The sequence below is a fragment of the Paenibacillus sp. S-12 genome, assembly GCF_030363895.1.
GTDB classification, from domain to species: Bacteria; Bacillota; Bacilli; order Paenibacillales; family Paenibacillaceae; genus Paenibacillus_B; species Paenibacillus_B alvei.
This window is the reverse complement of record NZ_JASIUF010000026.1, coordinates 57,672-115,342: the sequence shown is the minus strand read 5'-3', so window position 1 is coordinate 115,342 and position 57,671 is coordinate 57,672. Positions and strand designations below refer to the sequence as shown.

Annotated in this window: 46 protein-coding genes, 1 pseudogene and 3 riboswitches (1 of these 50 only partly in view); of the genes and pseudogenes, 17 read left to right on the top strand and 30 right to left on the bottom strand. The window is 46.4% G+C overall.

All coding sequences use genetic code 11. The features are described 5' to 3' along the window. Positions 1 to 478, bottom strand: the 5' portion of a protein-coding gene (locus tag NO352_RS23250; RefSeq protein WP_289356877.1) for an anthrax toxin lethal factor-related metalloendopeptidase. Its footprint begins 176 nt before the window's first position; 478 of the gene's 654 nt are visible here — the first part of the coding sequence; it begins with the start codon at positions 476 to 478; its stop codon lies beyond the left edge, outside the window. A 63-nt stretch (positions 479 to 541) separates the two neighbouring features. Next, positions 542 to 627, bottom strand: a riboswitch (cyclic di-GMP riboswitch). A 102-nt stretch (positions 628 to 729) separates the two neighbouring features. Further along, a riboswitch (cyclic di-GMP riboswitch) is annotated at positions 730 to 815 on the bottom strand. 316 nt (positions 816 to 1,131) lie between these two features. On the opposite strand from NO352_RS23250, the gene NO352_RS23245 reads away from it, so the two are divergent. Further along, on the top strand, positions 1,132 to 2,094 hold the full coding sequence (locus NO352_RS23245) for an NAD-dependent epimerase/dehydratase family protein (RefSeq protein ID WP_268620553.1): 963 nt from the start codon (positions 1,132 to 1,134) through the stop codon (positions 2,092 to 2,094). Between the two features lie 178 nt (positions 2,095 to 2,272). Here the strand turns inward: NO352_RS23245 and NO352_RS23240 are convergent, their stop codons facing one another. From NO352_RS23240 to NO352_RS23205, 8 genes are all read right to left on the bottom strand, one after another. After that, positions 2,273 to 2,482 (bottom strand): cold-shock protein, encoded by a 210-nt coding sequence (locus NO352_RS23240; protein WP_040734930.1) that lies wholly within the window; start codon positions 2,480 to 2,482, stop codon positions 2,273 to 2,275. Positions 2,483 to 2,684: 202 nt separating this feature from the next. Continuing rightward, on the bottom strand, positions 2,685 to 3,332 hold the full coding sequence (gene rnhA / locus NO352_RS23235) for a ribonuclease H (RefSeq protein ID WP_268620552.1): 648 nt from the start codon (positions 3,330 to 3,332) through the stop codon (positions 2,685 to 2,687). A gap of 145 nt (positions 3,333 to 3,477) precedes the next feature. Then, entirely contained in the window at positions 3,478 to 3,714 is a 237-nt protein-coding gene (locus NO352_RS23230) for a DUF6953 family protein (protein ID WP_005543646.1), read from the bottom strand. A 150-nt stretch (positions 3,715 to 3,864) separates the two neighbouring features. Continuing rightward, on the bottom strand, positions 3,865 to 5,388 hold the full coding sequence (locus tag NO352_RS23225; RefSeq protein ID WP_289356876.1) for a serine hydrolase domain-containing protein: 1,524 nt from the start codon (positions 5,386 to 5,388) through the stop codon (positions 3,865 to 3,867). Continuing rightward, a complete protein-coding gene (locus NO352_RS23220; RefSeq protein WP_289356875.1) occupies positions 5,385 to 6,755 on the bottom strand; it encodes an FtsX-like permease family protein in 1,371 nt (456 codons plus the stop codon). Before NO352_RS23220 ends, NO352_RS23225 begins: the two co-directional genes overlap by 4 nt. A 204-nt stretch (positions 6,756 to 6,959) precedes the next feature. After that, positions 6,960 to 8,036 carry a sensor histidine kinase gene (locus tag NO352_RS23215; protein WP_289357001.1) on the bottom strand — a complete coding sequence of 359 codons (1,077 nt, stop codon included), beginning with the start codon at positions 8,034 to 8,036 and terminating at the stop codon, positions 6,960 to 6,962. Then, entirely contained in the window at positions 8,029 to 8,772 is a 744-nt protein-coding gene (locus NO352_RS23210) for a response regulator transcription factor (RefSeq protein ID WP_289356873.1), read from the bottom strand. The genes NO352_RS23215 and NO352_RS23210 overlap by 8 nt, the downstream gene beginning before the upstream one ends. 191 nt (positions 8,773 to 8,963) lie before the next feature. Beyond that, on the bottom strand, positions 8,964 to 9,722 hold the full coding sequence (locus NO352_RS23205) for an MBL fold metallo-hydrolase (protein WP_005543652.1): 759 nt from the start codon (positions 9,720 to 9,722) through the stop codon (positions 8,964 to 8,966). 134 nt (positions 9,723 to 9,856) lie between these two features. Between NO352_RS23205 and NO352_RS23200 the strand changes: the two genes are divergently transcribed. Further along, a complete protein-coding gene (locus NO352_RS23200; RefSeq protein WP_005543654.1) occupies positions 9,857 to 10,273 on the top strand; it encodes an Lrp/AsnC family transcriptional regulator in 417 nt (138 codons plus the stop codon). Positions 10,274 to 10,427: 154 nt separating this feature from the next. Here the strand turns inward: NO352_RS23200 and NO352_RS23195 are convergent, their stop codons facing one another. The 3 genes from NO352_RS23195 to NO352_RS23185 all read right to left on the bottom strand — a co-directional run bounded on the left by NO352_RS23195 (position 10,428) and on the right by NO352_RS23185 (position 14,144). Next, positions 10,428 to 11,606, bottom strand: coding sequence for a serine hydrolase domain-containing protein (locus NO352_RS23195; protein ID WP_289356872.1), 1,179 nt, complete (start codon positions 11,604 to 11,606; stop codon positions 10,428 to 10,430). A 163-nt stretch (positions 11,607 to 11,769) separates the two neighbouring features. Then, the gene (locus NO352_RS23190; RefSeq protein ID WP_289356871.1) at positions 11,770 to 12,945 is read right to left on the bottom strand and encodes a serine hydrolase domain-containing protein; all 1,176 of its coding nucleotides are present in this window, start codon (positions 12,943 to 12,945) and stop codon (positions 11,770 to 11,772) included. A 29-nt stretch (positions 12,946 to 12,974) separates the two neighbouring features. Continuing rightward, positions 12,975 to 14,144 carry a serine hydrolase domain-containing protein gene (locus NO352_RS23185; RefSeq protein WP_262866396.1) on the bottom strand — a complete coding sequence of 390 codons (1,170 nt, stop codon included), beginning with the start codon at positions 14,142 to 14,144 and terminating at the stop codon, positions 12,975 to 12,977. Positions 14,145 to 14,473: 329 nt separating this feature from the next. On the opposite strand from NO352_RS23185, the gene NO352_RS23180 reads away from it, so the two are divergent. Further along, positions 14,474 to 16,288, top strand: a complete 1,815-nt coding sequence (locus tag NO352_RS23180; protein WP_289356870.1) for a helix-turn-helix transcriptional regulator — start codon at positions 14,474 to 14,476, stop codon at positions 16,286 to 16,288. Positions 16,289 to 16,368: 80 nt separating this feature from the next. Here NO352_RS23180 and NO352_RS23175 read toward each other — a convergent pair whose 3' ends face one another. After that, positions 16,369 to 17,358 carry a CapA family protein gene (locus NO352_RS23175; protein ID WP_289357000.1) on the bottom strand — a complete coding sequence of 330 codons (990 nt, stop codon included), beginning with the start codon at positions 17,356 to 17,358 and terminating at the stop codon, positions 16,369 to 16,371. Between the two features lie 134 nt (positions 17,359 to 17,492). Between NO352_RS23175 and NO352_RS23170 the strand changes: the two genes are divergently transcribed. Beyond that, a complete protein-coding gene (locus tag NO352_RS23170) occupies positions 17,493 to 18,269 on the top strand; it encodes a YheC/YheD family protein (RefSeq protein WP_005543672.1) in 777 nt (258 codons plus the stop codon). Positions 18,270 to 18,324: 55 nt separating this feature from the next. On the opposite strand, the gene NO352_RS23165 is transcribed toward NO352_RS23170, so the two are convergent. Continuing rightward, a complete protein-coding gene (locus NO352_RS23165) occupies positions 18,325 to 18,777 on the bottom strand; it encodes an SRPBCC family protein (RefSeq protein WP_289356869.1) in 453 nt (150 codons plus the stop codon). Between the two features lie 1,337 nt (positions 18,778 to 20,114). Here NO352_RS23165 and NO352_RS23160 point away from each other — a divergent pair. Further along, complete coding sequence (locus NO352_RS23160) at positions 20,115 to 20,879, top strand: helix-turn-helix domain-containing protein (protein ID WP_268620540.1); 765 nt, start codon at positions 20,115 to 20,117, stop codon at positions 20,877 to 20,879. Positions 20,880 to 20,937: 58 nt separating this feature from the next. Here NO352_RS23160 and NO352_RS23155 read toward each other — a convergent pair whose 3' ends face one another. From NO352_RS23155 to NO352_RS23145, 3 genes and pseudogenes are all read right to left on the bottom strand, one after another. After that, the gene (locus NO352_RS23155; RefSeq protein WP_268620539.1) at positions 20,938 to 21,729 is read right to left on the bottom strand and encodes an exodeoxyribonuclease III; all 792 of its coding nucleotides are present in this window, start codon (positions 21,727 to 21,729) and stop codon (positions 20,938 to 20,940) included. 213 nt (positions 21,730 to 21,942) lie between these two features. Next, positions 21,943 to 22,185: pseudogene (locus tag NO352_RS23150) on the bottom strand (sugar phosphate nucleotidyltransferase); the annotation flags it as partial. Beyond that, on the bottom strand, positions 22,085 to 22,597 hold the full coding sequence (locus NO352_RS23145) for a GtrA family protein (RefSeq protein ID WP_268620538.1): 513 nt from the start codon (positions 22,595 to 22,597) through the stop codon (positions 22,085 to 22,087). The gene NO352_RS23145 and the pseudogene NO352_RS23150, both read right to left, overlap by 101 nt. A gap of 524 nt (positions 22,598 to 23,121) precedes the next feature. Here NO352_RS23145 and NO352_RS23140 point away from each other — a divergent pair. Next, a complete protein-coding gene (locus tag NO352_RS23140; RefSeq protein WP_278000242.1) occupies positions 23,122 to 27,636 on the top strand; it encodes a S8 family serine peptidase in 4,515 nt (1,504 codons plus the stop codon). Between the two features lie 144 nt (positions 27,637 to 27,780). On the opposite strand, the gene NO352_RS23135 is transcribed toward NO352_RS23140, so the two are convergent. The 8 genes from NO352_RS23135 to NO352_RS23100 all read right to left on the bottom strand — a co-directional run bounded on the left by NO352_RS23135 (position 27,781) and on the right by NO352_RS23100 (position 36,182). Next, positions 27,781 to 29,268, bottom strand: coding sequence for a sensor histidine kinase (locus tag NO352_RS23135; protein ID WP_289356868.1), 1,488 nt, complete (start codon positions 29,266 to 29,268; stop codon positions 27,781 to 27,783). After that, positions 29,265 to 29,948, bottom strand: a complete 684-nt coding sequence (locus NO352_RS23130; RefSeq protein ID WP_289356867.1) for a response regulator transcription factor — start codon at positions 29,946 to 29,948, stop codon at positions 29,265 to 29,267. The genes NO352_RS23135 and NO352_RS23130 overlap by 4 nt, the downstream gene beginning before the upstream one ends. 157 nt (positions 29,949 to 30,105) lie before the next feature. After that, a complete protein-coding gene (locus NO352_RS23125) occupies positions 30,106 to 31,005 on the bottom strand; it encodes an NAD-dependent epimerase/dehydratase family protein (protein WP_040734938.1) in 900 nt (299 codons plus the stop codon). Between the two features lie 5 nt (positions 31,006 to 31,010). Continuing rightward, complete coding sequence (locus NO352_RS23120) at positions 31,011 to 32,243, bottom strand: methyltransferase domain-containing protein (protein ID WP_483311860.1); 1,233 nt, start codon at positions 32,241 to 32,243, stop codon at positions 31,011 to 31,013. Continuing rightward, the gene (gene rfbG, locus NO352_RS23115; RefSeq protein ID WP_040734940.1) at positions 32,240 to 33,325 is read right to left on the bottom strand and encodes a CDP-glucose 4,6-dehydratase; all 1,086 of its coding nucleotides are present in this window, start codon (positions 33,323 to 33,325) and stop codon (positions 32,240 to 32,242) included. Before rfbG ends, NO352_RS23120 begins: the two co-directional genes overlap by 4 nt. 2 nt (positions 33,326 to 33,327) lie before the next feature. Then, positions 33,328 to 34,095: a glucose-1-phosphate cytidylyltransferase gene (gene rfbF / locus NO352_RS23110; protein ID WP_005543691.1), complete on the bottom strand. Its 768-nt coding sequence runs from the start codon at positions 34,093 to 34,095 to the stop codon at positions 33,328 to 33,330. Further along, entirely contained in the window at positions 34,092 to 34,859 is a 768-nt protein-coding gene (locus NO352_RS23105; RefSeq protein ID WP_289356865.1) for a glycosyltransferase family 2 protein, read from the bottom strand. The genes rfbF and NO352_RS23105 overlap by 4 nt, the downstream gene beginning before the upstream one ends. Positions 34,860 to 35,060: 201 nt before the next feature. Next, positions 35,061 to 36,182 (bottom strand): SGNH/GDSL hydrolase family protein, encoded by a 1,122-nt coding sequence (locus NO352_RS23100; protein ID WP_289356863.1) that lies wholly within the window; start codon positions 36,180 to 36,182, stop codon positions 35,061 to 35,063. A 165-nt stretch (positions 36,183 to 36,347) separates the two neighbouring features. Here NO352_RS23100 and NO352_RS23095 point away from each other — a divergent pair, with 165 nt between their 5' ends. From NO352_RS23095 to NO352_RS23085, 3 genes are all read left to right on the top strand, one after another. After that, on the top strand, positions 36,348 to 36,641 hold the full coding sequence (locus NO352_RS23095; RefSeq protein WP_005543696.1) for an alpha/beta-type small acid-soluble spore protein: 294 nt from the start codon (positions 36,348 to 36,350) through the stop codon (positions 36,639 to 36,641). 65 nt (positions 36,642 to 36,706) lie between these two features. Then, entirely contained in the window at positions 36,707 to 37,627 is a 921-nt protein-coding gene (locus tag NO352_RS23090; protein WP_268599372.1) for an NAD(P)/FAD-dependent oxidoreductase, read from the top strand. Between the two features lie 81 nt (positions 37,628 to 37,708). Beyond that, positions 37,709 to 38,359, top strand: a complete 651-nt coding sequence (locus NO352_RS23085; RefSeq protein ID WP_289356862.1) for a class D sortase — start codon at positions 37,709 to 37,711, stop codon at positions 38,357 to 38,359. A 71-nt stretch (positions 38,360 to 38,430) separates the two neighbouring features. On the opposite strand, the gene NO352_RS23080 is transcribed toward NO352_RS23085, so the two are convergent. Next, on the bottom strand, positions 38,431 to 39,492 hold the full coding sequence (locus tag NO352_RS23080) for a CAP domain-containing protein (RefSeq protein ID WP_289356860.1): 1,062 nt from the start codon (positions 39,490 to 39,492) through the stop codon (positions 38,431 to 38,433). A gap of 126 nt (positions 39,493 to 39,618) precedes the next feature. Further along, positions 39,619 to 39,709: riboswitch (cyclic di-GMP riboswitch) on the bottom strand. Between the two features lie 231 nt (positions 39,710 to 39,940). On the opposite strand from NO352_RS23080, the gene NO352_RS23075 reads away from it, so the two are divergent. After that, the gene (locus NO352_RS23075) at positions 39,941 to 40,243 is read left to right on the top strand and encodes an alpha/beta hydrolase (protein ID WP_262866398.1); all 303 of its coding nucleotides are present in this window, start codon (positions 39,941 to 39,943) and stop codon (positions 40,241 to 40,243) included. Between the two features lie 209 nt (positions 40,244 to 40,452). Here NO352_RS23075 and NO352_RS23070 read toward each other — a convergent pair whose 3' ends face one another. After that, positions 40,453 to 41,730, bottom strand: a complete 1,278-nt coding sequence (locus NO352_RS23070) for a stalk domain-containing protein (RefSeq protein ID WP_163980001.1) — start codon at positions 41,728 to 41,730, stop codon at positions 40,453 to 40,455. Positions 41,731 to 41,994: 264 nt separating this feature from the next. Here NO352_RS23070 and NO352_RS23065 point away from each other — a divergent pair, with 264 nt between their 5' ends. The 7 genes from NO352_RS23065 to NO352_RS23035 all read left to right on the top strand — a co-directional run bounded on the left by NO352_RS23065 (position 41,995) and on the right by NO352_RS23035 (position 52,538). Next, positions 41,995 to 43,473, top strand: a complete 1,479-nt coding sequence (locus tag NO352_RS23065) for an aldehyde dehydrogenase family protein (protein WP_262866399.1) — start codon at positions 41,995 to 41,997, stop codon at positions 43,471 to 43,473. 233 nt (positions 43,474 to 43,706) lie between these two features. Next, positions 43,707 to 44,003, top strand: a complete 297-nt coding sequence (locus NO352_RS23060; protein WP_005543703.1) for a hypothetical protein — start codon at positions 43,707 to 43,709, stop codon at positions 44,001 to 44,003. 108 nt (positions 44,004 to 44,111) lie between these two features. Further along, complete coding sequence (locus NO352_RS23055) at positions 44,112 to 45,284, top strand: response regulator (RefSeq protein ID WP_289356999.1); 1,173 nt, start codon at positions 44,112 to 44,114, stop codon at positions 45,282 to 45,284. Between the two features lie 306 nt (positions 45,285 to 45,590). Further along, a complete protein-coding gene (locus NO352_RS23050) occupies positions 45,591 to 50,396 on the top strand; it encodes a SpaA isopeptide-forming pilin-related protein (RefSeq protein WP_289356859.1) in 4,806 nt (1,601 codons plus the stop codon). Positions 50,397 to 50,657: 261 nt separating this feature from the next. Next, a complete protein-coding gene (locus NO352_RS23045; RefSeq protein ID WP_289356858.1) occupies positions 50,658 to 51,041 on the top strand; it encodes a GntR family transcriptional regulator in 384 nt (127 codons plus the stop codon). Then, entirely contained in the window at positions 51,038 to 51,901 is an 864-nt protein-coding gene (locus NO352_RS23040; RefSeq protein ID WP_005543709.1) for an ABC transporter ATP-binding protein, read from the top strand. Before NO352_RS23045 ends, NO352_RS23040 begins: the two co-directional genes overlap by 4 nt. Then, positions 51,891 to 52,538 (top strand): ABC-2 transporter permease, encoded by a 648-nt coding sequence (locus NO352_RS23035; RefSeq protein ID WP_005543711.1) that lies wholly within the window; start codon positions 51,891 to 51,893, stop codon positions 52,536 to 52,538. The genes NO352_RS23040 and NO352_RS23035 overlap by 11 nt, the downstream gene beginning before the upstream one ends. 115 nt (positions 52,539 to 52,653) lie before the next feature. Here the strand turns inward: NO352_RS23035 and NO352_RS23030 are convergent, their stop codons facing one another. The 3 genes from NO352_RS23030 to NO352_RS25225 all read right to left on the bottom strand — a co-directional run bounded on the left by NO352_RS23030 (position 52,654) and on the right by NO352_RS25225 (position 57,224). Further along, complete coding sequence (locus tag NO352_RS23030) at positions 52,654 to 55,767, bottom strand: ATP-binding protein (RefSeq protein WP_353961278.1); 3,114 nt, start codon at positions 55,765 to 55,767, stop codon at positions 52,654 to 52,656. 469 nt (positions 55,768 to 56,236) lie between these two features. Next, entirely contained in the window at positions 56,237 to 57,076 is an 840-nt protein-coding gene (locus NO352_RS23025; protein ID WP_289356856.1) for a protein-glutamine gamma-glutamyltransferase, read from the bottom strand. A gap of 25 nt (positions 57,077 to 57,101) precedes the next feature. Continuing rightward, entirely contained in the window at positions 57,102 to 57,224 is a 123-nt protein-coding gene (locus tag NO352_RS25225) for a BBE domain-containing protein (RefSeq protein ID WP_081505666.1), read from the bottom strand. Positions 57,225 to 57,671: the final 447 nt, after the last annotated feature.

Here is a 57,671-nt window from a genome sequence, read left to right as displayed (position 1 = left end):
TATTTTTGAATTCGTCTGTGCCGCTTACTTCATTGAGTACAAGACGATCAACAGCATGCAGTGTTTCGTGAATTTCCAGATTGAGCGAATTATGACCCTTCCCTTTCTCGCTATATCCAATGCGAACTGCAACTACTCGCTCACTCACTCCGGGAACATCATCCCATGTTAACCCAGTGCCTTCCCATCCTCTAGGTACTACCCCTTTCAGATAAGCAAGCTCCGGCTCGTTCGTTATGGCGCCTTGTGTAAGCTTAATTTTAACCCCTTTGCTGTACAAGGCGTCCAAGATCGATGTTGGAATCTTCTCCAGCCGCTGCTTCATTGCAGCCGCCTCACTATGGTTGTATTCACCGCTAGGCAACACAACCAGCTTGTCCAAAATGGACTGCTCCTGTGCATGAGCCGGAGCTGCAAATAACGGACATACGATCATAACTGCAAGAATAAGTGCGACAACACGCTTGTCCCATTTCACGATACATTCTCCTCCCGAAGCGAAAACAACTGAATGATCGATTCAGCACTGCCCTGCTTCATGATTGGTAACTGGCTGGCTTAGCAAGATACGCTGTAGCCCCTATAGCTTTGCGTCACCATTTTTCAATGGCTTTGCCTTTATACAAATACGGAGTGCGATATGAAGTTTACAAGCAATAAAAAAGATCCCCACTTACCGAAATAAGAAGGGATCGTAACGTGCATTTTCGCTGCCGCTATTCCTCTATACTCGGTAACTGGCTGGCTTAGCGAAATTCGCCGTAGCCCCTATAGTTTTGCGTCGCCATCTTTCGATGGGTTTGCCTTTATCTATATAGACTCTATCAATTTGGAAAATAAATCTATTAGTTCTATATCACCAGATTAATGCTGCTAGAATCGAAAGTCAAGCAAGAAACGGCAATTTCTTACAAGAAAATTAGCTCCTTTTACCCAACCTAAGGCAGTATTGTGCCTAACCCTGTCTCTATCACGCACAACGAAAAGCTTCTATTACTATTTTATTGAATAGTTACTATACAAAATAACCGTACTTTTATTAGAAAAGCAGTTCGATTATGATAACAGCACAACAGGGCGCACCTTGGATGTGAAGGAGCTATTGGGGTAAGACAGAGGGGGAATAGATCTATGAAGGCAATTGTATTCGGAAGCACTGGCTTTATTGGAAGCCATGTCGTTGAACAGTTGCTGCTTGCTGGACACGAAGTAACTGCTGTGGCGCGCCATACAAGCAACACCTTATGGCTTGAGCAAATGGGCGTTCATGTAACTCGACTTCAATTGATGGATCCAGCAGAGGTGGCCAACGTTATTAAGGGACATGATGTGGTGTACAACTGTACGGCAGATGCGAAGCTCCATACGATGATACGTGCAGAAGCGCCTGTAGAGATTCAATTGACGAGATTACTGGCAGAAACTGCAGCTGCCCAAGGGGTAGCTCGTTTCATTCAACTGAGCACCATTGTTGTCTATGACTTCCACAGCAATGAACCAATCGATGAACAATATGATACGCAGCCGATATACCCTATTCAGCAATTAGGACTGACAAGGGAACAGATTGTGAGGGAAATTGGCGACCGAACCGGAATGACGTCCATCATTTTGCGGCCAGCCAGTGCGATCGGCATTCGAGATAAGACATCATTCTTTGCACGAATGTTCAAGACTCATCAGAGCGATCAGTATCCTATAGTTGAGAGTGGAGCAGCCAAGGTATCGCTTGTAGATACCCGCGATATCGGTCGCGCAATGGCATGGCTCGGAACCTACGATCAGCCCGCACAAGACAACGGTATCTATGTGTTAAAAGGGTTCGACACATCCTGGAAGCAGTTGAAGAAAGCCATTGATGACGCTGTAGGGAAGTCAGCAGCTGAACTCCATATTCCCGCAACTCTAACAGAGAAGCAGTTGAAATCGTATCACATGTCACCTTTTGCACGGGATACATTAACGACCAACCGCATCTGGAACGATAACAAGATCCGCATGCTGGGCTTCCATACCCAATATACCTTGCAGGAGGCCGTTACAGACGCAGTTGAGGATCTAATGAACCGACAGCAGAAAACACCTAATCACTAACTGGACTAATTGAAACTGGTCTGAAGTAAGAAAAGGCAGTCCTAACTTAGTCAACAACTTAAAATTGCTGACTTGTTAGAACTGCCTCTTCTCTAGGTATTGTCATCATCTAAAAAAGAAACACGTTATCCGTGTCCCCAAAAGCTAAATAGTACTATAAAGCATTTTCCTTCAACCCTTATTTGGATTGAACTGGACTTGTGTTAGCAAGAACAGCTATCTTCTTCTCGCCCTTGACCATAGCTGACTTGCATTGCGGGCATGTCGGTTCATTGGAAAACGAGAAATTGTCTCTCATCCATCCATTACATTCTTCGTTCGAACATATCCACACCGATGTCATTTCCATCGGCACATCCTCCTGTGATTTCTTCCGCGAGCTGTACAAACCCCATCTCTCCTCACATGATATGTTGATACGCCGACTGTAAATATAAAAGCCCCAAACGTCACGTTCGGGGCACGATATTGCGACTACAGCCGAATCAGTATGGTTCCATTATACCATATTTCCAAATTAATCTGTATGAAAAGTGGTTCTCCATTCCAATTCCGCACAAATCTAAGCAAAAGGAGTTGTTGAAAAGCTTCTATTTTCTGCCGTAATCAGCCTTAATCTCGCCCCAATGCTCCGTTTCCCATTTCAAGATTTTGTTGCTGTACGTATTCGTTTGCAGCCAGTGAAGCGCCCGGTCGACCAGATTCCATACTTCCTGCGTTGACTCGTTGCGAACCAGTGTGGTCGCCACCTTCTTCTCCCGAACCCACTTCATGGCTGTCCGAGAATCGCTGTAAATTGTTTTATTACTGCCCTGCTGCTTAAGATAAGCCAAGGAATGTACAATGGCAAGGAACTCCCCTAGATTGTTCGTGCCATTTGGAATTGGACCTTTTGCAAAGAGCACCTCTCCCGTTTTCGTGTCTACGCCCTGATACTCGATTGGGCCTGGATTCCCCCTCGTCCCTACATCTACGGAAATGCTATTATAATCAATTTCCGATTTGGATACAGGAGCTGAGGCTCCCTTCGATTTATCGGTCGCTCCTTTCTTTGCCGCACCTTGTCCCCAATGCTTCTTCCAGCCTTCCTGATAGGCCTTCTCCGCTTCTGCCTTGGATGTATAGGACTTATATTTTGCATCCTTATAATTGCTCACCTGTGCCTGACATTGCGGCCAGCTCGTATAAATTCCCGGCTTACTGCCTTCCCATACCACATAGTATTTTTGCTGCGCCATATATCATACCGCTCCTTCACCTTCTACTTCTCTATTGACGGCGAATCGCCTGCCATCCACCAGATGCACAAAAAGCAAATGATGCCCCTTATTATCCAGCGTTCCCTCATCACATTGACGTCCATTGACATCCATTGACGTTCGTTTACGTCCATCCCCAGCAAAATCCGTCTCTGTCCCACGCAATTTTGCCGCGATGGAGCTTGCGGAACGCCTTCTTGACTTCCTTGTCGAGTGAAGCATTTCCATTCTCGTTCACATATACAAAATGCTCTCCGAAGTTGGCCTTCACATATTCAATGACATCGCTCTGATAAGCAACGCCCTTTGTTCTGATTTCATCGACCATCCATTCCGCTACCTGTTGAGCCGTATATTCCACCAACATTCCACTCCTAATTCATATCGATACTTTCAGCCTGTTCTCATTATAATTGAGCCCGCATCATATTCCTAATGTGCTCCGCAAATTATCCCTAATAAAAAAAGCCATCGGTATCCGACAGCTTTCCCATTCTTAATACGTAATCCATTATTCCGTTTTCTTCGTAACGATTTTCAAGGCACCGTATACAAACCATCCTGCAAACATCGCTGCCAAGCAGTATGCAGCAAGGAGAATCGTCGGCGGAGACCATACGACGATAAACGACCATGGCATGCCCCCAAGGAATAACTTCGGAAGCGCAAGCACCAAGCAAATCCCCCCTGCACACACAAGCAGCAAGGCTACAAATCCAATTAATCGCATAACACCAAGCGAAACCAATACACGCTTCCGCTTCGCGATATTCCAGGCGAGCCTTCCACCTGCCAGCCATCCCAGCAGGGCAAGCCCTCCTGTAATCCCGACTGCGCTCACTGCTGCTTGATCCAGGGCCTGCATCCGATCATTCGGTACCGTATCGCTGAGGTTCTCTCCCTTCCACTGCGTCAGCACGCTTTGGCCAATAGCAGCCGTAGCATCGCTCATCCTATTGGCCATGACAGCAACCCCAAGCTGCCGATCCTGCTGTAAAATGATATAAGAGGAGAAGGTCGGGTTCGCACCTGCGTGCATAATAAGCTTCTGATCCTCTCCGATGCTCCACCCGCTTGCATAGTAGGTATCATCGATCGGATCCACGGATAGATCGGGCTTCTGAGATTCTTGCACTAATTCTTTGCTTACCTGCTCATTCAATCCATATCCGAGCTGTGCGTTCATCCATTTCGCAATATCAATGCTGTTACTTACCAGATATCCGGCTGGGTTATTGCCTCGATAAATCGGCGGAAAATACGATCTCGGCTTCAGAAAGCCCACTCGGTATCCAGTCGCCATCTCGCTAGGCAGAACCGGCTGGATGCCGACAAACGAAGCAGTCATGCCAAGCGGCTCCAAAACATGCTGCTTTATATACGTTTCATAAGACTGCTTCGTTACCTGCTCGATAACTAGTCCCAGTACATCATAGTTAATCGTTGCATACTCATGTGAGCTGCCCGGCTTGCGATCCAATTCTTGTCCCAGCAGCATCCGAATCGTTTTTTCCAACGCACGATCCGTATCGTCTTCGGGAATTGAAGCTATCGTCCGGGCCGAAATGCCGCTTGTATGGTACAGCAGCTGGCCAATTGTAATTGCAGCCGGCTTTCCTTCATTGTTCATGGTGAACCATGGCAGGTACTTTCTGACGTCATCCGTCCGGTTAATCAATCCTGCCTTTTCAAGCTGTAAAATGGCTAGTCCCGTAAAAGCCTTAGTCGTAGACCCTAATTCGAACAACGTATGTTCTGTCACAGTTTTTTTTGAATCCAGATCGGCATAGCCAAATCCTTTTTCAAACACCGTCTTTCCCTTCTCAACAATAACAACGGACATACCCGGAATTTGACTGCGCTCTCGTTGTTCTTCAATAAATTGCTCAATTTTTTTGGTGCTGGCTGTGTGTTCTGCCTCCGCTTGTTCCGCTGCAGCATAGGGCAGGGCACAGGTTGCCATTACAGATATGGCTATCATCATACAACCAACAATTGCGGCTATTTTCTTGCAAACGATACGTGAAATGTTCATAACTTTCTCCCCATTCTATGCTCAAAGGCACCTCGCAGTATGCTATTCATGTAGTCATGGCAAGTGATTAAAAAATATATCGTGTGCAAGACCAGGTAGATGCCGATAACGGCGAACGAATAGCTCCAGTTGGATAGCATCAGGAGATTGTCCAATGCCTTCATAGCAATCAAGGCATGAATGGTACCGATAATACAGGGAGCAAAGAAGAGAATACCGATTTGGGCCATAACAATGCCTCGAATTTCGCCTTCCGTCAAGCCGATCCGAGACAGTGCCTTGCAATGCGCCTGATCCTCTCGAAGCTCGGTAAATAGCTTGAAATAAATCACGCTGCCCGCTGCCATAAAAAATAACAAGCTAATGAATAGGCCAATGAACATCGTCAACCCCATCAGGCTCTGCGCATTCTCGTACTGCGTCCGATAGCCGTCGACCTGGACGGCCCGCTTCATCATGTAAATTGCACCCGACGCCGTCAACATGACCGCACTCAGCATTGACACGAGAAACAGCATCATTGCATTACTCTTCAGTCTGGATCTAAGCTGGCCAACGATAATCATCGTGGTTCGATGATAATAGAATCTTGGGCTTCGCTGAATGGAGTGCAGTACTAACAAGCTGAACTGGGTGAAGAATAAGTACGTACCAATCGTTACTGAAATCATAACCGGCAAGGCCAACAACGGGAAATTCCTTATATTTATGCTAAGTGCCAATCCATAAGCCGTTCCTAAGCAGATGACTGCCAGAGCTGCGAGTCCATGAGAAAAGGCAGCTTGTTCGGCCGGTTCTCTTGAAGCCCCAAGCATATCAACGATCTCGCCATGGCCTGTCTTGCAGGCAGCCCATGCAGATATGACCGCAAACAACAATGCAAAGCAGACAACGGTCAAGCCTAGCGCTTCCATTGGCACAGCAAATAGGATCGTCACCTCTCGATCTAGCAGCACTTCCATCGTCATGAAGAACAGCTTGCTAAATGCGATGCCGAGTCCAATACCAAATCCAATGGCCAACATGGCAATGCCTGCATGCTCGTATACAATCAATTTGCGCAGTTGCCCTCGTGTCATTCCAAATAAAGTGAGCAGGCCGAATTCCTGCCGTCGCGTCCTGATGAATGCCGTACTAGAATACAGTACGAACAGTACCGAGAATATGATGATGATATACTGGCAAAACATCATGCCCTGCCTAACTTTGTCAGCGCCTAATATATGGCCGTTCAACACATCAGGATGGAATCGAAACGCGGCAAACATGTAAAAGACCATAACAGAAAATGCGCTGCTCAGGAAAAAAGCACAGCATGAGCGCCAATTCCCGCGAATGTTGCGCAAAGCAAGGGACCGAATCGTCATGACCGCTTTCCCTTGGAGGTTTCCCTATTCCCTCGCCGCTTGATCGTACTCATAACTCCTGGCCTCCCATGCACAATCTCTTGATGTATCACAACAACGCAAGTATATCCCTGCTAACCGTATGCATCCCATCGATTTAGGTGACATTGCGGCGCTCGGCAACCTTACAAGATTGTCACCTTGCGAGAATGAGTTGAACGGCAATCAGCGCCGCTCAAGTAAATGGATGCCCCTTGCTTGAAACGTCACCGTCATCGTTGTCCCTCCATGAAGCTCTGAAGATACCGACAATTTATGGCCTAACCGGCCGCAAACTTCCTTGGCTACATATAGTCCCATTCCCGTCGATTCCCCAAGCGCCCTTCCATTCTCCCCCGTGAAGAATGGATCGAATATGCGAGGAAGATCATGCGGCGGAATTCCGGTTCCCTCATCCGTTATACTTAGGCGGCACTCCCCTTTATCGTCATTCATGATGCGGAAGTGGAGCTGCTTCGCGCCCGGCTTGCTCTTACTGTATTTGATTGCATTGCTGACGAACTGACTCAGTACGACACGCATCCACTTTTCATCCGTTTCCACCCAAGCCTCACCCTCGATAAGCGGAAAGGTAGAATGGCGAATGCAGAGACGCTTATGTCCGTTCACCACCGAACGAACAAGATCATGCAGAGGTATTCTCCGTATATGGAGATCCATTTCGAACTTATCGAGTCGTGCTGTATACAACAGCAGCTCCAAGCTGCGGGACATGCGATCCGTTTCCTCCTGAATGCTTGCGGCAAGCTGCCTCTTCCCCCCCTTGGATATCGGAATCTGCTGCATCGCCTCCTGGCACAGCATGTCCGCCGCAGATATCGGAGTTTTCATCTGATGCACCCATTGAAGCACGAAATGATTATGCATCTCCTGCTGGCGGCGGTAGGCTCCAAGCTCATTCAAATAGATACGATGTTGGCGCTCCAGCACATCCGCAACGAGCATCTGCTCCCTTGTGATGGGGGATTGAACGAGTATGGCTGCATTCACGTCGCCGGAATCTGTGCATGCTTGCATCAGTTCCTTGTAATAGTTTTTCTGCCGAATGTAATCTACGACTAGCCATAGGACTACAAATAATAGTGAAAGCACGATGAAGTAGACGATCGTACCGTCATCCATCGCTTCCGGATAGCGCGCCTGCTTCAGCAGCATCAGGCTGGTTCCAAGCCCAATGATTAGAGCGCTTGCAAGCAGATACAGCAGCCGGTCACGAACAAACACTATGGGGTATTTATTCATCAAGATTATGCTCCTCCTTCGATCCCTCGCTTTCCTCGCCGAGCACCAGCTTATATCCTATCCCTCTAACCGTGCGAATTGCATCCGGCAAACCAAGCTCTCCTAGCTTATTGCGCAGTCTCTTCACGTTTACCGTCAATGTATTGTCGTCCACGAATTGAGTATCGTCCCAGAGCGCTTCCAGCAGCTGATCTCGGGTCACGGCAGTACCACAATGTACGAGCAGGCATTCGGCCAATAGCTGCTCGTTCTTCGTAACCCCGATTTTCCTCTGCTGCCATATAAGCTCGTTGCGGCTAAGACTTAATATTAGTCCTTCCGCGACTATGTCCGCCTCCGGCGGCGGGGGAAGCTCGGAGACGGCGGCATAATCCCCATATACTCTGCGCAGCACACTGCGCACCTTGGCAACCAGCAAATCGAGCATGATTGGCTTTGTAATATAGTCATCGCCGCCATTCTCAATTGCCATTACTTGATCCATCTCCCCTTCTCTCGCCGAAATGAACATGATCGGCAGATTGGATCGGGCGCGTATCTGCCTGCACCAATAATAGCCGTCAAAATACGGCAAATTAATATCGAGCAGTACCAAATGAGGATCGAAAGCGGTCAGTTCGGACATCAAATCTCGAAAATGTGAAGCGCACAATGCTTCAAAATGATATTTTTCTAAATTTCTTTGTATGACGGAGGCGATCTTCTCATCGTCTTCTACTATCAAGATGCGGTACATATATGCAATCCCTCCCGTAAACGGTACCAACAAGTAAACTTCTTACCTAACCTAAATAGACAATAAAAATGATACCACCTTCGCCATTTTCCGTATAGAAATCGAAAAGGCTGCCGAACCAGTCGGCAGCTTCTGTAGCATGAAATTCCCCTATTAATTCTCAATCTCGCACAATAACACCATCGTAGACATCACAACTTTATGACCTGACCATCATCGGGAACGATAATTTGATCTGCAATCCCTTTCTCTTGAGCAAAGCTGCGCAGCTCCTGTCTCGACAGCAGACAGTGATTCACTGCCTCCATATGAGATGAAATAAGGATAGACTCTGGCGCTGCCTGATGCGTCCGATAAATATCCTCCTTCGTCATAAGGATTGGGTCGCCTATCAGGAACTGTGCTGCACCTCCGTTAACAACAATGACCTCAGGGCGATGCTGCTGGATCGCCGCGTCCACCTCATCGCACCATATCGTATCCCCCGCGACATATAAGGTCTCCTCTTCCGAATGCGACAGAACGAAGCCGGATACCGTACCCATCCGCTCTCCAATTTCTCCAGTGCCATGCCGGCCAACTGTACGCTGCAAACGAACTTCACCTATGGAGGTATGATCATTCATCGCCTCGACATGATAGAACCCTACATCACGAATCGCTTGAGCATCCTGCTCATTTTGAGCAATAATGTGAATTTCCTTCGGCAGCGTCGATTTGGCTGTATCATCAAAATGATCAAGATGAAGATGCGTTATAATGACGGCATCCGCCTGAATGATTTCTTCTATATTCATCGGCAGATCAACTAGCGGATTATTTAGTTCTCCATGTGGGGTATTCGGAAATGCAGGATAGGTCTCCTTAGGAGCTAAAAACGGATCAACCAGCAATCTTTGACCTCCGTATTCCACAATCAGCGTAGCGTTGCGAATTTGGGTAATTTTCATTTTTATATTCCTCCTATGGCAGCAATTCTCTTTTTCTCGTCCTGCGTATAGGATAATATGAAGGAAGAAAGTTAGACATATGCTGAATCAAGAGTTATCCCCCATTTACTTGATTTATGAAAGAGGTTGTTACGATGCTTGATTCTACTGACCAACACATTATCGAGGAATTGTCCCGCAACGCTCGAATATCCATGAAGGAGCTCGGTCAGAAAATTCATATGACAGGCCAAGCAACAGCGAATCGGGTGCAAAAGCTTGAGGACGAAGGCATTATTGAGCGGTATACGATTCAACTGAATCAAGCCAAGGCCGGTTATCCTGTACAAGCGTTTATCCAAATTTATACGAAACAGCCGGATCATCGGCCATTCCTGTCGTTTGCCGAGACACAGCAGACCTATGTTCTGCATAATTATAAAATTAGCGGCGAATGCTGCTATCTGATGGAGTGCCGCTTCCCCTCCAATGAGGAACTAGATGCGTTTCTCGTGGAATTGAATCAATATGCGAATTACAAGCTGTCCATCGTCATTAAGAAAAACCCTTAAGTAGAATCTCACCAAACTTCAACCCATCATTCAACGTCAAAAATAGCCAGACATTCTAACCTCCTTCCGCCAATGCTGATCGTAACATAAAGAATACAGCCGTCTTTAAGACGGCTGTATTCTTTGTCCCTTTGTCGGACATGACAATGATTATTTACGGCTTATCGGCACCATTAAATTCGGCACGAAAGATTTCATCATGGGGATTAGTCTTGGATCCTGCAAACTGAAGTATATTGACGTTAGCACTCATGACGTGCTTGCCGTCAAGCGTCCCCCCGCTTTGCGAACCGAATCCATGAATGCCCCCGCTGTGGCCCCACACCGACTCTCCATTCGCACGCTTCGTTACTTCATAAATGCCCAAACCATACCGGCCGATAGGGCTCTCCACACCATCCAGCATTTGTGTCAGCGATTCTTTTGACAACAGCTTTCCTCCTAGCAACGCACTGAAAAACGCATTCAGATCCTTGGCGGTCGAAATCATGTCGCCAGCTGCGTTCCCCCATGAAGGGTTGAGCTCCGTGATGTCGACGTATCCTCTGCCTTCCAATGTGATATATCCCCGTGCATGTGGATCTGGCAAAGAGGACAGCGTGCCTGGAACGGAGGTACTTTTCAACCCCAATTTTGCAATAATGCGTGCCTCGATATTTTCGCCGTACGTTTTACCCGTAACCTTCTGGATAATAACTCCTGCCAATACATAGTTCGTATTGGAGTAGCTCCATCCCTTGCCGGGCTCGAATAGCGGCTTCTGCTCCAAGCCAAGCCGAATCAATTCATCCGCGGAATACGTTCGATAAGGCTGGTCTACTACGATCCGCTTAATGAAGTCTTCCGTTGTAAAGTTGGCAATGCCGCTCGTATGATTCAGCAGCTGACGAATCGTAATGTTGCTCCCATCATATCCATTCCCTTGAACCACGCCTGGAAGCCACTTTTCCACAGAATCATCCAGACTTAATTTCTTCTCCTCCGCCAATTGAAGCATTACAGTTGCGACGAACGTCTTCGTGATGCTGCCGATTCGATAATGGAATTCAGGCTCCATCTTGCGATCACTATAAATACTTGCCTGGCCCGCTCCATAGGACCACACCTTACCATCCTTTACAACCTGTGCAAGGACACCGGGAACCTTCTTACCCTCCACAAGCTCGTCCATCGCCTTTTTGACGCCCGAATGCTTCTCGTCTAACATATGCGCTTGGGTTTGTTGGGCTGCTTGATTACTTTCTCCTTGTGCTTGAGCTGCCGGGGCATTCAGCAGCATAGATCCTCCTATCAGTACAGCAAAACTCGCCAATAAGCATTTTCGAAATAACATAGAATCCGCTCCTATTCTTTTCTTCTAAATCACGGCATGTACTGTACACTCAGGTGAATTTAGCAAGCTGTATGTCCGCGACTTAACTCCAAACTATCTGAATAATGTCATATTTCGTAGTGATGGAACTTCGTTTCAATTGATGAACATTGCAATAAATACTCTACGGCTTGTCGATACCACTAAAGGCTGCACGGAAGATTTCAACATAAGGATTTGAAGTGGATATTCCAACCTCCAGCGTATTGATGTTAGCGCTCAGAACGAAATTTCCGCCAACTGTCCCCCCGCTTTGTGAATGGAATCCATGAATGCCACCGCTATGGCCCCACACCGATTCACCATCCGCGCGCTTCGTTAATTCGACAATCCCCAATCCGTACGGCCGCCCTAAAGGGGTCTCCACACCATCCAGCATTTGTGCCAGCGATTCCTGTGACAGCAGCTTTCCACCTAGCAGTGCACTAAAAAATACATTCAAATCCTTGACAGTCGAAATCATGTCGCCCGCTGCATTGGCCCAGGATGGATTCATCTCCGTGATGTCAATATACTGCTTATCTTCCAATTCAACATATCCCCGTGCATGCGGATCCGGCAAAGAGGATTGCGCGCCTGCAACGGAGGTTCCTTTCAAGCCTAATTTGTGAATAATTCGTTCTTCGATATTGTTGCTGTACGTTTTACCTGTTACCTTCTGGATAATGGCCCCCGCCAATACATAACCCGTGTTGGAATAGCTCCATCCCTTGCCGGGCTCGAACAGCGGCTTCTGCTCCAGACCAAGCCGAATCAATTCATCTGCTGAATACGTACGATAAGGATTCTCTACTACTGTCCGCTTTGCGAAATCTTCCGTTGTATAACTGGCAATGCCGCTCGTATGATTAAGCAGCTGCCGAATTGTGATCTTGTTCCCGTTGTATCCATTGCCTTGAACCACGCCCGGAAGCCATTTTTCCACAGAATCATCCAGACTTAATTTCTTCTCCTCCGCCAATTGAAGCATTACAGTTGCGACGAACGTCTTCGTGATGCTGCCGATTCGGAAATGGAACTCTGGATCCATCTTGCGATCACTATGAATACTTGCCTGTCCCGCTCCATAGGACCACACCTTACCTTCCTTTACAACCTGTGCAAGAACACCGGGAACCTCCTTACGCTTCACGAGCTCGTCTATCGCTTTTTTGATGCCTGCATGCATTTCATTTAACACATGGGGTGCTTGGTTTTGTTGTATCGCTTGATTACTTGCACGAGCTGCCGGAGTATTCAGCAGCATGGCCCCTCCTAGCAGCATAGCAAAACTCGCCAACAAGCATTTTCGAAACAACATAGAAACCCTCCTAATTATTTTTTTAATAATTACGGCTTGTCGATACCATGAAACGCTGCACGGAAGATTTCAGCGAATGGATCTGGAGTGGATATTCCAATCTTCAGCAAATTGGTGTTGGCGCTCATGACGAATTTTCCGCCAACTGTCCCCCCGCTTAGTGAACGGAATCCATGAATGCCACCGCTATGGCCCCACACTGACTCTCCATCCGCGCGCTTCGTTATTTCGTAAATCCCCAATCCATACCGTCCAAAAGGGGTCTCTACACCATCCAGCATTTGTTTTAGCGATTCTTGTGACAGCAGCTTTCCACCTAGCAGTGCACTGAAAAATACATTTAAATCCTTGGCAGTCGAAATCATGTCGCCCGCTGCGCTCGTCAAGGAAGGATTCAGTTCCGTAATGTCAATGTACTGCTTGTCTTCCAATTCGACATATCCCCGTGCATGCGGATCCGGCAAAGAGGATTGCGCGCCTGCAACGGAGGTTCCCTTCAAGCCTAATTTGTTAATAATTCGTTCTTCGATATTGTCGCTGTACGTTTTACCTGTAACCTTTTGGATAATGGCCCCTGCCAATACATAGTTCGTATTGGTGTAGCTCCATTTCTTACCGGGCTCGAACTGCGGCTTCTGCTCCATGCCAAGCCGAATCAATTCATCTGCTGAATACGTACGATAAGGATTCTCCACCGCCCGATTTACGAAGTCTAGCGATGTATACTCTCCGATGCCGCTCGTATGATTCAGCAGCTGCCGAATCGTGATGTTGTTCCCGTTGTGTCCATTGCCTTGAACCACGCCTGGAAGCCATTTCTCCACAGAATCATCCAAACTTAATTTCTTCTCCTCCGCCAATTGAAGCATTACAGTTGCGACGAACGTCTTCGTGATGCTGCCGATTCGGAAATGGAACTCTGGATCCATCTTCCGATCACTATAAATACTTGCCTGGCCCGCTCCATAGGACCACACCTCTCCATTCTTTACAACCTGTGCAAGGACTCCGGGAACCTTCTTACCCCCCACAAGCTCGTCCATCGCTTTTTTGACGCCCGTATACTTCTCGTTTAACACATGGGGTGCTTGATTTTGTTGTGCCGCTTGATTACTTGCACGAGCTGCCGGAGTATTCAGCAGCATGGCCCCTCCAAGCAACATAGCAAAGCTCGCTAACAAGCATTTTCGAAATAACATAGAATCCGCTCCTATTCTTTTCTTCTAAATCACGGCATGTACCGTACACTCAGGTGAATTTAGCAAGCTGTATGTCCGCGACTTAACTCCAAACTATCTGAATAATGTCACATTTCGTAGTGATGAAATGTCATTATGATCCAATTTTTTAACAACAACACCTTAATGGGGGACGACACGGTCTCATATGACATAATGTCATGATGCACCAAGCGTCCTATTCGCTATTAAATCTAACCAAATGAATGACGTAGTTGCCTCTTGAACGTCGTCATAACTGTTATCAATACATTGCAGAATTTATCTGGATATGAAATGAGGTGCTGACATTGAATATAGCAATACCGTGGACGAAACAGCGGGCGTGGTACGATTGGGCGATTCTGGTCACTCGAATCTATTGGCTGTTCAGCGCGTCAGTCATCATACTAGCATTCCGTGAAGAATTCCCTCACGCGGTGTGGATGCTCTGTGCGCTAGCCTTGTTCGTCTATCCTCTTCCGCTGCTGCAACGCTTCGGAAGGCAATGGTATATGCTTGCAGAAATCGTGCTTTGTGGGGTTTCTAGCATTTGGATAAGTGCCTACTTGCCTTTAACCTCTTGGCAGTTCCTTATGGCTGCCTTTGTATTCGGCTTCTTAAGCAGCCAAAATTGGCTGTGGTGGACCGCTCCCCTGGTCGTGATCTGTATTCCCTTCGGTATCGGCATGGTCACGAATTCAGCAATGGATGTGATTATGCTACAGTACTTGCCGAACAACGGGTTGGCATACTTTCTAGGCTTCGCTTTCCAATTATTGGCACTCACTCATAAGCAAAGCCTAATCATTCAAGAGCAGAATCGCGTCCTCGAACATCATGTAACCCAAGTAGAGCAGCTTACTCTGATCGAGGAGCGGAGCAGACTGTCCCACGAACTCCATGATACAATCGGGCACACGTTAACATCCATCATTATGGGATTGGAATCGATACGTCCCGCTATTCCTGAACCACACAGCGATCAATATGGGGAAATTATAGTGCGGGCTCGCAAAGGGCTCGATGATATTCGCAAACATCTGCATGATCTGTCTCCGGATCAGATGGATGGAACCCTAAGCGAATCGATAAACCAGCTGTCGAACGACTTCTATACATCAACAGGCATCAAGGTAAAGCTCCGTATGTTGGGAACAGAGTCTCCTGTAACGAAGCACGTTAGTTACTGCCTATATCGGTGCTTGCAAGAAGCCTTGACGAATGCTGCACGTCACGGGCAGGCTACCTCCATTGATATTTCGCTATTTTACGATGAAGAATGGCTCCGTTTACATATTGAGGACAATGGGCAAGGGATGGAGCAGGTACAACACGGCTATGGACTGTCGGGAATGAAAGAGCGTTTGCTCGCACTAGGCGGCAATTTATCTATTCATTCACGTCCTCAGGAAGGCACGGTTGTCGTGTGTTCGGTACCGCTTAACATGCCAACCTCCAATGCCGCAATCCGAATCCTTGTCGTAGACGATCAGGAATTGATCTTGCATAGCTTGCAAGATTTATTGATCAAGCACCCTGAATTCGAGGTGGTTGGAACAGCCTCCAATGGCCGCGCTGCACTTGAACAATGCGAACGGCTCAACCCGGATCTCGTGCTTATGGATGTAAAAATGCCGGAAATGGACGGGATTAGCGCACTGCAAACGATGAAGCAGTCATGGCCAGACTTGAAAGTCGCGATCCTAACCACTTTTTCAGACGTCGAGCAAGCGATAACGGCCCTTAAGCGCGGAGCCAACGGCTATATGCTGAAGTCTGTCCATCCTAGAGAACTGACCGAGGCCATCAAATTAATAAATAATGGCGGGACATGGATTGCAGAGGGCATTGCGGAGCAAGTATTTGCAGGCATGAAGCAATTGAAGTCGAGCAAAATGGAAAATGGCGCAAGTCGTATTCAGGACGATCCATACGGACTTACACAGCGTGAACAGCAAATTTTGCAGCATCTATCGTTGGGCTTGCGTTACAAGTCTATAGCGGAGAGATTGTTTTTAAGCGAAGGCACGGTGCGGAATTATTGCTCGGTTCTCTATTCCAAGCTACAGGTTAGCAATCGGGAAGAAGCCGTACTGAAGGGGAAACTGGAGAATTTAAGTTAAGGCCTCTACTTAGAGGAACGAAGGAATAGAAGGGAGGGGAAAGTGCGTGATCCTTATCCCTTCCCATTGCTGCAAATCCATTAATGCTCTTGGCGCCATGGCCGTTCCGGAACGACTTTGAACACTGTTCGTCCTTGTTCCTCATAGCGTTGCACGGAAGTCTTGATCCGGTCGATTTTCGTAATGTCCGCTGTTCCTCTTTTATCTCTCGTTATCGTGAGAGACAGAATCATGCCTTGCAGCGTCTTCGGCTCCTTCTTCAGCCGTGTTGTCAAAAAATTGCCTAAAGACGAAGCTGCCACACGCAGCCTTGTTTGTCCGTAAATGTCCTTCGTTCTGGCCGAAGTCACAGGATGGAGCACATGGGGATGCGCACCCAGCACGATGTTCACTCCCTGACGAAATAGCAGAGACATCAGCCTGCGTTGGCTCGGTGTAGGAGAGGTGCGGTATTCCCGTCCAAAATGCAAACAAACGATCACGATATCCGCACTCTTTCTCAACTCGCGCACATCTGCAAACAGCTTCTTCCGATTCAGGCGACTGACCTGCCATGGATTCGGCACGGGAATGGAATTGGTTCCTTGCGTATACGCGGCAATTCCAAGTTTAATCCCTTTTACGGTTAGTATCAGCCTGTTATTCGCTTCCCCGCGCGTGCGAAAAGTACCGGTATGTTGCAGCCCATGCCTATCTAATACGTCGAGTGTCCGTACAAGCCCCTTAATTCCGCCATCCATACAGTGATTGTTCGCTGTCGTGAGCAGGTCGAAGCCCGAATGCTGCAGTGCAGGCGCCAACTCATCCGGGCAGCTGAATATAGGATATCTCGTTTTCGTATGCCTTTTCTCTATCCACCGATTGCTGTCTGGCCGCTTTAAAATACCCTCATCATGCCAGTTGGTTCCTGAAAATGTCGTTTCCAAATTGCCGATTGTAAGATCATGCTCCTGAAAATAGGGCGCAACCTGTTCGAAAATAGGCTCGAACCGATAGCCATCATCTTCCTTCACAGAGCCAATAATCTCACTTTTCATCAAAAGATCCCCTACAGCTGCAATTCGAATCATTTCCAAAGCATTCATCCTCCTTGCCCATAGTGTATTCCGCATTCGAACAATGTGTAAAAAAAGCAGAGACTTGAAAAGCAAGTTCTTCACCACACGAATAGGATAAGGTAAACATATGGCAAGGAGACGATTTCATGAAAAGCCGAAGAAAGAGAAAGAGTGCATCTGTCACTCATTCTGTCGTTAAACCTAAGGGCCCTAAATTGGAGCATCATACGGAATTAATGAAGGACAATGAACTGCGCGGACATTTGCCGGAGACGATGAAGCTGGATAAGGAATCGTTGTTTTTTATGCTGTCGTTATATCCATCTGTCTATGTGAAACCCAATCAAGGCGCCTTTGGCGAAGGAGTCATGAAGGTAACTAAGTCCAGTGATTCATCTGAAACGGAGCAGTTCCATGTTCATCGCGGAACGAAGCAGCATACCTTTCACTCGAAAGAACGATTGTATTCCTTCATTCTCTCCAAGAAAACAAGCAAAAAGTATATCGTGCAGCAGGGTATTGACTTACTGCACTGGGAGGATCGCCCCTTCGATCTGCGAATTATGGTGAAGAAGCAAGAAGACGAAAGCTGGAAAAATGAAGGCATCTTAGGACGTGTAGCCCAATCGAACAAAATCGTTACGAACATCCGCAGCGGTGGAAGTCCTGTATCGATTGAGAAGCTGCTGTCCTCTCATACGAACTGGGTAAGTCTGCGTAATGTGAAAGAGCAAATAGATCGTATCGGGGTTCGTGCAAGCGAAAAAATCGAAAGCAAATATCCGGGAGTGAAGCTTCTAGGCATTGATATCGGACTTGATCAGCGACTGAAGCCTTGGATTATCGAGGTCAATATGAAGCCTGAAAAAATATGTTGGGACTGTATTGAGAAACTGTACCAAGAAAATGAATCTGTATCATAGGCCCCAAAAAGAAATGAGCCGACATTACGTCGGCTCGCTCTTGCTCTATATGATTTTACCAGCCAAAATCCAGTGTATTCCCTGTTTCGGCCAGTGTCTTAATATTGCTCAGAATCATCCACCAATGCTCCTTCGTACTCGCATAGGAAGGATGCCCTTCTGTCCAATTGTCATTGACCAGCGTCAATTTCGTACAGCCCCCTACCTCATCAATGGAAAAGGTAATTCTAGTCTCCAACTCCGCATGATTCTCTCGATAAGATGGACCCGGATGCTCTGTATAGCTCAACACTTTGTTTGGTTCATAAGCTAATATGTGGCCATATACATGTACCGTCTCATCCCCATCATTGCCGGGGCCGACATACTGATAAGGAGCTCCGATTTCAAAGGTAGATTTCAGAACACTGCCGAAGAAAATTTTGCGCGTTCCCTCGGGAGATGCGATTACATTCCACACTACTTCCGGTGATGCACCAATATAAAACTCATACTTCAATGCCTCCACTTGTTATATCCCCCTTTTGAAATGATACTCGTCATGCACATTCGGTAAGTTCCTCCTACCGCTACTATGATTATAGGTATTGCCCTAATACTTGTATTGTAAAAACGCGACATTTCAGTTACGTGCGATGTTTATTTGACTGAACAGCAGCGACGTGAACTAGCTGAATTAAGTTAATCATAAAAAATCCCCTTTGGAGGTATCTTAAGGGGATTTTTTCTTTATTAGGCAGTAAAGTGCAAACGAAATTTTCATAAGAAGCACAGAGCACACAAACATTACAAATATTAAAACGAATCCGTTGTTTAGATATCCTCTTGTTATTCCAAATGAGAGAAAAAATATAATGAGGGCAAGATTGATGACAAGATTTACAATATTATGTGATCGTTTTCTTTGCGATACTACTTGTAAGTAGTTTTTGAAAAAAATTCCCCATATTCTCCTCCCATTAATTTCAAGTTTATTACCACATATACTCCGCCAAGCCACTACGTATTCATTCGCTAATCCTTTCATCTATTATGCTTTACGATTTTCAAAGATATTTTCATGTAATGTAGATAGGCTACTCGTCTATCTACACTTCCGACTTTAATCAAATGCTTTCGTAGGAATCAATTTACCGCTTATATAAGGAACTATTCGTTCTGTGTTCTATTTTTTCCTCCCAGTACCTTACAAAGTCCTGAAGTTTAAGAGCCGAGGCTCCTAGAAATCCTCCCATATAAGGCAACCAGGGTAGGCTATGGTTTTGAGAAGGTCAAGACAAAATGCAGCAACGATTGAAAGATGAAAGTACCAAAGGGATAAGAGAAGACAGCTAAGACATTTCGAATGATCAATACAAGTGCGCATAGATGGCTACAGGTATATCTATGACAGCAATAATAAGTATGTAACAACCTTTATTCGTAGTATGCACGATGACGAATCTACGGATAAGTAACAGGAAAACATTTACTAGATTCGCAGGCAGTGCTAGAATTCTTTTTAAGAACGAAAAAAGACGCCATGACTTTGCCCGGTCAGCGGTTTTTATTCACATAGATATATGATACGTATATCCTTTTTAGTTGTATTCTATTTTAGAAAATGAAAATGGTTAGGCCTGCCTTCCCCTCCTGCTGGAGGGATTTTTTATGAGTATAGCAAAGGCACTAGAGTATATTGAGACTTTCACCATCAATCTGTCGATGGCTATATCATGTTAGTCAAAAAAGGAAGCGCGGTTCCATCTGTTTCACTTAATGACTCCACCCATCTTGATCACAGGAGTGATTCCCATCGTACATATGCAACCCGCTCCCTCTAAGCCCAGCATGGGCATTCTGAATATGAAGCAGGGTGAACAGAAATTCACGCTTGCGCGCCATAGTCCTTCTGGGGATTTATGTGATGTCATGAAACACTTCTGGGTGATTCATTGGGATTTGACCGGACAGCCCCCCTTCGAACAGGAAATCGTCCCAAATCCATGCGTTAATATTGTCATTGAACCCAATCAAACAGCCATTTACGGTGTTGCACCGAACCGCTATTCCCAACGCCTTGAGGGGAAAGGGAAGGTGCTCGGTATCAAGTTCAAGCCAGGAGGATTTTATCCCTTCGTCAAACAGCCCATCATGCAAATTACAGGACGCTCCATGCGATTTGAAGAAGTCTTCCAAGTCGACATAAGGCAGTTTGAACAAGCGGTGTTGTCAGAAGATGAGGATGAGGGCATGATCGCGGTGGCCGAAACTTTCTTCAAGGCACATCTCCCCGCAAGAGATGGCAATGTAGCTTATCTCAATCGGATTATTGGCCGCATTCAAGAAGATCGCTCAATTACGAAGGTCGATCAAATATGTGAACAATTCGAGGTAAATAAGCGCAAGCTGCAAAGGCTGTTCCAGCAGTATGTTGGTGCAACACCCAAATGGGTCATTCGACTTTATCGCTTGCAAAATGCCGCAGAATTGATTGACAATGGAATTTATGAGGATATACTCGGTCTCTCCGCAGACCTTGGCTATTACGATCAATCCCATTTCATTAAGGATTTCAAAGCTATTATTGGAGCTACACCTGAGGAATATATGAAGGGAATTCTGCGATAGACATATGGAAGGCCGGATATCCTTATCCACTAAGGAGCCCGGCCTTTGTCATGCAATCCTATTCCTTCGCCTTGTCCTCTGACTGCGGCGTATCACAATCATTCATAATCAAGTGAATTGGGCAATGGTCACTGCCTAAAATATTCGAGTCAATACGAGCATCCACCAAAAAATCGCGCAAACGTGAAGATACGAGGAAGTAGTCAATGCGCCAGCCGATATTCCGCTCGCGTACCTTCGGCATATATGACCACCAGGTGTACGCATCCGTTTGGTCCGGATAGAAATGACGGAATGTATCCGTGAAGCCCGCGTCCTGCAAAATCGTCATCTTCTCCCGCTCCTCGGTGGTGAACCCGGAATTGCCATGGTTCGACTTCGGATTTTTCAAGTCGATCTCTTGATGGGCAACGTTCAAGTCTCCGCACACGATAACTGGCTTGCAGGCATCCAGCTTCTGCAAATAGAAGCGGAATCGCTCTTCCCACTCCAGTCGTTCTTCCAGACGGGATAGATCACGCTTCGAGTTCGGTGTGTACACATTGACTAAGAAGAAAGATTCGAATTCAAGTGTAAGGATTCGGCCTTCCGGCTCCTCATTCTCCTCAATTCCATAGCGTACGGATAGGGGCTTCTTTTTCGTAAATACGGCTGTGCCTGAATACCCCTTCTTGAGCGCATAATTCCAATACTGCTCATATTCCTCGCCGAGATCAAGGTCAATCTGTCCTTCCTGCAGCTTCGTCTCTTGAACACAGAAGATATCCGCATCCATCTCTCGGAAATAGTCCAAAAATCCTTTATTCACACAAGCCCGCAAGCCATTCACATTCCAGGATATAAGCTTCATTGTTCTATATCTCCTTGCCATAACTAATAATCGTTAATACTCTCTTAAATAGTGTAACATAAGAAAGTACGGCTAGTAGAATGATCTGACAAGGAGATGGTTGGATCCCGCTTCGTCCCTCATGCAAACTAGTAAAACTTAATCTCTTCTTCTGCAGTAAGATGCAGCAGATATGATAACAGCTATGACAGCTCTTCTCGCGTGTCTCCCCGTTCCCTGAATTAACAGTGTTTGTTCCAACCCGAAGGAGTTATCGAAATAATCCTCAATCGAGCGTTTATTCCACCCGGTTACGACAATAATGCTTTCAATGCCGGATTGTACGGCTTCTTTCACAATATATTGAATAGCAGGCTTATCCACAATCGGCAGTATTTCTTTCGGCTGAGCCTTCGTGGCTGGAAGGAACCTGGTTCCCATGCCGGCTGCGGGGATTACAACCTTCCTGATTGCCATTATCCTCCTTCCTTGTCTCTTGATAATGTGCAAATACCCAAAATCGACTGCCGCTATAATTCACGAACATCCCTCCTGTCGTAGCCGCCAGCTTGTTGATCCATAGCGGAAGCCCGCTCCAGTCAATCAGCATCAGCAACAGACCGGAGGAAAGCAGCATCGAGATTCCGTTCAATAGCGCAAATTTCATGATTTCGTGTGTCCTGATTTTATCCGACACTTGAAACGTCCATTTCCGATTGAGGAGAAAGCTATTGATCATTCCGGCACCGGAGGAGGCAACTTGCGCCATTACATACGATGCTTCCCCCGCGATAAGCAGATAGAACACGGAAAAATCTACAATCGTGTTGGCAAATCCAACTTGGCAGTAGCGCATAAATTGAATCGCCGCTTGCTTATCGACCCTCATGGCATTCTCTCCTCTCCTGATATGACTTCTATTCATTGTCTTGTGTTTCCTGAATTTCAGCTTCTCTATAGTAAGAATCGGATCTGAGCCTGAAAAAATCATTTTCTTTTTATAGAACCCATGGACGTGATTCCCCTTCTAAAAGATTGCCGAAGATGCCCCGCGTTTCCCGAAGACATCTGATAGCAACCATCATACCCGGGCTAGCTGAGCACAGGCTTAAGCGGAACTGAACGAAATATGAGGGCTAGCTGAATATATGCTGAAAATGAGAAATCCGATCTGTTTAACAACGAAACTCTGATTTTCTCAACATTTCCTATCACTCTAAGCCTACTTAATAGCCTTTCTAAAATATGATTTAGGACTAAATACCCATGTTTTCAAATAAAGTGTGCGCTACAATATTCACTATCACCTATTGGAATGATATGGAATCAAATACTGAATTAAGGAGGTTAGTAGAATAAGAGATTCCGGAGGTTCACAAAAACATCATCAATCATTTAAAGGGAGGCTACAGCTTGAATCTACATACGATACGTAAAAAATTAGCGGGAATCCTTAGCATCGCTTTAGTAGCCGCCATGCTATTCCCCACCTCATCACACATTTATGCACAAGATGTTCAATCGCAAGAACAAGTCACACCAAAGATCGAATCGAGTTTGTCGTCACAGCTCCAACTCTCTGATCAATTCCAAAACTCTTTAGCTCCTACTCAAACAGGGAATCTCGTCCCTCAATCCGACAACAACAATCCAATAACGGTGATCGTCGAATTAAAGTCAGACCCCGTAGCTCTGCACTCCGCTCAGCAAGGTCAAAGCCTGGCACCATCAGCCAGTAATCAGGAACGGAAAATTCGCTTAGAGCATACTGCCTTCAAATCACAAGCCAAAAAAAAATTAAATGTTGTATTCAATCGCGAGTACACGAAAGTGTTCAACGGATATTCCGTACGCATTCCAGCAAATGAAGTGGATCAACTTGCGAAGCTTCCTAATGTAAAAGCTGTTTATCCGAACCTGGAGTACAACACATTGCCTGTCGACAACGGGTATGTATACAAACCTCTAATGGATGAGAGTGCTCCACACATCGGTGCAAACCAATTATGGGATATTGGTGTCAAAGGGAACGGCATTAAGGTTGGGGTACTAGATACAGGGGTCGATTATCGCCATCCAAGCTTAAAAGATGCATTTAAAGGCGGATGGGACTTCGTCGATAATGACAATGATCCAATGGAAACTCTCCCTGATTCGACGAAGCCGAAAAGACCAGACGGCAAGGAATATCATACAACTCACGGTACACATGTATCCGGTACAATTGTCGGCCGGGGTGATCCGAACAATCCGAACGGTAAAAACGGCTGGGTCAGAGGGGTAGCTCCAGGTGCTGATTTATATGTATACCGGGTGCTCGGCCCATACGGAGGTGGATCGACTGAGAATATTATTGCAGCTATCGACCGAGCGGTAACAGACAAGATGGACGTCATCAACCTCTCGCTCGGAGGAACATTCAATAACGCGTATACAGCTGATTCGGTGGCCGTTAACAATGCGGTACTGGCAGGCGTGACCGTTGTATTAGCGGCAGGCAACGATGGCCCAATGCCTGGAACGATTGGCACTCCAGGTGGCGCTCATCTTCCTATATCCGTAGGTGCTTCCACGCCTCCGATGATTACGTCTTTTTTCAAGGCCAACGGTATTCAACCATTATTGTATGCTCAACTGGCTGAATACGCTCCGGAAATCTCTGAAAAAGGCAAAGAATTCGATGTGGTATACGCCAACTTCGGCACATCTGAGGATTACAAAAACATTAACGTTTCCGGCAAACTGGTGCTCGTTTCGCGCGGCAACCTCAGCTTTCATGACAAAGCAAAAAATGCAACCGAAGCTGGTGCGGCAGCAGTTATCATCTTCAACAATGAGTCGAGTGAACTGAGGGCTAAACTTGAGGAAGCCGGCACCTACGCGCCTACCTATACAATTTCCCGGTCCGCTGGACAAGCCCTCAAAAAGAACTTGGAGCAGGGAATTACCAAAATCACCTTTGATACGATACTAGAAAAGGATCTATTAGCGGATTTCAGTTCCCGCGGGCCAATCTATCCAGACTATACCGTTAAACCAGACATCACTGCCCCAGGCGTCGCAATACGCTCCTCTGTTCCAGCATGGGATGGGAACTATACGAATGCTTATCAAGATTCACAAGGCACCAGCATGGCTGCCCCTCATATCGCAGGCGCGGCTGCCTTGCTGCTGGAGAAATACAACCACAAGATTGCAAGGGATGAGCTGAAGGCGCTCCTTATGAATAATGCCTTGCCGATAGAAGATCGCAATCATACCTCTTATACTATAACCGAGCAAGGAGCTGGTCGAGCAGACCTCAATAAGTCTATTGAGGCCACAGCCATTGCGCTCGTTCAGGCTACTACAAATGCAACAAAGGATCGACAAACTATCTCCTATGAAACCGGGAGCGTATCTTTTGGACTGGTTCCATCAGGCACTTATACTCGAGACATTACCGTGAAGGATATCGCCAATAAGAATCAAACCTATACGATAAGCAGTATATGGAACGGAACAAGCAACGGCATTGATCTGCAATTCAGCTCTAGTTCAGTAACCGTGCCTGCAAATGGGAAAGAGAGCTTTACTGTTCAGGTGGTAATCCCGCCAGATGCTGCTAAAGGCAACTATGAAGGAACCATTACTCTAACCGAGCAAACTACGAATCATCAACTGCATTTGCCTGTAAGTTTGTACGTTGGAGGTCAGTATGAAATTGCTTCAATTACGAATCTAACAGTCAAACCAAAAAACTTATCACCGGGCGGAAATGCTGAGGAAACCGCAGCGGCTTTAGCTTCGTTTGATTTAACACAACCACTGGAAGACTTCAAACTATCGGTAACAGACCTTGTATACGGAACATATATGGGGGACTTCTATGACAGCAAGGGCAAGCTTCACCTTCCAGATATATATGGAGAAAGAAAATGGGGAGGAACAGTAACGAAAGATGGAAAAGTTGCTGCGTTGCCAGATGGATCTTATGAGCTAGCACCGTTCGTCAATGGCAAAAAGCTTGACAAGCAGGCAGCAGAATTCGTAATTGATCGTCATGCACCTGAATACACGTTGAATGATCCCCCGCTTATCATTGATCGAGAGAATCCGGGTAAGGGGATTATTCGAGGAAAAATTACAAAGGATTTGTTTATTGATCTACACCCTGGAGATTTCGACCAGTATATTGCCACAGCTGTAGTTGATGAATCAAGAAAACAACTCGACGGTACCATTAACGTCAAGGATGGAACATTTGAGATACCGGTCAATTTGAAGCCAGGTCACAACGAGTTTTATTTATTCGTATATGACATTGCTTTAAATGGTTTCACTGAGCCTGCCGAACATATTGTTTTTGATAATAAGGACATTGTATATGCGGGCAGCAGCAGTTCTAAAGTATTCACTGGAAGTCCATTTGATGTCAAGGTCAACTATTCTGTTGCAGAAGCCGTCTATTCCGCTTCATTCAGTCTTACTTATGACAGTAAGCTAACTTTGCTGGATGTGAAACCAAGCGTTACGCTCGCCACTTATCAACAGAAACACTATCCAGATACGCCACTGCTTGTTCATCAAGAAATAACCGAAAAAGATGGCTTGAAGACATTGAACTATAGCATCAGTCTAAGCGGTGGCGCCTATGAAGGCGAAGGTGATCTTGCAACATTCACCTTCACTGGAAATCAAGAAGGAACATATGAGTTTAAGCTTGAGGCCGTGAAGCTGCTTAATGAGAGCAGTAATTCAGTTCCAATAGGTGCGATTTTGTATCCTAAGATTGAAATCATCAAGCCAACCGTTCCAAATCCGAAGCCAGAGCCGCCGACTTATCCTGCCTCATCAGGAGGTTCCGCAGCCTTGACTGCCCCGACTCCATCAGGAAAGCAATTGAAAGCAGGGTTGCTGACGGAGACGAAGAAGGATAGTACGGTAAATGCCGTGTTCAAAATTCAGGCAGACGCTGTTCAAAAACAGCTGAAGGACAAAGATGCCAAGCAAGTCCAACTCGATATCAGCGATGTTCGCTTGAAGGAATATGGCGAAGTTGCGTTCACGCTAGATAAATCGACAGTTAAGCTGCTGCAAGAATCAGGCAAGGATCTGCACCTGGCTGGAGCAGATTATGCCATTGTCATTCCGAATAAGTCCTTAACTGAACTTATCGGCACGAACGGACTCGAGCTGGTGGTGTCCCTATCCGATCATAAGGATAAAGGATTCAGCAAGGAGCGCGGCGAGGCGACCTTCACGACACCAATGATTACAATCCGCGGTCCTAAGGACGCGAAGGGCGTAACGCTCGAAATCACCCTGAAGTTATCAGATGCTTCGAAAGATATCCGCAAAGCGGGTATATACGCTCGCACGCAAGATACGACGCCTCCTTGGAGCTATGTACAGACAGGAGCCAAGGCTGACGATAAAAAGTCTGTTACGTTCGAAGTGACTCAATTTGGTACCTATACAATTGCTGAGCATGTAAGAACATTTAGCGATATTGCTGCACATTGGGCTAAGGAGGAAATCGAAGTCATCGCCGCTCATGAGCTGCTGCGCGGCAAAGATAGCTTAGATACCTTCAAGCCGAACGATGTTATTACTCAAGCCGAGTTCTCTTCCTTGCTTGATCGCTTGACGAACAGCGGAAAGACATGGGAACAGCGAATTGCTGAGCCTGGCGCACGCAATCCGATCACGCGTGAGAAGATGGTCGTCTTGCTGGCACAAGCCCTGAAGGCCGACCTGTCCCAATCGAACGCATCGCTTGGGTTCAAGGATGAAGCGCGCATCTCCCAAGATGCGAAGGCAGCCGTTGCGTATGCAGTCAGCAAAGGACTCATTAAAGGATCGGACAACAATACATTCAATCCGGCTGGAACTTCTACTCGTGCACAAGCAGCTATCATTTTGTTCCGCGTATTGAACGAGCTGTAATCCACGTTTTTTACACACAAGAAGCAGAAATCCCACGATCATTTCCGGGATTTCTGCTTCTTTCTTCTATTTTATAAGAGCAGCAGTTATCCAGCCCAAGTTCTCCTGCCCGTCACTCTATGAAATGCTATTTAAAGCAAAGGGTTAATGAGGCAACCAGATCAGGAATGTACTCCCCTCTCCTACTCGGCTAATGACGTGAATCGCCCCCCCATGCGCTTCTACAATCGACCTCGTAATGGCCAGACCTAGGCCAGAACCTCCTTTTTTACGATTGCGCGAGGACTCACTGCGATAGAACCGATCGAATAGATAAGGTATATGTTCCGGAGCAATCCCTGTCCCATTATCACGGACAGACAATTGAACGCCATTCTCTTGATGAACTCCTTCTATATGAATGCAGCCCAATGCTTCATCCGTATGTTGAACAGCGTTATGCACCAGGTTCAGTATGACCTGCTTCATCTTATCTGGATCATGCCTGCATATGAGCTTCGGTTCTATGGTGAGTGTAACCTTCCTATACCCTGCCAGCATTATAAGCTGCGGCTCCATGCTGCGAATGACCTCGTCAAGAGGCATGTTCACCAACTCAATGGATGGTGCTCCATCCCGATCGAGCTTGGCAAGCAGAAGTAAATCATGAACAAGCTTATTCAAACGCTCTGATTCGCCATGCATGCTGGTTAACGCCTTATGAAGCTGTTCTGGATGCTGTGCTGCTCCGCGAAGCAGCACCTCCAGAAACCCATGAATTGAAGTTAGCGGTGTGCGAAGTTCATGAGAAGCATCAGCAACGAATCGCCGCATCTGCTCCTTCATTTCCCGCTCCGCTTCGAATGAGGTTTCTAATCGCTGCAGCATGCCATTGAAGGAATCGGCCAAGCGATCTACTTCGGATTGCCCCTGCTCGGTAGAGAACCGCCGAGCCAGATTGCCCGCATCAATTTGTCCAGCTGTCTTCACCATAGTAGACAGCGGACGGAGTGTCTTCCGTATTACAGGCTGCAGAACAATGATGCCGAGTATCATCGCAACCGCAGAAACAATGAGAAAGGTTAGCGTTTGCCCAAATAGCAAGTCGTCAAGAGGAGCCGTTGGGGTACTGATCTGCACAATGCCGGATGTCCGTTCAGGCCCGAGAACAGGATGCAGCACAACCAACTGTTCCTTTCCATTCGAATCCTTCGCTATATGGTAAGCAGGCTTGCTCTCAGGGGGAGTCCTCTTCACCTTCTCATATTCCGAAGACTCCAATCGTACGGTAGCCAGCTCATCTTTCCCATTGGGCATTGGCTGATATTCCCCTTCCGAATTGATATAGGCAACATGGGTATCCGGGATAAGAAACATCGGCAGGGTTGACTTGGAACCACGCTGCCCCATCGATCCAAGTTGGTTGCGATGCTGCCCCATCCGCTTCCACACGAAACCTGGAATACTCATCGCATGACTTTGGAGACTTGCTGCTTTATTTTGATATACAACCTCGCGCATGAAGAAATATTGCAGCATACCGATGATGACCAATAACACGGCGATAACGAGTAAGGAACGGTACAGCAGTTGCGCCCGCAGCGAAGATAGATTTACCAGCCTATTAAAACATATGCGCCATCGATTCCTCATGGAATATCTACCCGATAACCTGCCCCGCGCAGTGTGCGAATTAACTGATGCTCCTTGTCGTTCAGCTTATCCCGTAGGGAGCGGATATACACCTCAACAATATTGTCCTCCCCGCCAAAGTCGTACCCCCACACCCGTTCCAAAATAACAGCCTTGCTTAGCACCATACCCCGATTCAGCACAAGAAACTTGAGCAAATCATATTCCGTTGGGGAAAGAGCAAGCACGCTGCTGCCATACGAAATCTCCTTACGCTTATCATCGATGACGAAAGGACCAATCTGCACATCCCCGAACATCGTCGGGAACTGGTTGCGTATGCGAGCATGAATGCGGGCTAACAACTCAGCGAAGCTGAATGGCTTGACCATATAATCATCAGCTCCCAGATTCAAGCCCTTCACTCGATCATCGATCTCATCCTTGGCTGTTAGCATAATAACAGCTACATCTTCTGATCTTTTCAGCATTTGACATACTTCGTATCCATCCATGCCTGGCATCATGACGTCTAATATAACCACATGAGGCCGAAACTCGGTATAACGAGCAATGGCAGCAACACCGTCCTGTGCGGTCTGCACTTCAAACCCTTCATTCACCAAGCCCAACTCAAGAAATTGTACGATATTCGGCTCATCGTCCACGATGAGAATTTTAATTTCTTTACTCCGATTCATCTGTGACCACCCTCACTACTGCGTTATGTCCCCTATTACCATCTATTATCCTATCAGTAGCTGAAATAAAGCTGAGTGTTGGCTTAAAATTTATTGAGGCGGCCGCAAATGAATAAAATCGATAATAAAATCCGAGATCCAAATCGGAATTGGCAACTTACTTGAAGCTCCTATACCATTCGATTGTTTCGCGTATTCCTGCCTCCAAGGTATACTGAGGCCTCCAGTGCAATTCCTGCCTTAGGCGCCCAACATGAGCACCGACATACAAGGGTTCGTCTGCAGGATCAGGAAGCGCCCCTAATCGAAGCAACGGTTCACGCCCCAACTCCTTAGCGACCATAGTAGCAATCTGTTTCACCTGAACCGGAATCCCTGATCCGATATTCAACGTCCCCTGCACCTTGCTCAAGAGAAAGGACACCAGCGCATTTGCCACGTCCTTGACATACAAAAAGTCACGATACTGCTTGCCTTGTGAGCAAGCAGCCTCTCGTCCATCTAGCAACGAGCGAATGATCGAGGATACCAGGCGATTCCCTTGCTCTTGAGGACCATAAAGATGGAAAATTCGTGCCCAGCCGCTGCTCAATCCCGATTGTGAAGCATAAGACTCCAGCCAAGCTCGTAGTGAATTTTTACATATCGCATATAGTGTCTTTGTCGATAAAGCAGAAGCTTTTTCTGATAATAGTCCCTGCGTCCATTCATACTCGGCACAAGAACCTGCAACAATTACTCTTCGTCCACCACATTGAACGAAACGCTCGATAAGCATTTTGCTTGACTGCATCCAGTTATAATTGCGAAGCGAAGTATAACATTGTGGAGGAATTGCATCCCAGGCAAGATGCATAAGGTGTGTAGGTCTTACTCGATCAATAAGCACCTCCACCTCTTTCTCATCGAATAAATCGGCTTGATGCCACGTACATAAGAGATCCGTTCGGGATGATCTGTGATAAAGCGCATGAACGTTATACCCCTTCTCGAGCAGCAACTGAACAACGAATCCGCCAATCCACCCACTGCCGCCAGTCACTAGTATTGTCTCCATATCTCCTACACCACTTCGATTTCTGGAACTGGAACGACGAATTTGCCGCCCCACTCTCGGATGTAGTCGCATTGCTCCATGATCTCCTCCTTCAGATTCCAAGGCAGGATAAGCACATAGTCTGGACGGGCACGTTTCAGTTCCTCAGGAGCCCGGATAGGAATTCGCGAACCTGGCAAATACATGCCTTGCTTATACGGATTCTGATCTACAGTAAAGGGGAGCAAATCCGGATTCACCCTACAATAATTAAGCAGCGTATTGCCCTTCGCTGGTGCACCGTAGCCCACTATTAACTTGCCTTGATTATGGACGTCCGTCATAAACCAGACAATATCCTCCTTCATTTTCTCTACCTGCTGAGCAAACGAGATATATGTCCGCCAATCATGCAAGCCAAATAGCCGTTCCCGTTCCTGAATCTCCTGCACGGCGGATGCAGCCGAGCGGTTGGCTTCATCATGCATGACATACAAGCGCAGTGAACCTCCATGTGTGGTTAATTGTTCTACATCAACAACTGTAAGCCCATGTATTGAGAGCAGATGCTGGACGGAGAACAAAGAGAAATAAGAGAAATGTTCATGATATATCGTATCGAACTGCTTATATCGAATGAGATTGAGTACATGCGGAAACTCAATCGTAATGGTGCCTTCCGGATGGAGCAGCCGCTTTAAGCCAGCGACAAAATCATGTACGTCCGGGACATGGGCCAGTACATTGTTCGCTACGATTAGATCCCCGTATATTCCTTCCCTCATAACGAGATCTTCCGCGAGCCGTTGCCCGAAAAACTCTGTCTTCGTCGCAATTCCCTTATCCCTCGCGAGCTGAGCGACATTGCTTGCTGGTTCTACTCCAAGTGTTCGAATGCCTCGCTGATGGAAATATTGCAGCAAATAACCGTCATTACTCGCAATCTCAATGACCTGTGATTCGGCATTCAACTGAAATCGTTGAATTGCCATGTCCGTATATTGCTCAGCATGCCTCAACCAGCTAGTGGAATAGGAGCTTAAATATAAATAATGCTTGAAAATACTCGCCGGGCTCGTGATTTGATCAAGCTGTACGAGACAGCAAGTGTCGCATACATACGTATGAAGCGGATAAAAGGGTTCCGTGCGCTCCAGTTCATGTGGTGCCAGGAAGGCATTCGCGAGCGGAGATTCCCCTAAATCAACAAATGTGTGCGCAAGCAGGGTACCGCATATCCGACAATGTGAGTTCATTATCCTTTGCTGCCTCCCTCTCCGTGAATGTAAGCAGCAATCTGCCGCTCTGATGCCGCTCTCGCGTTTACTCCTGAACGATACTGTTGATGCCAGGACAATGTCCATGACACAGCCTCTCTTATAGACAGCTTCGGACGCCAGTTCAGCAGTTGTGCCGCCTTACTGCTATCCAGAGATAGTCTAGGTGCTTCGGATGGCGACACAATCTGTTCCTGCACCACCTTCATATCCACCTGCCATAGATCTGCTGCCATCCGAATGATATCCTGAACTGTTGTGTCTGACTGTTCAAGCGGACCAAAGTTCCAAGCATCTGCATATTGCGGACTGTCCCACAGCTTCTCCGCAAGCAGCAGGTAACCATGCAAGGGCTCCAAAACATGCTGCCATGGACGAATCGCCCCAGGATTCCGAACAACAATCGATTCTGATGCCGTAAAAGCCCTTATTATATCAGGCATTAAGCGCGATTCGGACCAATCTCCGCCGCCAATGACGTTGCCTGCTCGAACCGAAGCCATGTTGGGCCCTTTCCCTTCCTCGGCATGAAAATAAGACTGTCGATAACATTCTGCAACGATTTCAGCACAAGCCTTGCTTGCGCTATAGGGGTCATGTCCGCCAAGCGGATCTCCCTCGCAAAATGGAAGCGCCTCTTTCCCCGTATTGCGATAGCACTTGTCGCTCGTTACATTGATAACAACGTGAACGCTTGATGTATGGCGAACCGCCTCCATCAGATGTGCCGTTCCCATTACATTGATATGAAAGGTGCTTACGGGATGTACATAGGATGCTTGTACGAGCGGCTGCGCAGCCAAATGGAATACAATCTCCGGCTCATATGCCAACATCATCTTCAACAGCGCTGAATAGTCATTTACATCTCCGATAACGTATTGCCTGCACATAGCTTGAATATCCGCAGCAGTGAACAGGTTCGGCTTCGTAATCGGGGGCAAGGCGTATCCGAGAACTTCGGCGCCCATTAAGGACAGCCACATCGTCAACCAAGAGCCCTTGAAGCCCGTATGTCCAGTAATGAGCACCTTCTTCCCTTGCCAAAAAGCTTCATTGACCATGCTTACCACACCTTCCACGGCGCTTGGCCCCGTTCCCATAATTCCACCAATCTTTTCTTATCGCGCATCGTATCCATCGGATGCCAGAAGCCATGATGCTCGTAAGCCATGAGCTGCCGCTGGCGTGCAAGCTCAGTTAGGACGTTCGTCTCCCACACGGAAGCATCATCGACAATGTATGGGAACACCTCCGGCTCCAATACAAAGAAACCACCATTTATCCAGCCGCCATCTCCTGCAGGCTTCTCTGTAAAGTCAATAACCTCTTGTTGAGCCAAGGCAAGTGAACCGAATCTTCCAGGCGGTTGAACCGCCGTGACTGTTGCATATTTGCCATGTGATTGGTGATATGCAATCAATTCCGCAATGTTCACATTGCTAACCCCATCCCCATAGGTGAGACAAAAGGTAGAGTCCCCAACATACTCCTGAACTCGCTTAATCCGCCCTCCCGTATCTGTCCCTTCGCCAGTGTCGATTAATGTGACCTTCCATGGGACAGCATTTTCCCCATGATAATGAACAGTGTGGCTCTCCATATCCAAGGTGAAATCCGTATGCCGCATGAAATACTGGAAGAAATACTCTTTAATAACATAGCCTTTGTACCCCAAACAGATGACGAAATCACGAATTCCATAATGGCTGTACAGCTTCATAATGTGCCACAGTATCGGCTGTAAACCGATTTCGATCATCGGCTTCGGCTTCACCTGCGTTTCTTCTCCAATTCTCGTACCATAACCGCCAGCAAGAATAACCGCCTTCATTGACTCTCACCCCACAATCGCTGATAAGCAGAGTTATTTCGCAAGTCTGACGTCAGCTTGATAAAATAGGCATACATTTGCTCCAACTCCTCGCGATTCACATGGTGTTGATGCCCCATTCCCCGACTTATGCTGTTGGCCGACAAGGTTGATCCAATTTGCAGTTTCCGCAGCCGCATTTTCTCCGTCCATGGACTGAAGATGAACTTCATTACAAAGGCAGGAAAGGGATTATCTACGAACGGATAATCGACATACGGATGTGAGGACCAATGTCTTCCTGGTGCATAGTTTCCATGGGGGTAGCGATGAATATATCGCCCTAGATCTGGTAATATATATCCATGGTGACGCTGTCTGACGAGTGGTTGTTCTGGATCGGGCTCTCCATATGAATAGGCAGGATCATCGATTAAATAGATGTGGCGTACATAATAAATTGAACTGCCAAGCATATCTAATGATGCGAAAAAATGCTCCTTATTAGAAACACACAGAAACTCCGTTGTATTGAGCGTCATTTTCCAACCCATACATTGCTGCTCTATTTCCATTACTTCTTGATCCACCAGTATTGCATCAAACTCAGGTACACGTGAATTTCGAATCTCCCAATGGGGAACCAACTGTTTGCAAATATCAACGGATCGATCTGTTGAGCCACGATTAATCAAAATACCATGATCAAATAGTGGAGCATGATGTTTTAACCACCATGGCAGCAAATATTCCTCATTGTAGAAGTGAGAAATTAGGATTCTCATGTCAACCCCCCTCTTTTTCTATTACTATATGAATCTTGAATGATAGAAGTCTCCCATAATCGTTCCTCCGTTCAAACCTATTTTTCTTTCAGCAATGTCGTTCTCCACATTTCAAACGGCGCTAATCGTCAAATAGAGGACGCCTGCTGGGGGCCTCCTCTAAATTATTTCTATGCAACTCTTTTCCTTGCTTGTGTAATGTTACGAATTCTTCGCCAGTATTTCTCTCAGCACAGGCTCCAATCCGTTTGCTATCTGTATAAACCCTAGATCAGTAGGATGAGTACCGTCAACATAGCATTCATGGGCATGCAATGGCAGCAGCTTTTCTCCGTCATAGAAATGGATATTGCCATCCCCTGCTTGATGCAAGGATTCCACTAATGTCATCTGCATATGCTTGCTCGCTTGATGCAGCTTGACATCCTCAGGATCGAAGCTTGTGTATGAAAACGGAAGTCTCGAAAGGACCAGAATTGGGACAGTTGGATGCTTTTCTCGATAGATTTGAATAAATTGCGGGAGTGTCTTGGCATATAGCTCAGGAGAAACACTGTTTGCTTCATAGTCCAGCACAAGACAGGCTGGATCAGAAATGGAAGCAATGATATGAGTCAGCTCCGGCTCCCCCTTTCCGCTCCCCGAAAAGCCAAGATTAATAAACTCCCGATTCATTTTACGGCTTAGTATGTTCGTATAGCACATGCCGGGTCGGGTCGCACATGCTCCTTGTGTAATTGAGGTTCCGTATACAATAATCTTCCTCGCATCCTCATAGCTCGGTGGAGGCTCTACTAGAGCCCCCTTTTTCAAGCCTACTTGGATTTCCTTTACCCCCTGATATAACGGGAAGTTCAAGACAACGAGTCTCCTCTCTTGTGCGTCACGGAAAAATAAAACAGACTCATACTCGGATTCTCTTGGATTCCATCCTGTCGTACTTCGATAGTGCAGCTTGCCATCTACTTCGACATAGCAATCAAATCCACACTGTCCTGTCGCTGCCATATGATACATATCTCCTGTTCCGGACAATGTAACACGGAGAAAAAGCTTGGAAGAATTCGTCACGAATCGAATCTGTCCGCCTGCTGTATGATTTGCCAATATGTCCACTGCCTCTGGAATTGAATACTCCGGTGATACAGGGAGACGGCGATATCTCCCCTCTGCGGCAAACCAATGAAATCCTGAGATCATAAATGGCTCCTCGAGTGGAGAATACCACACCACATCAGACGTATCTGTCCTCTGCTGCTCAATTGGCATTTCTTCTTTTTTTACCGGCATAACATCCTGTACAACCTGATCGTCAACGTTCATTCCCAAACTCCTCTCAAATGGCTTGTTCACCCAATGAAACGCATGGTGATGGATGATTTCTCCATCCACCATGCTGCTTTCCTTTTCCTTTCCACATAAATTCTAGTTTAGAGGGAAACTTACGAAGAGCACTTATCTACAAGTTCTAAACAGGAGGTTATTTGTATGTCACGAAGAAGCCGCCGTAAGCTGCTGGTTACAGGTGCGGAACAAAGCGTCAATGCCTTCAAAGCCGAAGTCATGCGCCGTGAGGGATTTGCCGTCGATCCGAGTCGGCCGAATGATGTGAAATATGAGGTGGCCAAGGAACTAGGCGTCCCTTTGCAGGAAGGCTACAATGGGCAACTGTCCACTGAAGACGCGGGTCGGGTAGGAGGAAGAATTGGTGGATCGATGGTGAGAGAGATGATTCGCTTGGCACAGGAAAATTTGACGAAGCAGAATGGAAGCAATGAATAACTGCCAGAGCATAAAAGAAACCATCCATTCGCTTCAAAAGCTGAATTATAGAAAGGTGTCCCAACATGTGCTATGAAAGCATTATTATTGGTGGCGGCATTGCAGGTCTTCAAGCTGCCATTCAGTTAGGCAGATATCAGCATCGCGTACTGCTCATTGATAATGAGAACGGCAGGTCGACGATCTGCCGTTCCTACCATAACATTCTTGGATGGCCTGATGGAGTATCTGGCGAACAGCTTCGCCTTCTCGGGAAACAGCATGCTAAATCTCTCGGCATATCCTTCTTGAAGGATACCGTGATACAGCTTTCGCGCGATGACTCACAGGGTTTTCTTGTGAATACACTGGAGAATGGTCAATTTGCAGCATCAACACTGTTACTGGCAACCGGAATTATGGATAGACTCCCGCCCTTGCCTCATCTCATGCCTTGTCTTGGGCTTACCGTATATGTATGCCCAGATTGCGACGGCTATGAGGTAGCTGGCCGCCGCACTATCGTAATGGGTTCAGGCCCTACTGGGGCGAATATGGCGCTAACGCTATCTTATTGGACTTCCGACCTCATTTATATTAATCATGAGCAGAAGCCCTTATCCATGGAACACATGGAGTTGTTAGCTGAGCATCATATAGAGCTAGTTAATGAAGGTATCGATTCTATTTTATGCGAGGAAGAAGGTATCTTCAGCGGCGTGAAGCTCACCGATGGCAGAACGATAAACGGTGAGCGCGGGTTCGTTGCTTTTGGCGGCAATGAAGTGCGTTCCTCGCTGGCTGAACAGATCGGCGTAGAGCGTCTCGAAAATAAGCATATCATCGTAGATCCCCGTACAAAAATGACCAATGTACCGAATGTATGGGCGGCCGGAGATATAGGCGTGCATTCCGAGCAGGTTACAATCGCATTGGGCGAGGGATCACAAGCTGCGATCTGGATACATAAAGCACTCATGCAAAAACGAGAAGGAAAGAACAAATAAATCTGTATTTCCTCATGGTCAGTCGTGGAAAATAAGTCTTCGCATACGGTACAATAGAGGCACGAATGCAACAGTAAGGGGGTGCCTCTTATTTCAAAGAAGAGATTAATACTATCACGGTTGATCGGCGCTGCAGCGCTATTGTTACTGCTGACCGGATTAGCTCTTATCCTGTTTCCCAAGTGGAACGAATACAATGAACAGCAAAGAGAGCTTCGCTTGCTTACCGAATGGGACAATCTCCCTCAGGATATCATTCCTGTGTCCTCAACATCAGAGAGCGATCCGGCCGCCGGGAAGAAGAAGCTCCAACCGAAAGTCATAGATGGTCTGCATGTGTACGGCACGATTTCTATAGCGAAAATTGATTTGCGCGAACCTATGGTGGAAGGGGCTACTCCGGCTTCTCTTAAGGTGGGAAGCGGAATTGTGGTGCCTGGACGAATGCCGGGAGAGCTCGGCAACTTCGTATTGGCAAGTCACCGCAGCCTGACCTTCGGCAGGCATTTCAATAGACTGGATGAGTTAACAGCAGGGGATAAGATTCAGCTGGAAACAGCCGAACAAACGTATACCTACACCGTACAGTCGAAATCCGTCGTCGTACCGGAGGATCTGTCCGTTCTGGATCAGAATCCGGATGCACGGGAATTGACATTGATTACTTGCGAACCGATCGATACGGCTACCCATCGACTGATCGTCAAGGCTGTTATGGACAACACGCTGTAATAAGTTTGCAGAAAAAAGCGCCGCCTTCAGTATATGAATGCGGCGCTTTTCATGATTCATGATTCTATTAACTAGCTTTGCGGCGTAAAGAAGTTCTGCGTATAGTAAACTTTCGATGGGCCTCCGAAATATACCCCCACACCAATGCTAGAGAAGCCTCCCAAAATATTGGCGCGATGGCCCTTTGAATTCATCCAGTTCTCATGGACAAAAATCGCGCTAGTCTGCCCGGCTGCTATATTCTCTCCTGCTGACTTATACACGATTCCGTCTGCCTTTATCCGATCGAATGGAGACTTGCCATCTGGATTGTTATGATCGAAAAAGTTTCTCCGTCCCATGTCTCCACTATGCTTGCGCGCTGTTCCGGCAATTTTATCATTCCACTGCAGCGGCTTCTCACCATTGCGGACGCGAACCGCATTTGCAAGATCGAAAACCTGCTGTTCGAAGCTTGTCCGCAATTGCTCGCTAGGCGTACCAAAATAGCCTTTGAATGACAGCTCCACCTCTTCAGAGATAAATTGGACAGCCGTTACTGTACCGCGCTGATTCAAATCATAGAACACGGTTGCATACGCATTGCCAACCTTGTGCAGGCTGTATTTCCCACCGTTGTCCCTGTAATGATAGATCGTATTTCCTTTTTTAATACTGCTAAGCGACGTCCCAAAGGCTGCTGCAACTTCCTGCTTCGTCGCACCGAATCCAATGCCGCCATAGCTTCCCTTTGCATTTGTGTATAGGGCCACAACCTCATGATTGCGTACACCTACCTGTACATACTGCTTATAATCCTGATTGTAAATATACCACTGAAAGCCATATTCACTAAGGTCTTTGCGAGCAGGTTGGCCCAATCGCTCAATAAGTTGCTTCTCGCTCATGCCCATCGAAATGCCTTGGACATTGATTGCTGCTGTCTGAGGCGCATTCACTTTTTCCAAGGAAGGGGTCCCGCTTCCGCTCAGCTTATCTGCTGCATAGAGGGCAGGCTGAGAAATGAACATCCCGAACAGCATTGATGCGCTAACCAGCAGCGTTATTCGTTGCTTCCTGCAAGCTAGCCATAGTTTATTTTGTTGTTGAATCGTTGCGTTGTTGTCTTTTGTTGCTGTACAACGTGTCCGCATCCTTACCATCTCCCATTCTTTGACGTTGTCCGCTCGAATGAGATGAACACCAGGGGCGCTTCTTCATACGTACAAAAAAGCGCCACCCTAATGGCGGCGCACTTAAATAGACGCTCATATTGCAATTAGGGCAACCCGGCTGTCATCGCATTGTGTAAATGCATTAGACCCGTGGCTTTGCGTCCCCTGCTTTCGCTAGGGTTTGCCATTATCCAAATGTAACAGTTATATGTCTATGGTAACATGCAACTAAATGGCTTGTACACATCTGATTCATAAAGATCCCTTGATTCGTCAAAAAAGTGACATTAGCCGTCTTTGTTCTAGATTCTGAACAAATATTGAAATTGCTGAAACACAGACTTTTAAACGAATCTTACACCAACTGCCGGCTTCTTTTTAATCTTCATCACTTAGGCTGAACTTTGTCATTCGTCAGTTTGACAGCTTGAATGCCGGTCATATTTCAAGCCCGCTAACAGGAACTATCGACATGGACAAGACTGTCATGGGACATTCCTTCGGGGGCGCAACTGCCTTCAACGTGCTGAACATAAATGGTCGCGTAAGCGCAGCTGTTAATATGGATGGCTCCCTCTATGAGCTGGACATGAATCCACTTAGCAGCAAGCCCGCCATGTTCCTGAAGGCCGATAAACTCGCTGAAATGAAGGAACAGCAGCGTAAAGGAATCGGGGGACACCTTCTAAAGGGTGCCAACAATGAGTTCCCCGAAGTAACGTGTCATTAATCGTACGAAAGCAAACCGGGAGGGCAACTTTGCTTCCCGGTTTCGTGATGATACAGATTACACGGCTTTTATTTGCACCTGTATTGCTAACGCTGCCAACGCAAATAACCGGCCATAAGGCCGGCTATTTTGAATAAATCAGCTATCTTCAAGTAAATACATTTATATCATAAGCATAAATAATGGCTGTTTTTTCTCGTAACTAGAATTTAGGATTTTAACGGAATCACATTTTTGTCAATCTGCGCCTTGGATGCTTCCCCAATGAGCCCTAATCTCCACAATGCCGTTCCCTTCAACTGATAGCGTTTAGCTAGTCCAATCACGCTGCTAATCGTCTTCTCATTCTCACTCCAAGTGGAAATGCCTAATATCAGCTTCTCCTTCGGCACTTCCTTCAGAGCAAGCTTAATTGCCTCATTCACCTTGTCCAACGGCTCCGGAACTTTCCCTCTCGTATATTCATACGCCATAATAATGAGATCATCCGCCGCTGTCGAAAGTGTCTTGTAGTCGTATCCTTTATAAGCTCCATTCAACGGATGAAGCGCCAGAGACAGCTTGATGTTCGCTGCTTTGGCCTGTTTGGACAAGCCGATAACGAACTCATTATAGTCCCGCTTCGCTTTTTCGATATCGCCAGACAGACCCAAACCTTCGAAGTCGAGCACAATACCGGAAAATCCCTTGTCTGCGACAAGCTTCATAATGTCTTCAATCGCCTTGTCTCGCAGCGCCGCATCTTCAAGCATTTTCGTCAGCTCATTTTTCCTGTCAGTCGAAAATACCATCAAATACGGACTCGTTCCATCCTGCTTGGCCTTATCCAATATACTCTCAGGAGTGATATCCCCTGCAGCTTGAGGCCAGTTGTACTCGGAACCGCTTGTTGTAATCGTCCCATCGTCCTGAAGCCGTGCCCAGCCAAATGCAACCGAGTCAAATTGAGGAATGTACTGACGCTCGCCGAAGGATTTCAGCGCATAGAAAGCCAAGCTGTACATCTTCTTCGGCGGGGATTGAAGTGCAACAACCCGACTCTTCTGATCCCAAGATACTTGTGCACCGAACTGCTTGCTAAAGAAGCTAAGGGGAATATACGTGGTGCCTGCTCGTGAAAATGGCGCCGCTGCCAATTCTACCTCTTTTCCGCTGACCTTAGCTTTCTTCTGATTTAATTGAAGAACTACTACCTTTTTCCCCTCAGCAGTCGCTTGATTCGCTGTTACTGTCTTACTCTTGGCATTCCACAATACCTCAATATTAAGCGCCTCAGCAATGCCACGGAACGGAACCATCGTGCTTCCCTGTACAATGACGGGTTCAGCAGCAAACTCAAGCGGATAACCATCCAGCATAATTTTGGTTTTCGTCGAAGCCTGGCTATTTCCTGCCGCCGCTGCTGCAACCTCTGACTGCTGCGGGAACAGCAGTGTAGAAGCTACCAGCATAGACATCAACGAACTGATAAGTAATTTCTTTTTCATGAAGCTCCCTCTTTCCCTGCAAAATGACAAGATGGTGATCGAAAATGATTATCTCTATCACTCTCTCATCTCCCTTAATAATAACTCATTTTTTCATAGAAAGCCTGTTTTTCCTATATTTATGTACACGCCACAATCAGGTAAAATCTACCTCCTTGACGTACATACCAGCAATGGGCATGATTCGCACAGCACGAGAATACATATGTAATGTACAAGTTATTAACCAATGTACCAATTCCAAGTAGAAGGAGTGATTGCGTCTTGTCACAGATTCAGATCAGTCCTAAGGTAGAAGCATTCTTGCAAGGCACGAAAAAGCTGTTCATCAACGGGGAATGGGTGGAAGCCGCACAAAATAACGTATTCTCCTCTCTTAATCCTGCAACGGGAGAAGTTCTTGCTGTCGTGGCTGAAGCGCGGGAAGAGGATGTCGATAGAGCCGTTCGAGCGGCCCGCGACGCCTTCGATCATGGACAATGGTCGCGTCTAAGCGGAGCAGATCGCAGCCGCCTCATTTACAAGCTGGCAGACTTAATTGAAGCGAACAAGCAAGAACTCGCGCAGCTAGAAACGCTGGACAACGGCAAGCCGCTGCGTGAAACACTTGCTGCCGATCTCCCGCTTACGATTGAGCATTTCCGTTACTACGCGGGATGGGCGACTAAAATCGTTGGACAAACGATTCCAACCGCAGGCAACTTCCTCACCTATACAAGACATGAGCCTGTCGGCGTCGTCGGCCAAATCATCCCGTGGAATTTCCCGCTGCTGATGGCTGCTTGGAAGCTGGGCGCTGCCCTGGCTACCGGCTGCACCGTCGTTCTAAAGCCTGCTGAGCAAACGCCGCTGTCTGCTCTATACCTCGCGCAGCTGATTCAAGAAGCTGGATTCCCGCCAGGCGTCGTGAACGTTATTCCAGGCTTTGGGGAAACCGCCGGCGCACCGCTTGTCCAGCATAACCTCGTCGATAAGATCGCCTTCACAGGCTCAACCGTTGTAGGAAAATCCATAATGCGCGAATCTGCCAACACCTTAAAAAAGGTGACACTTGAGCTTGGAGGAAAATCGCCGAATATTATTTTGCCTGACGCTGATTTGTCGCGCGCCGTGCCGGGAGCACTTCGCGGCATTACCTTCAACCAGGGACAAGTATGCTCTGCCGGCTCGCGCCTCTTCGTGCAGAAAAAGCTCTATGACAACGTCGTTGCCGATCTCGCTTCCGAAGCGAAACGAATTCGTGTAGGTGCCGGCTTGGATCTCGAGACGGAAATGGGGCCGCTCGTATCCTCTGAGCAGCATGAGGTTGTCCGGCGCTATATCGAAGCAGGCAGGGCAGCCGGCGCCGAATTAGTGACGGGCGGATCAGTCCCTTACAATCAAGGTTACTTCGTCGAGCCTACCGTCTTTGCACAGGTCGATCCGAAAATGACGATTGCCCGCGAAGAAATTTTCGGTCCAGTTGTGGCCGCACTGCCTTATGATACACTGGATGACTTGATTGAACAGGCCAATCAATCAGACTATGGGCTGGCAGCCGGCGTATGGACACAGGATTTGAAGAGTGCCCATTACATCGCAAGCAAGCTCAGAGCAGGCACGGTATGGGTGAACTGTTACAACGTATTCGATGCAGCCGCTCCGTTCGGCGGCTACAAGCAGTCCGGCATCGGACGCGAAATGGGTTCCTACGCCCTAGACAATTACACCGAAGTAAAGACTGTATGGGTTAATCTCGACTAATTCGCCACTGCAAACATCGTCGGATATAGCCCATATTCCATTTTCCAGCAGCATATCAAGAGATAGAGCCGGTTCTTGGGGAGCCGGCTCTTTTGTATCTTCGTTGATCAAGCAAGTTAGCCATCGTCTTGCTATTTCTTGATATCTCGATCCTTCGAATTCAGATTTTGTTCAGCCTTATATGTTCTAATAGAAGTATCGAGTAAGACTATGATTGCTGGAGGAATACGAACATGCTATTATCCATCATTCAACAAGAAGCACTTGAGCAAGCACGTAAGCATGGCGGACGGCTCATTCGCTGGAGTGGAGGATGTTGGACATTTCAAGGTGCCGCTATAATCGAAGGGGCTTCTGGCAGTAAAGCAATCCCCGAATGGCATTGTACCACTAATACGATCTTTGCATTAGTGCGGCGCGGATACATACTGATGGAAGATTGGAAAAGCTGCACACTTGTCGAATCTCTTCCCAGCTTGAAGTCTATTAATATGCGGGATATGCTGGAACATAAGCACCTGAACTTTTAAACCGCCGTTTTTTATTTGCGAAGTCTTCTTCATATTCTTACGTAGATATTCCGAGTATTCTTCCTTCTGCATGTTCAGTATAGAAATAGAATGGGGGCTATCTTGACAATGGGACTGCATGCCATAATTGTTGATGATGAGCGACTCGCTCTAAAGAAAATGGAAAAGCTGCTTACCGAACAAATCGGACGAAATAAAATCGAGCGAATCATCACCTGCTCCAACCCCTGTGATGCAATCGATATCGCTCAGCATGAGTCGCTTCACGTCGCATTCTTAGATATAGAAATGCCTGAGATTAATGGATTCGAACTAGCAGAACGTCTGCTGCAAATCCATCCCCAGCTTCATATTATATTTGTTACTGCCTATCAAGAGTATGCGGTCAAAGCATTTGAGCTCAATGCACTTGATTACTTATTAAAGCCCGTGCATCACAATCGGCTTGCCTTAACATTGCAGCGGCTCACGCTGTCCAATCCCCCTGCTGGGGAACGTACTGCTGCCAGTGTAAATACTCCCAAACCAACACTATGCTGCCTGCAAAGCCTCCACTATGTGAATGCAGCAGGAACCGCACAGCGCTTCCCATGGAAAACACTGAAGGCTCAAGAACTGTTCGCATACCTGCTCTATTACCGAGAGAAGACCGTGAATAAGCAAATACTAATGGATTTGCTCTGGCCGAAGTATGATACGGAACGCGCCACGACGCAACTGCATACCGCTATTTATCAGATCCGGAAAATGATCAAGTCCGCAGAGCTTGATTTAGAAGTGAAGTATAAGGACGATGGATATCGTCTGGCTTGGGGTGCGCTAAAGCTTGATGTAGAAGAATGGGAATGCTCTGTACGTGAGGCACCTCCCTTGGATGCGGATAACTTGCCCCGGCATCTTGCCATTATGAATGCATACGCTGGTGATTATTTAGAAGAGCACCGCTATGCATGGGCTGAGTATGAATGGGAACGTATCCGTACCATTTGGCTGAATCATACGGAAGCAATCGCTCAATATTACGTATCTCAAGGTCAGCACTCAGAGGCCATACTGATCTATCGCCAAATAATAGACAAATTCCCTCACATGGAGCATGGCTACTTCGCACTGATGAACATTTATGCGTCATTGCATCATGCGTCTGAAGTACGCAAGCAGTTCAATCTCCTGACTTGCAAGCTGGAAGAAGAGTATGATGCAGCTCCCAGCAAGGAAATTGTAGATTGGTATAAGCATTGGCTAAGGGGAGCGTTTACGTCTAACGAATCCGCCATCTAGCAAGCTTGATCGAGTATTTGATAGATTTCTTTATCGTCCCGATGATTTATCGGGACTTTTTATGTTTCTCCAGCTTATAGGCAATTAGGATTCATTTCCTTATCGATGCATAAACACCCACTTTTCCTCCTTTTTTGCTTTTCTCCATAAAAAAGTGAAATTAAATCTGTTTAACATCCCATTTTGCTGGGTAATTTCACATGTCAGAAAACACTTTCTGAAAGTTTCATGAAGTTTGACAAAACTGAATCATTTAGTAGAAAATAATTCAGTTGCAAAAAATTTAAAAAATAGGAGATTCTAAGCATGAACTACCTTAGAAAGACATTATACGGTCTTTTCATAGTCGCTATTATGTTGAATCTTGTTCTGCCTCCCACGCTTGTTCAAGCGTATGATGGGTTGCCGAATACATTCTTCAATACCGGAGATCGTAATGTCGCAAGCGTAACCGACCTCACCTATGGCAAGGATCCTAACAGTGGAAAAGATCCTAGCAGCGTGACGAAGGTTACCTACGGAGCAATTACGGACAATATCCTTGCTTCTGTATCCATAACAGATGCGAAGGGGAATAATATTTCGTCTATTCGTCCAAATCTAAATGAATACGTGAAGATAGACTATACTTGGAAGCTTCCAGCCGGTCACCATTACGGCGCTGGCTCAACCTTCACATTTCAGCTTCCAGACAAGTTCCAGTTGTCCGCTCCGATTACAAATCAACCTTTGAATAAAGGCGGAATCGAATACGGTACCTTTGATATTACACCGAATGGACAAGTAACGTTTACATTCAATGATGAAATTGAGGATGGCCAGGAGCTAGTCGGCGATTTCTTTGTATGGAGATATTTTGACGAGAAAAAGTTTGAAGGCGGAACCCAGCAAGAAATCATCTTTGATATTCAAGGGGACTCCAGCTTCGAAATCCCTATTCATTTCAACAAAAACCCAAACAGCAAAGAAATCACGAAGCGCGGAACGGCCAATCGCACAATCAATCCTACGGAAATTGAGTGGGTTGTGGACTTCAATACGAGCGAAGGCAATATGAACAACGCTGTCTTTACCGATATGCTGCCAGACGGCTTGGAAATCGATATGAGCTCTATTACGGTACATAAGCTTGACGTTCAATTGAATGGAACCGTTAAGGAAGCCGAGAAAGTTGCTTACCTACCAGTCCGCGAAGCCAATGGCTTCAAAATCGAGCTGGGCAATATACATAATGCCTATCGCGTGAAATACAACACCAAGATTACCAAGACAGAAGATAAGCGCTATACCAATGCTGTTCAGATCACTGGAGACAATCATAAGCCACTAACGATTTCTTCGAATGTGGATGTAAGATTCAGCAAGCCGCTAGAGAAACAATCTACTGGCTATGCGTCATCTACGCAAACGATCAATTGGAAAATTGAATATAATTACAACGAGCGTGAAATCGAACAAGCGAATGCTTGGATTGCCGATGTTTTTGACACGTCCGTTCAAGAATTAAACGAGGATTCATTCGTCGTAAACGAAATGTCTATTGACGATAACGGATACGCAACTGTTGTCAGAAAAGTAGGCAAAGATGAATATACAGTTGTAAAAACAACCGACGGATTTAAGCTTCAATTCAAAGATAAAGTAATGAAAGCTTATTCCATCGAGTATTCGACGAAATCCATTAACCGAGTTTATGAGAATGGAACAATTAAAAACAAAGTCACGATTCACGACAACACCTCCAAGGAGGCGTCAAGGGACATTTACCCTGTCATCTTCTTCAAGGGGCATGAACGTATTGACTATGCCAAGAAAACAATCGATTGGTATCTCAGCTTGAATCAAGACAACAAGGTGATGGAAAATATCACCATTGAAGATACATTCAAGACGAACGGCTTAACTATAAACCAGCAGAGCCTCGAGGATAGCTTAAAGGCTGCTGGATTTACCAAAGATAAAGATTATACGATAAATTATGTAGCAGATCCTACAAATACCCGCTATCATAGCGGATTTACGATTACATTTAAAACGAACATTACTTCGAGTCTAGTCATTCGGTATCAGACTGCATTCGATCCAGTTCTAAATAACGCTAGCTACACAAATGGCGCAACCCTGAATTGGAAAGAAAACAATAAAGATATGAAGCCTATCTATAAAGAAGATACCGTAACTCCGGATGGCTATACGAAGAACAATGGGAATAAAACAGGTAAATATGATGCCCGCTCAAAGGAAATTACGTGGACGATTGATATCAACTACAACCTTCATCACATCGGGCAAGCTGTGCTTCGCGACTTCTATACAGGCGAGCAGACATTTGTTGACGGCTCCTTGACTGTGCGCGAATTGATCTTGTCAGGCGGCGCGAATGGAGTTCAAGAAGGCAGCACCATAAACGATTATACAATCGAAAAGAAAACTGAAAATAATAAATCGGGCTTCGAATTAACGTTCAACAACCCAATCAACAAGGCTTACCGGATTACGTATAAGACAAGCCTTAAAAATCAATCTGTCGTCAAGACCTACAGCAACGGTGCTACGTTGGAGGATAAATCTACTTCCAAAAAAGTGTTCGACGGCAAGGCTTCCGTGACACCGAAATACGGCGATGAATATGTATCCAAAACGGGTGTCCAAGGTAAAGGGGAAAAGTCGGACATCGCGTTCTGGACCGTCAACATTAACCGCAGCCAATCGCATATCAAGGCCGGTTCTGTTCTAACGGATACGCTGTCAAGCAGCCAAAAGCTTGTGCCAGAGTCGATTAAGCTGTACAAAACGACCGTGTCACAGAATGGAACCTTGACTAAGGCTTCCACTCCAATGGATTTGGAACAAATCGCGGAATGGAAGACCAAGGGCAACAAACTTACTCTTACCTTCAAGACAGAGCTAGATAAAGCTTACGTATTAGAGTATCAATCCTTTATCGATGCCGATAATGGCGAGAATGTAAGCAATAAGGTATCCTTTGAAGGCCAATCCTCCGGAACGGTGAACGGCAACGGATCATCAAGCATCAAAGTTGAATTCGCGGGAGCCGGAGGCGGAGCAAGCACCTCCAGCCGCGGTAAGTTGAAAGTCCAAAAAGTCGATACTGCTACAGCAGCGCTGCTGGAAGGCGCGAAATTCGGGCTGTACGATAAATCGGGAACAATCCTGCTGCAAGAGGCTGAGACAGACAAGGACGGAATCGCGACATTTACCGATTTGCGATTTAGACAATACAAAGTTAAAGAGATGGCCCCTCCTCCAGGCTACTTGCTGCCGCAAAAACCGGAGCAGGTCATCACTCTGAGCAAGGATGGTCAGGTCGTCACAATTAAGAACACCAAAATCGTAAGGGATTATGAGCTCACGAAGGTAGATGCTGAAAATAGATCCAAGCTCCTTGAAGGCGCTGTGTTCAAGCTTCAGCGTTTTGATGGGGTCGGATATGCAGATGTTGTTGGATATACGAACCTTCCTACGAAAAAGAACGGTAAGCTAAAGCTTACGGATCTTCCGCCAGGTCAATATAAGCTGGTGGAGGTTCAAGCTCCTGCCGGCTATAAGCAGGAAGATAAGGAAATTCCATTTACAATTGATGAAAATCAAATCGTGCAAAAAACGGGTACCGTGACAAACAATCGAATTAAAGGCTCTGTTGAACTGACAAAGGTTGATGACAACAAACCTGCTTCTCCTCTTGCCGGAGCGGAGTTCGAGCTTCAAGATAGGAAAACGGGTAAAGTCGTACGCAACAAACTGATTACCGGCATAGACGGTAAGGTGAGCGCGGGCAATTTGGATATCGGAAGCTATCAATTTGTGGAGAAGGCAGCACCTAAGGGGTACAAGCTCAATGCGACTCCACTGAAATTTGATATTATAGATTCGACCAAGATCGAACTCACATTCAAAAATGAAAAGTTTCCAGGTTCCTTAAAGCTCTTGAAGATTGAAACCGGTAAGACTGATAAAAGACTTAAAGGGGCTCAATTCCGCCTGCTCGATGAGAACCAACAGCCGCTACTCGATAAGGACGGAAAACCTTTCTCGATTCAGACTACTGATAAGAATGGACTTATTCTCATTCCGAATCTGAAGGCAGGCACTTACTATATCGAAGAGATTAAGGCTCCGACTGGCTATCTCATTGATAAGAAATTGACGATGTTCACCATTACGAGTGAACAAGAAACATTTGTTACTGTCGAAAATTCACGCGAACCCATTCCAGGTTCCTTGAAGCTCTTGAAGATTGAAACTGGCAAGGCTGATAAAGGACTCGAAGGCGCTCAATTCCGCCTGCTCGATGAGAACCAACAGCCGCTACTCGATAAGGACGGCAAGTCTTTCCCGATTCAAACGACAGATAAGGATGGTCTCATTATCATTCCTGATCTGAAGGCGGGCACTTACTATATCGAAGAGATTAAGGCTCCGGATGGCTATCTTATTGATAAGAAGTTGACGATGTTCACCATTGCGAGTGAACAAGAAGCACTTGTTACTATCGAGAATGCTCTAAAGCCAATCGAGCCGATCGATCAAGAACAACCAATTGATCCAAAGCCTCATGTCGATGAGGAGAAGCCGAAGGAACCGACAAGTAATGAAAATGAGAAACCTATAAAACCTGAGGAACCAAGTCAGCCAGAGAAGCCTGAAGATAACAGTATCCCAGGCCATATCATTGACGGCTCCGATAAAGAACCTGGCCAAGAAACGGGCAAGGAAACAGGCGACAAGCCTAATAAGGAAACGGACACAGGCAATCAACCTGATGATAAACCCGGCAATAATGAGGATTCCGGCAAAAAACCAGGAAACAATTCGGATAACGATTCGGGCAGTACCAAAGGTGATAATCCAAGCAGCAACAACGGCTCAAAAGACAAGTCAAAAGATAAAGAAACATCTGACAAAGTAAAAGATAAGAGCGTCAGCGATCAAATCAACACTCGCGAACCAAACCGGAAACAGGATAAACCCGGCAAGGTTCTCCCGAAAACAGGTGAAGACAGCCCGCTGCCTATGCAGCTTGCTGGTCTGGCGCTTGTGATGCTAGGCTCTGTATTATTCGCCATTCGTAAGAAATGGATGAAATCATAATAGCAAGTAATGAGACAAGAGGCCTGCTGAGTTTATCAGCAGGCCTCTTTATTTCCTCGACTAACATGGCCCTAACACACCTTAACAACCACTTTCTATTATTTCATAACCTCTTAACTGAATACGGCGCGGAGATGAATGATCTCATTCTACACAGAGAGGAGTTGATATTTACTCCATTTTCGAGTAAAGTAATAACTGTGCATACTGTGTATTCAATAAATACACAGTATGCACAGTTTCGAGCAAAGAGGGTATTTCATGAACATTATTATTAAGAACGTATCCGATGTTCCCTTATATCAACAGATCAAGGATCAAATTAAGGATGCGATCCTGCGCGGCGACCTGAAAGAAGGCGAACTGCTTCCCTCCATTCGCTCGCTTGCAAACGACTTGCATGTCAGCGTGCTGACGACAAAACGAGTATACGCCGAATTGGAGGGAGAAGGGTTTATCATGACGAGAGCCGGTAAGGGCTCGTATGTGGCGCCAGAGAGCCAAGAGCTGCTGGCAGAATCCAAACGGCATCTTGTGGAATCAAAGCTGGCTGAAGCATGGGAACTGTCCCGAACACTAGGCATTCCTAAGGAAGAACTAAACGCAATGATGGAACTGCTATTTGTAGAGGAGGAAGAGCAATGAGCCATTTGGAAGTTAAGAATCTAAATGTCCAATTTGAACACTTTCGTCTAAATAATATTAGCTTTGCCCTGCAAGAAGGCTGTATTACCGGCTTCATTGGCACAAATGGTTCTGGCAAAACGACAACCATTAAAGCAATTTTAGGACTCATTCAAAAGGACGGCGGCAACGTATCGTTTTTAGGCAAAGAAATGGACAAGCACGAGCGCGAGCTGAAAAATCGCATCGGCATCGTATTTGATGAAGGCTATTTTTATGATGAAATGACGCTGTCGGAAATGAAGAGCATCCTAGCTCCAGCCTACACCAACTGGGATGAGTCCGTGTTCCAACGTTATATCCAGCGCTTTAACCTGAAGCTTAATCAGAAAATATCTACCTTATCCAAAGGTATGCGCATGAAATACGCCATAGCGCTCGCGATGTCGCATCATGCAGATCTGCTCATTATGGATGAGCCTACAAGCGGCCTCGATCCACTCGTCCGAAGCGAACTGATGGAGCTTCTATTGGAATTCATGAACGAGGAAGGAAAGAGTGTATTTTTTTCCACACATATTACGTCTGACTTGGAGAAAATCGCTGACACACTCCTGATGATTGATCAAGGGGACATCCTATTTCACGCGGGTAAGGATGAGCTCCTGGATTCGCATGCACTTGTGAAGGGAGACAAAAAGCTGCTCAATGAACAGACGGAACCGCTCTTCTTATCCCTGCAAGTAACTGCATATGGATTCGAAGGGATAACCCGCAACATTCAAGAGGTTCGACAGCTCATGGGCAATGTGCATATGGAGAAGCCGTCCATCGAGGCAATTATGCTGGCTTATATAGGAGGACATCGACATGCTCATTAATCTTGTCAAAAAGGATCTCATTCTTGCGAAGAAGTATTTGCTGTTCATGCTGCTGTTCGCCGCTATCGGGCCGCTCTTCCTATCCTATCGGATGCAGCTGCATGACAGTGGAAGCATCAGCTTTCTAGTCACTGTACTCTTTATGGAATTTATCTTATTCAATTCGGTATCAGTTTCAGAGGAGAAATATAAAGGAGCTTCGCTTCTGTGCGCCACTCCTTATACGCGCAACGCTTTAGTGCAAGCAAAGTATCTGCTTATCTGCACCATATTTGTGATTGCTTTCGTTATTTATACGATTGCGTCTCTTGTCGTACCGCAGGTCTTGAGCCGTTTGAGCCTGTCGGGCATAGGAACCGCCTTGTTATTCATCAGCTTGTACTTCGGCGTGTTTATTCCGATGCAATATAAGTACGGTTATGAGAGAACGAAGTTCGTGTCCATGATGGTGGTCTTTGTAACGCCATTTATCGTTCCTGTAGTGATGAAATGGTACCAATCCCGACCTGCTTCGCTTTCATTCACGCTTCCTTTGCCGCAGGAAATTCAACAATGGATTCCATGCATCCTTGCATTTGTGATCGGTATTGTGTCGATGAAAATATCCATGCGTATTTATGCAGGGAAAAACTTATAAATAGCACCTGTACATTTCATAGAACGGCTAATAAAGAAGGGCTGCCTGCAGATCAATGAAGATGACCCTCTGGCAGCCCAGTTATCAACTACTAGTCACTTGTATCTGCAAGAGATTACTTCACAATAACAAAGGATACACTTGTCCCTTCATTCACCTTGCTCCGAATTAGGAGACCTGTACCATACAGCTGCTTCAATCGCCGATCCGTGTTGAGCAGCCCAATCCCCCGCTTCTCAATGCCGTGGAATTCAAGCAGGCTGTCTACCCGCTGAGCATCCATGCCTACACCGTCATCACGTATTTCTACCTGGACACACTGGCCATCCTGTACGATCCGAATCCATACCGTTCCTCCACGAGCTCGGCTGAGCACTCCGTGTCGAATCGCATTCTCGACTAAAGGCTGAATGGTCAGTGGCGGAATCATAGCCTGAATGCTATAATTCAGTTCCCATACGACTTGGATTCTATCTTCGAAACGAGCGTGCTCAATGAATAAGTAGGAACGAACGAGATCTAGCTCATGTTCGATTGGGACAAGCTTGGACGAGTTTAAAAAATCAAAGCTGATTCGCAAATAAGAGCTGAATGCCTCGATGAGATCATTCATCTTGTTCGTATCAAAATCGCTGAGCGCCGTAATCGTGTTCAATGTATTGAACAGGAAGTGCGGTTGAATCTGTGCCTGCAAGTAAGCCGCCTCCATACGAAGGCGTTCATTTACCGCCCGCTTCAGTTCTGTCAGCGCGTGCACACGCGATCGTAATTCCATCGCATCAACCGGCTTCGTCACATAGTCATTCGCACCGGCCATAAATCCCGAGTGTATGTCCTCAGCATTGCTTCTAGCCGTTAAAATCAAAATTGGTAGCTCCAAAATGGAGAATCGCTCGCGAATAAGCCGCGTCAGCTCATACCCTGACATATGCGGCATCATGACGTCGGAGATGATCAAATCCCACTGGGCTGTATCCAACTTGCTTAAGGCCTCCTTGCCGCTCGTCGCCCTCACAACCTCATATTGATCGGCGGACAAGATGTCCCCGAGTATTTTTAAATTCACGCGATCATCATCGACAATCAATATCATTGGTTTATACAGAGTGGAGGCCGTCTGCTGTTGCACCACATGAAGCTCGTCAGAGATCATGTTCATATCTCTTGCAGCCTGAGTAGACACAATAGCCTCGACCGGGTTCTCCTCCTGCACAAGCGGAATTGTGCCCGGTTCGGCCAATTGCAGGGTGAAGGAAAATACGGATCCCTTCCCAAGTTGCGATTCCACCTCCAATACTCCGCCATGCAGCTGCACCATTTGTTCACAAATGCGAAGTCCAAGTCCGATTCCCCCGGCACTTGCAGTTGTATCTGCAGTTCCTTGTTCATAAGCATGGAATGCCCGCTCCTGCAATTCCTTAGTCATGCCAATGCCTGTGTCAGCAACAGAGATATAGGCCAGTCCCTCCCGAACCTCTGCGGAAATCGTTATTGAACCCTCATCCGTGAACTTGATTGCATTATGCACAAGATTGGACAACACTTGAACTAATCGCTTCTCGTCCGCTATAACAGGCGGAAATGTCTCTGGTATCGCCATAACCAGTTGGATCGGCTTGCCCTCCATCATGAAGCGGAGCATGTCCAGCACGCCAGACACCGCCGATTGCACACGAAGCGGAGAACACTGCAAAATGACTTTGCCTTCCCGTAGCTGCGCCAAGTCAAGTAAATCATTGATTGTATGCGACATGCGACGGCTGATCGTAATAAGCAGCTCCATATCTTCCCTGCTCTTCTCATCCATCCGCTGCTTTTCGCGTGCGACGACGGACTGCGCAATGTTAATGACGCCGTGCAGCGGCGTACGCAATTCATGCGACGTGTTTGCCAAAAATAGATCCTTCTTCTCATCAGCCTCCCTCAGTTGCTCGTATAATCTTGCATTCTCTTCAGCATTGCGAAAATACCTTTTGAACCAATACGCCGAAAATCCAACGATCGAGGCGATGATGTTGATCGGATAGTAAATCATATTTTTCGTTCCATTATAAATAAAAATGCTCCAGGTAATCCCTGACATGACACTGACAGCCGCAAGCAGTAAAATATAGGCTTCCCTACGATTTTGATAGACCATCTGCACAATCAGGGATGATAACCAAATAATTGGGAAGAGATAAAGCACGCTGAAAATCTTATAGGCCGTCGTGAAGAAAATATACGGTGCAGGGGCAACAAGCACAAAAATTGTAAACAAGACTAAGAAGCCCATATATCCGTAGAACAGCTTTCCGCGCCGTGTAAATTCGGAAAAGTTCCTTCCCATAATCATCATAAAGCAGGCATGCCACAAATAAGCAAGAATCTTGATTCGAAGCGCCCAGGTATAATTGATTGGAAGCCATAGCAGCAGGATAGAGTCATTGTCAGCTATGACCAATATGCCTGTCATTGTCATTAATAACCCGAATATAATAAACGTCTTCTCTCTCGGATTAAAGCAAAACAAAATGACGGCATATAGGCCGTGCAGCATCAAAATAATAAAGGTAACTAATTGAAACCCGATGGAATACCAGCGTTGAAATTCAACCGCCGCCTGCGTTCCGAATCGTATAGAACGGGCGATGCCCCCTTTAAAGGGATCATCAAAGTTGGAGACCTGAAGCAGAACCTCGATAGCGCCTTGTCCCTCTGCCTTAATCTCGTGGGAAACGGTAAAGGATGCCCGCTCGGGTCGATACAACTCTTTATTGGTGGATACTACCCCCAATTCCGCTTCGATCTGCCCATTGGTCAGAAAGACGGTGGCGGCTTGAATTTCTCTGATCCAAAAAGTGTAGGGCTGATTTACCGGCTGATCGACCAATACGCGAAGCCGGTACGTCCCATAACCATATGAATTGCTTTTATGCTGCCGCCAACCCTCTCTCCAATCCCCTGGAACCTGCACATAGCTGGATTGGCCTTGGAATTGACGAATCTCATCTTCATTAGATATCAATGCATCCGGATAAAACTCCCACTGCCCATCCAAATATACAGTATGCTTGTTGTCCAGCTTCATCCCGCGCAAATCAGCTACCCCTTTAGTTACCCTGACATGCTGTGATGATTCCAAGGTTATAAGCCACGTTACGTGGATACCGGCAAGCAGAAGCACGAACAATAACGTACTCACGATAATTCGTTTTTTGTTCATCATAATATGGGGTGTCGACAGCAAGCGCCCCTTCCCTGCCCCCTTCAATCGCTATCTTTCGCCAATCTCTGCAATGATAAAGGCGAAGGACATTACCCTTGCTTTATCTACCGTACCTGCTAATCTTCATTTGATATTCGATTACGATCGCACGTATACATCTCAAAAACTTCCTTGTTGTCGATATACACCTTGAAGGTGGCGGCTGTCTCCTATTGTGCTGCCAGCTTACTTGTAGCAGTGAATGACCAGAAGTCTTAGCTCCCTCCGATTGGAATATAGGCTTGTCCTATTTACACACGAATTCTATGTCCACTCTATTGGATCATGATTGCTTGACATTCTCGCACTACATGGGTATTCATCCATATTTGTCCATAATCTCTACCATTCTATAGCAACAGTCAGAATTGCACAACGGACATAATGGCGAACGACGGCAGGAGAGCTTCCCAATCCAGCTTGACTTTTTGCCGCCGCCTGCCTTCAGAAACTATGCCCCTCTGCCCGGGTAAATGTATGTCTTTGTACCGATTTTCGCAGAGATACTCCATCCATCATGATCTGTAACAGCAGCTGTGATTGAATTGCTTCTGCCATACTGCAATTGCCGCAGAGCATCAAAATCCGGATTTACAACCTCATTGGAGAGATAGGCGGAAATCTTGCTGCCCGGCTTCCGCGCTTTATTTAACGCGGTAATCATGCCCTGCGATGAGGTGATGCCGATGCCATGCCCGTAATAGAGATCATTGCCTAGCTTCACTACATTTTCCCCTTGCCATTCCGGCGTACGCGGATTATAATCGGGATTCTTAAAATAGAGAATATCCCCTACATAGGCCTCTGCGAGATTGGGATTTGAAACGAGGCGCAGGTTGCGGTCGTAATTCCAATCCCACAGCAATAAATCTTGAAAGTAACGATTAAACACTGCCTCTCCAAGCGTGTCAATTACCGCCTTATAGAGCACAATGACAATCGCGGTCGCACATTCGAAAGCATACTGATCTCCATTATGAAAAATATCGTTGATTGCAGTCGATGGCATGACACCGCTTCGTAATTGAAAGCCTCCCCTGTCCGTACGTATCCAGTACCTTTTATTGCATCTGGAATCATCAAATCCAGCAAAGTCAGCCCCACTGTTATGCAGCGCCTTCGCTGCTTTGACAATATTGGAGCGCATCTTCAACTCAAATTTCAAGTCGTCCAGAGAATTGTAGGAGTACACGACAGGGCTCTTCTGCTTCGCTGCAAGCACACTTCTCTCCAGCTCCGTTAATCCCAATGCAGCAAGTTGCCCCGAATTAACACCTGCAATCTCGATCATCTTATCTCCCCCTACGACCTACTGATTATCGAACGCTTTGCGGGAATGGGAACCCATGAAGCGGATCATACTTCTGACTAATTGCTTGTAAGCATGCAGCGTTGCGTCCAAGGTAAGCTTTTTCGTAGTTTCTTAATTTACTTTTCATGTGGGTCCCTTTTAACAACAGGTAACATGATCCCTGTTACCTCTTCTGAATGGTGATTACATTTTACGGTGCGCCCGCTCAATACTAACTTTGGATGCCCCTACAGTTAACCCTCCAGCCTCCGATTGTCATCGTATCTGTGACTCCCTGATTGCAAAAAAAGACATTCACCTACTGTACTCTATGCATACTCTTCCGCACACGTTCATGCAGAAATGAGAGTCGAATGGAGACAGCACATAAATCATTTTCACAAAATTATAGAAGGCGAGACATCTTCTACAATGTGGAAATTAAAGCGTTTATCGGCTACAATAGTGGTTAATATCTTGGCCAGTGTTCACCCCTATTTCTGTTCTTCTACTTTCCCAGATCACTCCAACCACACGACATCCGAATCCCTTATAGTGAAAAAGCTCTATTCAATTATCCCGACGGATCTTCTCG

Coding starts and splice junctions, on each gene's coding strand:
- NO352_RS23245 (WP_268620553.1), top strand. CDS start 1,132: ATGAAGGCAATTGTATTCGGAAGCACTGGCTTTATTGGAAGCCATGTC.
- rnhA (WP_268620552.1), bottom strand. CDS start 3,332: ATGGCGCAGCAAAAATACTATGTGGTATGGGAAGGCAGTAAGCCGGGA.
- NO352_RS23225 (WP_289356876.1), bottom strand. CDS start 5,388: ATGAACATTTCACGTATCGTTTGCAAGAAAATAGCCGCAATTGTTGGT.
- NO352_RS23220 (WP_289356875.1), bottom strand. CDS start 6,755: ATGACGATTCGGTCCCTTGCTTTGCGCAACATTCGCGGGAATTGGCGC.
- NO352_RS23215 (WP_289357001.1), bottom strand. CDS start 8,036: ATGAATAAATACCCCATAGTGTTTGTTCGTGACCGGCTGCTGTATCTG.
- NO352_RS23210 (WP_289356873.1), bottom strand. CDS start 8,772: ATGTACCGCATCTTGATAGTAGAAGACGATGAGAAGATCGCCTCCGTC.
- NO352_RS23205 (WP_005543652.1), bottom strand. CDS start 9,722: ATGAAAATTACCCAAATTCGCAACGCTACGCTGATTGTGGAATACGGA.
- NO352_RS23200 (WP_005543654.1), top strand. CDS start 9,857: ATGCTTGATTCTACTGACCAACACATTATCGAGGAATTGTCCCGCAAC.
- NO352_RS23195 (WP_289356872.1), bottom strand. CDS start 11,606: ATGTTATTTCGAAAATGCTTATTGGCGAGTTTTGCTGTACTGATAGGA.
- NO352_RS23190 (WP_289356871.1), bottom strand. CDS start 12,945: ATGTTGTTTCGAAAATGCTTGTTGGCGAGTTTTGCTATGCTGCTAGGA.
- NO352_RS23185 (WP_262866396.1), bottom strand. CDS start 14,144: ATGTTATTTCGAAAATGCTTGTTAGCGAGCTTTGCTATGTTGCTTGGA.
- NO352_RS23175 (WP_289357000.1), bottom strand. CDS start 17,358: ATGATTCGAATTGCAGCTGTAGGGGATCTTTTGATGAAAAGTGAGATT.
- NO352_RS23170 (WP_005543672.1), top strand. CDS start 17,493: ATGAAAAGCCGAAGAAAGAGAAAGAGTGCATCTGTCACTCATTCTGTC.
- NO352_RS23160 (WP_268620540.1), top strand. CDS start 20,115: ATGAAGCAGGGTGAACAGAAATTCACGCTTGCGCGCCATAGTCCTTCT.
- NO352_RS23155 (WP_268620539.1), bottom strand. CDS start 21,729: ATGAAGCTTATATCCTGGAATGTGAATGGCTTGCGGGCTTGTGTGAAT.
- NO352_RS23145 (WP_268620538.1), bottom strand. CDS start 22,597: ATGAGGGTCGATAAGCAAGCGGCGATTCAATTTATGCGCTACTGCCAA.
- NO352_RS23135 (WP_289356868.1), bottom strand. CDS start 29,268: ATGAGGAATCGATGGCGCATATGTTTTAATAGGCTGGTAAATCTATCT.
- NO352_RS23130 (WP_289356867.1), bottom strand. CDS start 29,948: ATGAATCGGAGTAAAGAAATTAAAATTCTCATCGTGGACGATGAGCCG.
- NO352_RS23125 (WP_040734938.1), bottom strand. CDS start 31,005: ATGGAGACAATACTAGTGACTGGCGGCAGTGGGTGGATTGGCGGATTC.
- rfbG (WP_040734940.1), bottom strand. CDS start 33,325: ATGGTCAATGAAGCTTTTTGGCAAGGGAAGAAGGTGCTCATTACTGGA.
- rfbF (WP_005543691.1), bottom strand. CDS start 34,095: ATGAAGGCGGTTATTCTTGCTGGCGGTTATGGTACGAGAATTGGAGAA.
- NO352_RS23105 (WP_289356865.1), bottom strand. CDS start 34,859: ATGAGAATCCTAATTTCTCACTTCTACAATGAGGAATATTTGCTGCCA.
- NO352_RS23100 (WP_289356863.1), bottom strand. CDS start 36,182: ATGAACGTTGACGATCAGGTTGTACAGGATGTTATGCCGGTAAAAAAA.
- NO352_RS23095 (WP_005543696.1), top strand. CDS start 36,348: ATGTCACGAAGAAGCCGCCGTAAGCTGCTGGTTACAGGTGCGGAACAA.
- NO352_RS23090 (WP_268599372.1), top strand. CDS start 36,707: ATGTGCTATGAAAGCATTATTATTGGTGGCGGCATTGCAGGTCTTCAA.
- NO352_RS23080 (WP_289356860.1), bottom strand. CDS start 39,492: ATGCGGACACGTTGTACAGCAACAAAAGACAACAACGCAACGATTCAA.
- NO352_RS23070 (WP_163980001.1), bottom strand. CDS start 41,730: ATGAAAAAGAAATTACTTATCAGTTCGTTGATGTCTATGCTGGTAGCT.
- NO352_RS23060 (WP_005543703.1), top strand. CDS start 43,707: ATGCTATTATCCATCATTCAACAAGAAGCACTTGAGCAAGCACGTAAG.
- NO352_RS23055 (WP_289356999.1), top strand. CDS start 44,112: ATGGGACTGCATGCCATAATTGTTGATGATGAGCGACTCGCTCTAAAG.
- NO352_RS23050 (WP_289356859.1), top strand. CDS start 45,591: ATGAACTACCTTAGAAAGACATTATACGGTCTTTTCATAGTCGCTATT.
- NO352_RS23045 (WP_289356858.1), top strand. CDS start 50,658: ATGAACATTATTATTAAGAACGTATCCGATGTTCCCTTATATCAACAG.
- NO352_RS23040 (WP_005543709.1), top strand. CDS start 51,038: ATGAGCCATTTGGAAGTTAAGAATCTAAATGTCCAATTTGAACACTTT.
- NO352_RS23035 (WP_005543711.1), top strand. CDS start 51,891: ATGCTCATTAATCTTGTCAAAAAGGATCTCATTCTTGCGAAGAAGTAT.
- NO352_RS23025 (WP_289356856.1), bottom strand. CDS start 57,076: ATGATCGAGATTGCAGGTGTTAATTCGGGGCAACTTGCTGCATTGGGA.
- NO352_RS25225 (WP_081505666.1), bottom strand. CDS start 57,224: ATGAAAAGTAAATTAAGAAACTACGAAAAAGCTTACCTTGGACGCAAC.